This is a genomic window from Lamprobacter modestohalophilus (genome assembly GCF_016583905.1).
Lineage (GTDB): Bacteria > Pseudomonadota > Gammaproteobacteria > Chromatiales > Chromatiaceae > Lamprobacter > Lamprobacter modestohalophilus.
In genome coordinates this window covers 1-42,494 of the sequence record NZ_NRRY01000045.1, presented here as the reverse complement: position 1 = coordinate 42,494, position 42,494 = coordinate 1, and the positions used below count along the sequence as shown (strand labels likewise).

Annotated in this window: 27 protein-coding genes and 1 other RNA gene; 21 read left to right on the top strand and 7 right to left on the bottom strand. The window is 61.6% G+C overall.

Translation table 11 applies throughout. The annotated features are described in order from the left end of the window. From CKO42_RS20030 to drmC, 7 genes are all read left to right on the top strand, one after another. A partial coding sequence (locus CKO42_RS20030) for an AAA family ATPase (RefSeq protein ID WP_200247921.1) occupies nucleotides 1-1,001 on the top strand: 1,001 nt, incomplete at its 5' end. A gap of 392 nt (nucleotides 1,002-1,393) precedes the next feature. Beyond that, nucleotides 1,394-1,825 carry a GIY-YIG nuclease family protein gene (locus CKO42_RS28605; protein WP_420844337.1) on the top strand — a complete coding sequence of 144 codons (432 nt, stop codon included), beginning with the start codon at nucleotides 1,394-1,396 and terminating at the stop codon, nucleotides 1,823-1,825. Further along, entirely contained in the window at nucleotides 1,815-5,348 is a 3,534-nt protein-coding gene (drmD, locus tag CKO42_RS20025) for a DISARM system SNF2-like helicase DrmD (RefSeq protein ID WP_200247919.1), read from the top strand. Before CKO42_RS28605 ends, drmD begins: the two co-directional genes overlap by 11 nt. A gap of 10 nt (nucleotides 5,349-5,358) precedes the next feature. Further along, nucleotides 5,359-9,432, top strand: coding sequence for a DNA methyltransferase (locus tag CKO42_RS20020; protein ID WP_200247917.1), 4,074 nt, complete (start codon nucleotides 5,359-5,361; stop codon nucleotides 9,430-9,432). A gap of 52 nt (nucleotides 9,433-9,484) precedes the next feature. Beyond that, nucleotides 9,485-13,051 (top strand): DISARM system helicase DrmA, encoded by a 3,567-nt coding sequence (gene drmA, locus CKO42_RS20015; RefSeq protein WP_207148784.1) that lies wholly within the window; start codon nucleotides 9,485-9,487, stop codon nucleotides 13,049-13,051. After that, nucleotides 13,048-14,874 carry a DrmB family protein gene (gene drmB / locus CKO42_RS20010; RefSeq protein ID WP_200247913.1) on the top strand — a complete coding sequence of 609 codons (1,827 nt, stop codon included), beginning with the start codon at nucleotides 13,048-13,050 and terminating at the stop codon, nucleotides 14,872-14,874. Before drmA ends, drmB begins: the two co-directional genes overlap by 4 nt. Next, entirely contained in the window at nucleotides 14,871-15,710 is an 840-nt protein-coding gene (gene drmC / locus CKO42_RS20005; RefSeq protein WP_200247911.1) for a DISARM system phospholipase D-like protein DrmC, read from the top strand. The genes drmB and drmC overlap by 4 nt, the downstream gene beginning before the upstream one ends. Nucleotides 15,711-15,739: 29 nt before the next feature. Here drmC and CKO42_RS20000 read toward each other — a convergent pair whose 3' ends face one another. Next, complete coding sequence (locus tag CKO42_RS20000) at nucleotides 15,740-17,023, bottom strand: DNA cytosine methyltransferase (RefSeq protein WP_200247908.1); 1,284 nt, start codon at nucleotides 17,021-17,023, stop codon at nucleotides 15,740-15,742. Between the two features lie 161 nt (nucleotides 17,024-17,184). On the opposite strand from CKO42_RS20000, the gene CKO42_RS19995 reads away from it, so the two are divergent. After that, nucleotides 17,185-17,616, top strand: a complete 432-nt coding sequence (locus CKO42_RS19995) for a hypothetical protein (RefSeq protein WP_200247906.1) — start codon at nucleotides 17,185-17,187, stop codon at nucleotides 17,614-17,616. A gap of 92 nt (nucleotides 17,617-17,708) precedes the next feature. On the opposite strand, the gene CKO42_RS19990 is transcribed toward CKO42_RS19995, so the two are convergent. Beyond that, on the bottom strand, nucleotides 17,709-18,668 hold the full coding sequence (locus CKO42_RS19990) for a 2-hydroxyacid dehydrogenase (protein ID WP_200247903.1): 960 nt from the start codon (nucleotides 18,666-18,668) through the stop codon (nucleotides 17,709-17,711). Between the two features lie 109 nt (nucleotides 18,669-18,777). Between CKO42_RS19990 and CKO42_RS19985 the strand changes: the two genes are divergently transcribed. Next, a complete protein-coding gene (locus CKO42_RS19985; protein WP_200247900.1) occupies nucleotides 18,778-19,002 on the top strand; it encodes a hypothetical protein in 225 nt (74 codons plus the stop codon). Between the two features lie 485 nt (nucleotides 19,003-19,487). On the opposite strand, the gene ssrA is transcribed toward CKO42_RS19985, so the two are convergent. Together ssrA and CKO42_RS19975 are read right to left on the bottom strand one after the other, a co-directional pair. Then, nucleotides 19,488-19,847, bottom strand: a transfer-messenger RNA (tmRNA) gene (ssrA, locus tag CKO42_RS19980). A gap of 125 nt (nucleotides 19,848-19,972) precedes the next feature. Then, nucleotides 19,973-20,119 (bottom strand): hypothetical protein, encoded by a 147-nt coding sequence (locus tag CKO42_RS19975; RefSeq protein ID WP_200247898.1) that lies wholly within the window; start codon nucleotides 20,117-20,119, stop codon nucleotides 19,973-19,975. A 191-nt stretch (nucleotides 20,120-20,310) separates the two neighbouring features. Between CKO42_RS19975 and rimO the strand changes: the two genes are divergently transcribed. Both rimO and pbpC read left to right on the top strand, forming a co-directional pair. Next, nucleotides 20,311-21,636 carry a 30S ribosomal protein S12 methylthiotransferase RimO gene (rimO, locus tag CKO42_RS19970; protein ID WP_200247895.1) on the top strand — a complete coding sequence of 442 codons (1,326 nt, stop codon included), beginning with the start codon at nucleotides 20,311-20,313 and terminating at the stop codon, nucleotides 21,634-21,636. Nucleotides 21,637-21,720: 84 nt separating this feature from the next. Continuing rightward, on the top strand, nucleotides 21,721-23,925 hold the full coding sequence (pbpC, locus tag CKO42_RS19965; protein ID WP_200247892.1) for a penicillin-binding protein 1C: 2,205 nt from the start codon (nucleotides 21,721-21,723) through the stop codon (nucleotides 23,923-23,925). Between the two features lie 63 nt (nucleotides 23,926-23,988). On the opposite strand, the gene CKO42_RS19960 is transcribed toward pbpC, so the two are convergent. Then, nucleotides 23,989-26,163 carry an HAD-IIB family hydrolase gene (locus CKO42_RS19960; protein ID WP_200247890.1) on the bottom strand — a complete coding sequence of 725 codons (2,175 nt, stop codon included), beginning with the start codon at nucleotides 26,161-26,163 and terminating at the stop codon, nucleotides 23,989-23,991. 177 nt (nucleotides 26,164-26,340) lie between these two features. On the opposite strand from CKO42_RS19960, the gene CKO42_RS19955 reads away from it, so the two are divergent. Beyond that, nucleotides 26,341-27,342: an acetyl-CoA carboxylase carboxyltransferase subunit alpha gene (locus tag CKO42_RS19955; RefSeq protein WP_200247889.1), complete on the top strand. Its 1,002-nt coding sequence runs from the start codon at nucleotides 26,341-26,343 to the stop codon at nucleotides 27,340-27,342. Nucleotides 27,343-27,404: 62 nt separating this feature from the next. Then, nucleotides 27,405-28,898 carry a tRNA lysidine(34) synthetase TilS gene (gene tilS / locus CKO42_RS19950; protein WP_242479559.1) on the top strand — a complete coding sequence of 498 codons (1,494 nt, stop codon included), beginning with the start codon at nucleotides 27,405-27,407 and terminating at the stop codon, nucleotides 28,896-28,898. Here tilS and trxA read toward each other — a convergent pair. Further along, nucleotides 28,895-29,758, bottom strand: a complete 864-nt coding sequence (gene trxA, locus CKO42_RS19945) for a thioredoxin (RefSeq protein ID WP_200247887.1) — start codon at nucleotides 29,756-29,758, stop codon at nucleotides 28,895-28,897. The genes tilS and trxA overlap by 4 nt on opposite strands. A 294-nt stretch (nucleotides 29,759-30,052) precedes the next feature. Between trxA and trxC the strand changes: the two genes are divergently transcribed. From trxC to CKO42_RS19910, 7 genes are all read left to right on the top strand, one after another. After that, nucleotides 30,053-30,487: a thioredoxin TrxC gene (gene trxC / locus CKO42_RS19940; RefSeq protein WP_200247885.1), complete on the top strand. Its 435-nt coding sequence runs from the start codon at nucleotides 30,053-30,055 to the stop codon at nucleotides 30,485-30,487. 450 nt (nucleotides 30,488-30,937) lie between these two features. Continuing rightward, entirely contained in the window at nucleotides 30,938-32,089 is a 1,152-nt protein-coding gene (carA, locus tag CKO42_RS19935; RefSeq protein WP_200247883.1) for a glutamine-hydrolyzing carbamoyl-phosphate synthase small subunit, read from the top strand. 281 nt (nucleotides 32,090-32,370) lie between these two features. Next, nucleotides 32,371-35,577, top strand: a complete 3,207-nt coding sequence (gene carB / locus CKO42_RS19930) for a carbamoyl-phosphate synthase large subunit (protein ID WP_200247874.1) — start codon at nucleotides 32,371-32,373, stop codon at nucleotides 35,575-35,577. A gap of 244 nt (nucleotides 35,578-35,821) precedes the next feature. Then, complete coding sequence (greA, locus tag CKO42_RS19925; protein ID WP_200247871.1) at nucleotides 35,822-36,298, top strand: transcription elongation factor GreA; 477 nt, start codon at nucleotides 35,822-35,824, stop codon at nucleotides 36,296-36,298. Between the two features lie 229 nt (nucleotides 36,299-36,527). After that, on the top strand, nucleotides 36,528-36,851 hold the full coding sequence (locus tag CKO42_RS19920; RefSeq protein ID WP_200247869.1) for a DUF2845 domain-containing protein: 324 nt from the start codon (nucleotides 36,528-36,530) through the stop codon (nucleotides 36,849-36,851). Between the two features lie 43 nt (nucleotides 36,852-36,894). Continuing rightward, a complete protein-coding gene (locus CKO42_RS19915) occupies nucleotides 36,895-38,007 on the top strand; it encodes an extracellular solute-binding protein (RefSeq protein WP_200247867.1) in 1,113 nt (370 codons plus the stop codon). A 3-nt stretch (nucleotides 38,008-38,010) separates the two neighbouring features. Continuing rightward, nucleotides 38,011-40,509: an EAL domain-containing protein gene (locus CKO42_RS19910; RefSeq protein ID WP_200247865.1), complete on the top strand. Its 2,499-nt coding sequence runs from the start codon at nucleotides 38,011-38,013 to the stop codon at nucleotides 40,507-40,509. Between the two features lie 51 nt (nucleotides 40,510-40,560). Here the strand turns inward: CKO42_RS19910 and CKO42_RS19905 are convergent, their stop codons facing one another. Then, a complete protein-coding gene (locus CKO42_RS19905) occupies nucleotides 40,561-41,364 on the bottom strand; it encodes a DUF2189 domain-containing protein (protein WP_200247863.1) in 804 nt (267 codons plus the stop codon). Between the two features lie 236 nt (nucleotides 41,365-41,600). Between CKO42_RS19905 and CKO42_RS19900 the strand changes: the two genes are divergently transcribed. Further along, nucleotides 41,601-42,494: carbohydrate kinase family protein (locus CKO42_RS19900; protein WP_200247861.1), on the top strand; the 894-nt coding region annotated here is incomplete at its 3' end.

Sequence of the window (42,494 nt, the reverse complement as noted above, 5' to 3'; positions counted from 1 at the left end):
GCGCACAGGCTGAATTGGATGCCCTGGTCGCCGAAGGACCGAGGATCGAGACCCGACCACCGTCGCGCCGCGTGCTGATCCCGTCCGATGTGGAGATCGCCGGTGCGGCCCTGGCGCCGCGCTGCATTGTGGATCGCTACCTCTATGCCGATGTGGCGCAAGTAGTCGCTCCCTTTGGCACTGGCAAGACCACCCTGCTGCTCTACGAGGCAGCGATGATCGCGCTCGGCGCGCCGCTCTGGGGCCTGAGGATCGAGCAACCCGGTTGGACGCTGTTCGTGACCGCTGAGGACCGCCGCGAGCGCCTCCTGGCCCGCCTGCGCGAGATCGTGGCCGCCCTCGAACTGTCGGAGGTCCAGTGCCGCCGCGTGTTCGACAGTGTGATCTTTTGGGATCTCTGTGGCTCAAGCCTGAAGCTGACGCAGTTGATCCAGGGCAACGTGGTGCTCACGCGTCTCGCCGATGACCTGGGCCGCGCCCATCGCGACGACCGCCCGGCGGTGGTGACCTTCGATCCGGTGGTGTCGTTCGGCGCCAGTGAACAGGACGTGAATGACAACGAACAGGCCCTGATCACCTCCGCTCGACGCATTGTTCGCACCTTGGACTGTTGCGTGCGTTTCGTTCATCACACCGGTCAGGCGACTGCCCGCGCTGCGATCCTGGGCCCGTACAGTGGCCGAGGGGGATCGGCGTTAGCCGACGGCTCGCGCATGACCACCGTCCTCCAAGCCTGGAATCCCGATGACGAGAGCCACCGGCGACCGCCCCCCGGCTGCAAGCCCGATCCCGAGAGCAGCATCATGATCCTGGCCAGGGCTAAGCTGAGCTATGCACTGCCCAATCTGCCGGAGCTCTGGATCAAGCGCAGGGGCTACGCCTTCGAGAGCTTCGTGGAGCTGAAGCGCTCGCCGGAGGAGGGGCTCGATCAGCCCGGCGCGTTGACATCGAAAGACCTCGACCATGCCCCTTCCAAGGCGCCAACGACACTCGCTTCCTAATAACGCGCCGCCCTATAGGGAAAGAAAGAACGGCGCGTTAAGTCGCGTCCGTTTCTTTCCCCCTGTGCCTCAACGCGCTGGCGAGGCTTGGCGCGTTGCGGCGCGTTAAGGCAGAGAAGCTGAGTTTGATGCGCTGCTGGGTAGGACATCCTGATCTTTGGAGCTGAGAGACCAGAGGTCGAGTCGAGTACGCAGCCAGCGAACTACAGCTGCTTGACCCGTGCGAGTGCTTAGCTTGGAACTGATCTCCGGCGTCGGCAAAGCTCGACGCCAGCTCAAGGCTTGGCTTAGATCAGTGTTTGCTCGCAGCAGACGCGCGTAGTATCAAACGCAAGGGGTAAATCGCGGCACGATTCTCAGGATCGCCGCACAGGGCAGGGGATGGAGAGAGGATGGGGACCAGCTACGTCAAGCCAGCGCGCTTGTGGACGCGCGCAAAGGTGCTTGGGACACAACTGGCAGTGCCGCGCGAGCCGGGCTTCTACGCCTGGGTTTTCCTCAATCTGCCGCCGAGCGTTCCGGTGCAGGATTGCCGGTGCTTCGATGACCTGCCACTCCCCTACGTCGGCATCGTTCCCAAACCGCCACCGAAGAACCGCGCTCGCCCGAGCAAACAAACCCTCCTCGACCGCGTCCGCGATCACTCTCGCGGCAACGCCGAAGGCTCCACGCTGAGATTAAGGCTCGACCGTCTACTCGCGTTGAGAGCAGGCGCTCCCAGAAGCGTTCAGCTCCGCAATAAGCCATCTTGTCGATTTCCCTCAGACGCGCGTTTTTCAGCGCGTCGCCCGTTGCACGACTCCGCAGTCGCCAATGACCACTAAACCAACGCTTGAATCCGTCCTTGGCGATCTCTCTCGGACCCGCCTTGCTGAGATCGCTCGCCTGCATGGCGTCGCGCTGCCCGAGAAAACGCGGTCTGAGCAGGTCGCGTATCTCCAACACACGATCGACATGCGATTTGGCCCTCTGCTCGGGCGTTTGACCCGGGATGAGCTGCGCCGCGCCTGTCGGAATCATGGCTTGGACGATAGCGCGCGCTCCCGCACGGCGCTCGCCGACACCCTGCTTGGTGCCTTCGATGGCGACCCCGGCAGCGATCAGGGGCTAACAGGGCTGTTTGGCGCTAGTCGGGGCGGCCGGGAGGCGCCTGAGCCTGGTGATGTCATTCGATTACGGCATCGTCAGTGGCTCGTCGAGGAGGTTGCTCCGCCACCGCAGCCCGATCACCTGACGCTGATCAAGGCGGTATGTCTCGATGATGATAACCAGGGGCAAGCCATCGAGGTCCTTTGGGAGATGGAGCTCGGAGCCACGGTTGTCGAGCAGAAGATGGGTGGGCTCGGTTCCGGCGTTGATGAGCCGCGACTGTTCGGCGCCTATCTCCATGCCCTCAAGTGGAACTCGGTCTCAGCGACCGATCGTGAATTGTTCCAGGCGCCGTTTCGCGCAGGCATCATGCTCCAGGCGCACCAGCTTGAGCCGCTCCGGCGGGCGCTGTTGTTACCCCGTGCTAATCTCTTCATCGCCGATGACGTCGGCCTCGGTAAAACCATCGAGGCCGGCTTGGTTCTGCAGGAGCTCATCTTGCGTCAGCGGGTGGAGTTCATCCTGGTGTCGTGCCCCGCATCCGTTTGTCTTCAGTGGCGGGATGAGATGTCTAAGCGCTTCGGCCTTGGGTTCGAAGTCATGAACCGTGCCTTCGTCGATCGCCGCCGTCGCGAGCGCGGGTTCGGGGTGAACCCCTGGAGTACGCACAACCGCTTCATCATCTCTCACGATCTGCTCAGACGGCCTGAGTATCGGGAACCCTTGCTCAGCGTCCTGGGCAATCGCGCGAAGCGCAGCCTCCTCGTGCTCGATGAGGCCCATGTGGCAGCCCCTGCCTCCGCCGGCCAGTACGCGACAGACTCCAACATCACCAAGGTGATTCGAGATGTGGCGCCACGCTTCGAGAATCGTCTCTTTCTCAGCGCCACGCCCCACAACGGCCATTCCAACAGCTTTGCAGCGCTACTCGAACTGCTTGACCCGCAACGCTTCACCCGCGGTGTTGCCGTCACTGACTCCAGGCAACGGGATGCGGTCATGGTGCGGCGGTTGAAAGAAGACCTGAGGGTGCTCGGTCGCGGCTCCTATCCCGTGCGTCAGCTGGTTCGTCACAGCCTGAAACATGATGGGGCTGAATGGACGCGCGGTGCGACGTCGCAGGGCACCGCGAGCGCCGCACGGCGCATCGGCGGCAAGCATCCATTCGAGTTAGAACTCGCCACGCTGCTGAGCCAGTACCGGGATCTGCGCGAGGAAGACAAGAAAGGCGGTGCGCTCGCCCTTGTGAACCTGCAGAAGCGCCTCCTCAGCAGCGTTCCCGCATTTGCCCGCACCCTGAAGAAACATGCGGCAGGCAAAGGCGGTATCTCCGCGCTGCGCGAGATCGCGGCATTGGGTCGTGACCAGCTCGAGCTTGATGATCTGTATGGCGACGAGTCGGAAGACGAGGCCGACGAGCTTGAACGCGTCGCTGCGGCATCGTCCAAGCTCGCCCCGCCCAGCGCGCAAGCGCTCCAGCTTCTTACCGCCATGGGCGAACTGGCCCAGAAGCATCAGGATGACCCCGACGCCAAGATCCTCGGTTTTCTATCCTGGGTCAGAGAGCACCAATGCCCGGCGGCCGGCCTTGATCCGGATGATCCGGCCAGCAAAGCCTGGACTGGCACCCGCGTCATCGTCTTTACCGAAGCGATGGACACCAAGCGCTATATCGAGCGTCAGCTGCAGCGCGCGCTTGCTCACACCGCAGACGGCCATCGCCGCGTGATGGTCTTCCACGGTGGTCTCGGCGATGACAAACGGGCAGAGGTTCAGCAGGCCTTCAACAGCCCGCCCGATGAACACCCCGTGCGGATCCTGATCGCCACCGATGCCGCCCGAGAGGGCGTCAATCTGCAGGGACACTGTGCAGACCTTTTTCACTACGACGTGCCCTGGAACCCGGCACGCATGGAGCAACGCAACGGCCGCATCGATCGCACGCTGCAGAGCGAACCCGAGGTCCGCTGCCACTACTTCGTCTACACCGACCGCAAAGAGGACATCGTTCTCGATAAGCTCGCGCAGAAAGTCGACACCATCCAGCGCGAACTCGGTTCGCTCGGTGCTGTGATCATGGGGCGCATCGAGTCGCAGCTGGAGAAAGAGGGCATCGACGACAAGACGGCCTCCAAGCTCGAGGAGACCGAGCGGGAGAAGAAACAACAGACCGTCGCCACCAGCGAGCTTGAGCAGGTCCGTGCTTCTCAGGGACAACTTGCCCGCGAGTTGGAGCATGTGGACGAGATCCTAGATCGCTCGGAGAAGGTCACCTCGTTTGAGCCCAAACTGCTGCGCGATGCCATCAACGCTGGCCTAGAACTCAGTGGTGCAGAGCCGCTAGAACCGACGCCCGGGGCCATTCCAGGTGCAGAAGCCTTCAAGCTGCCGACGCTTCCTGAGTCGTGGGCGGAGACCTTGGACAGCCTGCGCATGCCACGTGGCCGCGACCAATACTTCAGCGATTGGCGCGCCCAGGAGCCACTGCCTGTCTTATTCGAGCCGCCACCCAAGATGAATAGCGCGGCGGCGCAGCTGCATCTGTCGCATCCGTTCGTCAAGCGCATTCTGAGCCGCTTCCTCTCCCAAGGTTACTCGGCCCACGACCTGAGCCGGGTCACGATTGTCCGCAGCCGCGACAGCTTGATTCGCGTGATCGCATTCGGTCGGCTTTCGCTCTTCGGTCGCGGTGCTTCCCGCCTGCACGACCAGCTCGTGAGTGTGGCTGCAAGGTGGGTGGAGACAAGCGACGAGCCGCTGAAGCCGTTTGCCGAGGCGGCTGATCGCAGGGCTCTGGAGTCCCTCGAGCAAGTGCTGGCGGAATCGCCCACCTTGGACGGCATTTCCAGCACTGCCCGTCAAACCGTGATCAAAGCAGCGCCGAAACTGTTCGGTGATCTTTGGCCGTATGTGGAAGCCGAGGCCGACGCACGCGCCCAGGAAGCACTGCTCGACCTTGAACGGCGCGGGCTCGAAGAAGCGGACCAGTTAGAGGAGATTCTTCGCCGTCAGCGCAACGCCATTGAAGAGGAACTTGATCTGAAAGTCGGGCAAACCGCCGCCTTCCAGTTTGAAGACCTCACGCGCGCAGAGCAGAGACAGGCGGAGGCAGACAGGGCCTACATGAAGCAGCGCCTGCAAGCGATCGAGCACGAGATTCAGGAAGAGCCCGAAGACCTCAAGTCGCTCTATCGGGTCAGCCTGCGCCGCTTGGAGCCGGTGGGGCTCGTCGTGTTGTGGCCGAAAACCCGGGGCTGAGAGACGAATCATGGCAACCAAGAGCGAAGCGTTCTTTCACGACAAGTGGCTGGGCCACGTGCAGACAGCGTCCGATGGCCTGGTGGTCGCAAAGCCTGTATTGCTTGAGGCTGGCTGCGCGCAGCACCAGCCCCCCGAAGTCCAAGAGACACTCCGTGAGCTGTGTCCACCTGGCCCGGACGACGCGCCACGCCGCATCACGGACCTGATGCAATTCTTTCAGCGATTGCTGGATTTCGACCTCGACCTGTTCGACGCGCAGTCCGCGATCCCCGATGCAGTCGCCCTCTATGCCCCAGAAGGGCCGCAGACCATTCGCCCCACCTTTGGCCTGCTGCGCCAAGACGACCCGGAGCCCCCAGAGGGCGCCGGCAGCCCGGCCGCCAATGCGGCCGCTCGGTACGTGGCGCTGCTCTGGGACGTCACTGAACTTGAGGATGGTCATCACAGCGCTGCCATTGGCCTTCCGCTCGACAAGCCGGAAACCACCACAGGCAGCTGGTCGTACCCGGCCGCCGCAAAGTTCGATCGCCTGCTTCGGCACTGTCGAGTACCGATTGGAATCCTGACCAATCGCGAGGTGATCCGCCTGGTCTATGCGCCGCACGGTGAGTCGTCCGGCCACATCACCTTCCGCATCGACGACATGGCCACGGTCGGCGGTCGGCCGATACTCGATGCGATGATCATGCTGCTGTGCGCCAATCAATGGTTTGGCGTGAGCGACGAGAACGCTCTGCCAGCGCTGCTCCGGCGCAGCCGCGAGTATCAGGGCACCGTGACCAAGGATCTGGCTGAGCAGGTGTTCAGCGGCCTAGAGGTGCTCCTCAAAGGCTTTCAAACCGCGGCTGAACGTGACAAGAGTGGGCTGCTGAGCGAAGCCCTCGAGCGCGATCGGGATCACCTCTACTGCGGTCTGCTCACCGTCATGCTTCGCCTCGTGTTCATCCTCTACGCAGAGGATCGGGGCCTGCTCCCCGTCGATCACCCGCTCTATGCGCAGCGCATGAGCCTCCTTGGGCTGTTCGAGAGGCTGCAGCGCGACCACGGCAACTTCCCCGACTCGATGAACAATCGCTTCGGCGCTTGGGGCCACATCATCTCGCTCAGCCGAACCATCTACCTGGGTGCGGAGCACGGAGACTTCCGCATTCCGCCACGTCAGGGTGACCTCTTTGACCCACATGGCTACCCGTTCCTCGAGGGTTGGACGGGGAGCAACGCGCCGATTATCAGCCAGAAGGCGCGTGCTGAGGTCAAAGTACCTACCGTCGATGACGGGTCGGTGTTCGTCTTGCTCCGCAGCCTGCTGATCTTCCAGGGCCAACGACTCAGCTATCGCACCCTCGACGTGGAGCAGATCGGCAGCGTCTACGAGTCACTGATGGGGTATCACGTCTGCGCCTGTGAGTCGCCTGCGGTGGCGATCAAGATCAACGGTAAGCGAGGTGCTGCCAAGTTCTGGCTAGAGCCCAAGGCCGTGCTAGAAAGGCCCGCCGGCCAGCGCGTGAAATGGCTGCAGAATGAGTGCGGCTTCGACAAGCCGGTGGCGACGAAGATCAAGAAGGCGCTCGACGGCTTTGCCAGCAATGCTGAGGATCAGGGTGCTGCATTTGAGGCGCTGTTGCCGCTGGCAGCGGGTAAGAAAGGACTTGCGCACGAGCAGCGCGCGAGCACCGGCCAGTACGTGCTTCAGCCAGGCTCGGAGCGCCGTCGTTCCGGGACGCAGTACACGCCGCGCTCATTGACCGAGCCGATCGTTCGCAAGACCTTGGAGCCGCTTATTCGCTGTTTGGGTGAGGTGCCAACGGCGGAGCAATTGCTTCAATTGAAGATCTGCGACCCTGCTATGGGGTCGGGCGCTTTCCTGGTGGAGTGCTGCCGGCAACTGGCGGATGCGGTTGTGGCTGCGTGGGCGCGCGCCGGCGAGATCGAGATGATTGCCACTAGTTGCCCGGGCGGGGATGTGGTTGCGCATGCCCGAAGACTCGTGGCGCAACGGTGCTTGTACGGTGTGGATAAAAATCCCATGGCGGTCCCGTTGGCCAAACTATCGCTCTGGCTATTCACCCTGGCCCGTGACCTTCCTTTTACATTTCTAGACCATAACTTGCGGCATGGTGACGCGCTCGTCGGGCTCGACCTTAAGCAGATCAGAGCCTTCCACTGGAAACCGGAGAAGCAACTGAGCTTCCTTGAGCTGGAGATTAGGCGGACGCTTGATGAGGTCGTTACAATTCGACAGGAGCTTCATAAGCTTGCTGCGGATTCGACTCCGGAAGGACAAAAAATCAAAGCACAGCGACTCTTCGATGCCAACGACGCGACTGAGAAACTACGACGCATCGCCGACTTGTGCATTGGAGCATTCTTTGCTAAAGCCAAGGACAATACTCGACTAGCAGAACGTCAATCACGTGAAGATATTGTTCGCAGATGGCTGGAAGGTGATGCTACCGCTGATAGTTCTATCGAGCGTTTGGTCGACGATATAAGAAATCTGCATGTGCCTTTTCACTGGTGGTTAGAGTTTCCAGAGGTTTTCTATCGGGATCGAAAAGATCCGCTCTTAAATTGCGAGGCCCATAGCATTGCCTGCATAAAGGGGTTTGTTGGGAATCCGCCGTTTCTGGGAGGTACGCCGCTATCGCAATACCTCGGTGGCCCAGCATACCAGCAGTGGCTTAAGACAGTCTTCGACGGAGTTCAGGGTCAGGTTGACTTATCCGCGTATTTCTTCAGGAGAGCATTCGCGCTTCTGGGCAGTGATGGAGCCCTCGGAATGCTCGCAACCAACACGCTCTGCCAGGGTGATACGCGCTCCGGTGGATTGCAGCCGATCGTTCAAGCAGGCGGGAAAATTTATGTTGCTGAGCGTTCTTTCTTTTGGCCGGGAGATGCGTCGACTTCCGTATCACTTTCTCACATTGCAGTCGGGACAGCAGCTCAAGATGGCATGCAACTGCTGCTTGATGGCAAAAAGGTATCGGCGATCAACTCTAGGCTTCGGCCCAAGCCTGAAAGGCCAGACCCGAAGCCCCTCAGTGCCAATCAGCACTGCAGCTTCATGGGAACAGGCTTGAGAGGGTCAGGCTTTATCCTTGAACAATCTGAATACGAGTGCTTAGCGAGAGACCCGCATAATCTAAGCCGTCTATTTCCATTCATCGGCGGTGATGAAATTAATACTTCTGCCACCCAGGCGCACAATCGCTACGTAATCAACTTTGGCTCAATGTCATTTGAAGAGGCCAAGAAATGGCCCCGCTTATTGAGAATACTCGAAGAGCGCGTTAAGCCAGAACGCGAGAAGGCAAAGGACCACGGGCCCGGAAAACACGGCAAGAAGTATTGGTGGCAACATGCCCTTCGTTCGGATGCTCTCTATGCCGCAATCGCACCATTAGACCGCTGCCTGGCGACCGCGCGAGTCACGAAGCACTTAATGCTTTCATTTCAGCCAACAAATCGCATTTTTAGCGATAAAGTTTACGTTTTTCCTTTGAGGTCTTTCTCGGCCTTCGCGATTATGCAATCTCGAATTCATGAATGCTGGACTAGGCTTCTTTCATCAACACTTGGGACTGGTCTCAACTACTCGGCAACCGATTGCTTCGCTCCCTTTCCTTTTCCAACACGGAACCCTCACGAACCGATTGCTCAGCTAGAGCTGGTAGGTCAGAGGCTATATGAGGCTCGTGCCGAGTTCATGATGGAAACCGGCCAAGGCCTAACAAAAACATATAACGCACTAAAGGACTGCGACTGCACCGATAGTCGTGTAATTAATCTGCAACGTTTGCATGAGGCTATGGATCGCTCAGTACTGGAAATTTACGGTTGGGGAGACATCGAAGTTCCTTCTTTCTGCGACTCGGATGACCACGGCGAAGGTTTGGTTGGGGAATTCGCGGACGAGGTAATTGATAGGCTCTACGTGCTGAACGGTGAGCGTGCTTTGGAGGAAAAAGATCAGGGGCTAAGCATGAGGCTACCCAAGAACTCGGCACCAATGCGATCAAAGAAAACTGCCAACCCGACCATGAGGCTATTTGGAGTGAGTGATGGAGAAGGCGTGAGCTGATGCAAGTATATCGAGAATGCCTTGAGTTCTGCTCCGACACAGGGAATAGGATATGAGTAGTCAAGATATAACCCCTAACCCCGCCGCCATGCGCGACGTTCGTGACCAAATAGTCGATGCTCTCCGCAGAGAACTCACAGGCCCTTGGCACCTGGAAGATGAAACCGATCCAAGCGAAGAGTTTCCAACGGCTCGCTATATTGTCGGTCGTCTTGCCCCCCAAGAATTGAAGATCGACGCCGTCGAAAACAATGCGCTCCCGACCGGCGACGATGAGGATGGCGAGACGGGCGAGGCAAGCTTCGAGCCTCCCCAGGTTCTCGGTTTCATGCCGTCCTCGATGGGACTGTCCTTCGTGCTCAATGACACCTGCGACAAAGTCGACGTGCACATTGAATGGGGACAATATCTCCGCGCTGAGGAGGCCCCTGAACGTCCCACAGCGGAAGGGGCAAGCGAGAGCGAACAACAGGAAGCCCAGTGGGACGCCCCGCAACGCTCCAAGTTCGTTTGGCGTCGCGAGCAGCGGTCCGGAGTCGTCCGTGGCCTCGATGTCTCCAAGAAGGGGCGGCCCGTTGCCGAGGTCAAACTGCACCCAGAGGAAGCGTTAAAAGCTGGTGTTCGCGTGGAAGGTCTCGCGGAGGCCGACGTCTGCGTGCAAGGCGTGGTCTACGAGATTCGCGGTCAGCGCGCCGTCAGCCTGTTCCTGGTCAACCAGCGTCAGAAGGGCGAGCAAGGCGATTCTGAGAAGGACCAACAGTTCCTCATGCAAGCCCGGATGGAAGTGCGGGCGAGCGATGGCAGTGCAGCCTTCCTCGCCAAAGACGACATCCACCTTGACCAGGAGGGCTCAGCGGATGGCGAGGCTCAGGCCAATAACCTCCTGTATCGTCACAGCCGTGAATTCGCGACAGGCCATGGTGTGGCAGCAGAGTGGGATGGCCTGACACCTGAGGGTACTGCTGTCTCGAGCGTCCGCACAGAGTTCATCCCGAGCTATGAGGTGCCCAAGGTGATCGCCGCCAACGATATCGCCGGCGGTGCGCTCCTCGATATGTTGGCGCTCTCCAAGCTGGATGATCCGGAAGAACTCTACGCGGCCCTGGAGCCTCTGGTGGTCCAGTACGAGGGTTGGATCAAAGAACGCCGCAAAGAGGCGGAAGCGCCCGCGATCAAGGACCACCCCCTTCACCGCGAGGCGGCTAAGTTTCAGCTGATCAATTGCGACACTGCGGCTGAGCGGATGAGGAAGGGTCTCGAGCTGCTGAAAAGCAGCGCCAAAGCGCGCACGGCCTTCTGCCTGGCCAATGAGGCGATGGCCGATCAGCGCGTGCACGCCATCTGGGCGAAGCAGAACCAAGCCAAAGGTGAGCGCACCGATATCGCTGCGTTATGGATCGAGAAGAATCACCAGTGGCGCCCGTTCCAGCTCGGATTCTTCTTGCTCAACCTGCTCGGTGTCGCCGATGACGAGAGCAGCGACCGCACCTTGGTCGACCTGCTCTGGTTTCCGACCGGCGGCGGTAAGACCGAAGCCTACTTGGGCCTCGCGGCCTTTACGCTCTTCTATCGCCGGCTCGTCGGCGACCGTGATGGCATGGAGGCTGGCGCAGGGGTGTCGGTCATCATGCGCTACACCTTGCGCTTGTTGACGGTGCAGCAGTTTCAGCGTGCAGCCGCGTTGGTCTGTGCTTGCGAGGTGATCCGCCGGCGCGAGAAGGCGTTGGGGCAAGAGCCCTATCGGATCGGGCTTTGGGTCGGTGACAAAACAGCACCGAATCGGTTTCAGGGTGCCAAAAAGGCAATTGAAGACCTGAAGACGAGAAACTATACGGACGGCGGCAGCCCCGTTCAGCTCTTATCTTGCCCCCGCTGCGGCGAAGCGTTGGCGAACGATCGGGGCGTGCCCAATGGGGCGGCCTACACGGTTGATAACGACGCTCAGCGCATTCGGGTGTTCTGCCCGAACTTCCGTTGCGAGATGTCGGCGAAGAAGTCTCAGGGCGAAGGCGTGCCGGTCGTCGTGGTCGATGAGGAACTCTACAGAACCTGTCCCTCGATCGTCATCGCTACCGTGGACAAATTCGCGCGCATGACCTTTGAGGGTCGTACCCAGGCGTTGTTCGGAATCCGCGATCGATACAGCCCGACCCTGGGGCACATCACCCCGGCGCATGGCAACAAGCCAGGCGGCAAGCAATGTAAGGATGCGAAGAAGGCAGCGCGTCTGCTCCCGCCAGAACTCATCATCCAGGACGAGCTGCACCTGATCTCTGGTCCGCTGGGGACCATGGTGGGGCTCTATGAGACGGCCGTCGATTTCCTCAGCCGTGTGCAGAAGGAATCTGGCGCGACCGTGCCATCGAAGGTGATTGCATCGACGGCGACGATCCGTCGCGCCGCCCAGCAGGTTCGCCAGCTCTATAATCGTGACCTTCAGGTGTTCCCCCCGAGCGGCCTGAGTTCCAAGGATTCGTTCTTCGCGCGTGAAGTCGCGACACAGGATGAAAACAACCAGACCAGCGATGTCACCGCTGGACGGCTGTATGTGGGTGTGAATGCGAGCGGCTCGAGCTCAAAGACACTGCTTGTCCGCGTGTATGCCGCCTTATTACATGCGGGTCTCGACTACCTGGTCGATCCTGCCATTGCCCAGTCCGGCGATCCTTATGGCACCCTGGTTGGCTATTTCAATAGTCTGCGCGCCCTCGGAGGCGCCAAGCGGCTGGTCGAAGACGACGTTGCCTTGCGGCGACTCTTCTACCTCGCCCAACGCGATAAGGTTGCGCTGCATCGTGAGCGCCGGCATAAGCGCTACCTGAGTGAACCCAAAGAGCTCACCAGCCGATTGCGGTCCTGGGAGATTCCACCGCTTCTGAAACGTATGGATGTGACCTTTCCGCGGCCGGCGAAGGGCGAGAAGGGCAAGCCCTATCCGGTCGATGTCCTGCTGGCGACCAACATGATCTCGGTGGGTGTCGATATCGATCGGCTCGGTCTGATGGTGTGTACCGGGCAGCCCAAGACCACGTCCGAATACATCCAAGCGACAAGCCGTGTTGGGCGTCAGCATCCCGGCCTGGTGGTGACCATGTACAACTGGGTGTCGCCGCGCGACATCTCGCACTATGAACGCTTCAAGAGCTATCACGCGGCCTTCTACCGCTACGTCGAACCCATCAGCGTCACGCCCTTTTCTTCGCGTGCCCTGGACCGCGGTCTACACGCCATGTTCGGTGCGACACAGCGGCTTGGCCAGACACAGGCTTCTGAGGAATTCTCTGCCAACAAGTTCGTGCCGACGGCGCCTTGGGCCAAGGACACAATCAAGGCCATTGCGGATCGCGCGACGGCACTGACGGCGTTAGCCGCGCAGGGTGATCATGTCCGCAGCATCTTGAATGAACAAAGCGATAGCTGGAGCCAGCTCAAGAACGCCTCGGTCTCTTACTCGAAGAAGAAATCGAGCAAGCAGGCTGACGCGGATGTCGCGCACCACCGCTTGTTCCGCAATCTCGGCGAGGCGAAAGGGGGGAAATGGGCTGCTCCCAATTCGCTCCGCGATGTTGAACCGACAGCCACCTTCTTCTTGGCGGATGATGAGGAGTCGTTGTCGTGAGCAAGAAACCCGTTGGCGAGGTACGGCCGAGCCAGGTCATCACCACCTTTGGGCCAGGCGCGATTGTTGATCTGCAGACCTTGTCCGTCGTCGTCGCAGGGGTGGACGAGTGGCAGAAGGCCGATGAGCAGCGCATCCAGGAGCCGCGACTAGAGCGCAATCTGAAGGTCAAGTGCTTTTATTCGGCCCCACCGGCGTTCGGTGAATACAACAAAAAGCCAGGCACACTGCCGGCCTATCTGTTTCCTCGCTATCAAGTCTGTTCAAACCCACAGTGCGGGACGCTCTCTGAGCCCTCTGAACAGATGTTCAAGCGACATGAGAAGCGGCCAGTCTTCTTATGCGAGCTTTGCGGTGGGAAGTCTCCGGTCAACCCGGCACCGTTCATCGTGGCCTGTCCAAGCGGGCATATGGACGATTTTCCGTGGCGGGAGTTTGCCCATCGCGGTCCGACGAGCTGTAAGCAGCCGATGCAGCTGAAGTCGATGGGCAAAACCGGAACCGTGCGCGATCTGATGGTGCACTGCAAGTGCGGCGAAAAGCGCAGTGTCGGGGATGCCTTCGGGGAGAAGAAGCACGAGGTCGTCGGTACCTGTCGCCGGAGGCGGCCGTGGCTCGGGCCAAAGGATGTCGACAAGGCCTGTGAGCACGCTGATCTCGCTGAAACACTTCAGCGTGGCGCGACGAACTCTTGGTTTCCTGTGGTGCGCAGTGCCTTGTCCATTAAGGACGCCGCCACACCGATTGGGAAGCTACTGAATAAAGCGGACCCTGACATCCTAGAGTTGATCAACAATGCTGACGATTTGGATAAGTTCTGGACTCTACTCGCAAAGAAGATTCCTGAGCTGGAAGACTACGCGGGTGCACGGGATGCGATTTTGGAGTCCATTCTCAAGAGCCGCGGTGAGTGCGAGACAGACGAGATTGATCTCCTTCTTCCGGAATGGGAGGCGTTGAGAGATCCAGATGGATACAGTCAGGGCGAGCGTTCAGACTTCTTTTCGCAAAAGGCCGAGGTCCCGGAGAAGTTGCACGACGTCCTAGCGTCCGTGATCCAGGTCAGGAAGCTGCTCGAGGTGCGTGCACTGACCGGCTTTACCCGTCTCGAATCGAAAGGCGGACCCTTTGGCGGAGATGGGGAGGAGGTCGACATCGCGCCGATCTCCCGGAACCCGGTACTCGACTGGTTACCAGCGGTTGAGGTTCGTGGCGAAGGGCTCTTTTTCGAGTTTCGCAGTGCCGTTCTGGATGCTTGGTCGACAACGCCGGCTGTGGGGATTCGTGTCAGAGCCATGCTGGAGGCTCACGCAAACAGGGAGGAAGACCAGGAAACGATCAGTCCACCGACTGAGCGCGAGATCCGCGAGAAATCCCGCTTCATCGTCCTCCACACCTTCGCACACGCGGTCATGCGAGCCCTCGCGCTCGACTGTGGTTATTCGGGGGCTTCGATTCGTGAGCGCATCTACTCGTCGATCGAAGACGGTCGCGAAATGAGTGGCGTCTTGTTGTACACCGCGAGCCCCGATTCCGAAGGGAGCCTTGGCGGACTGATCGATCTTGGTACGCCTGAGCGTCTTGGCGGTCTCCTGCAAGATGCCCTGCGTGATGTGACGCGCTGCTCCTCTGATCCGCTCTGTGCCAGCCATGATCCGGAGCGTCATCAAAGCAGCAATGGCGCGGCTTGCCACGCCTGCGTACTGGTCCCCGAGACCAGCTGCGAAACCTACAATGCTTGGCTCGATCGGTCGCTGCTTGTGCCGACGGTCGCCACCCAGAACCTGGCCTTCTTCACGCCAAAGCACCTTGGTTGGGAATGACCACAACCGCCCCGGATGCCTTTGCACAGGCATGCGCCAAGCTGGTTGGCCAAATTGCTGCCAATCCATCCGTTGCGGACGCGATTCTAGCGGCGCTCGCATCGGGCCTGCTGACCGCCGACAGTGGCCCGATCGCGATTGGTGCCGTACTGAAGGGGTCACCCGGCACCCACCATCTTGCAGCGTTCCTGAAGGCGTGGGGTTCGAGCGCGCCTCATCTTGGCGCCTTGGACGTGACTGCAATGATGAACGCGAGTCTCGCCTGTTATCGGCTCGCACAAAGCCGCGCCCACTTGGTTGATACCGTGTGGACAGGGCCAGAAGTGGCTGGCTCTGCGGTCCGCCGGACCGAGGCCGTTGTGAACGAGATCGTGGCCGGTGCAGAGACGGAGCTGCTCATCGTCGGCTATTGGTTGGTGACGAGCACAATCCAGGTCAAGGCGTTGATTGAACGCTTGGTTCAGAAAGCGATGGATGGGGTCAGCGTTCGCTTTGTGTTTGATCCGGGTGAAAAATCTGGTGGTCTGGATAACTTCGCTGCCCTCGATGAACGTTGGCCAGCAGGCCTCGAGGAAGCAACGCGTGAGGTCTATAGTTGGAGCGAAACGCTCACCAAGGTCAAAGACAAGAGCGGGTACCGCTACGACCGAAAGCTCCATGCGAAAGTCATCGTCGCAGACCACCACGATGCCCTCGTGACATCAGCAAATCTTACCCAAGCGGGGCTTCTTGAGAATCTTGAGATGGGGCTGCGCGTTCAAGGTCCGATGGCGAGTGCTGTGGTGCGCCATTTCGATCTCTTGATTGAAGAGGGCGTCTTGGAGCGGCGATCCTAAGTGCTAATGCCGCCTCGGGTCCCGTCAACTCACCCTAGTGCTGGCAGACTGTCGAAGAGATTGGATTGACGCTCCGACTTAGACCGAACGCTTTTCTTGGTGCTCCTTCGCTCTCCGGGGTGATCTGGATGCTCACCGATCAAGTGATGATACTTTTCCGCCAGCGGCAGGACGGTCTCTGGCTTTGGGACAGGCGTTCGCACTGGGGGCAGCAGCTTGAGGGTCTCTCGGGCCGTTCGGTCACCAAGGAGTTGGTGGCGAATCTCACGCGCAAGCACCTCGGCCAGCAGTGACGGAACCGCATTGCCGATCATCTTCTGGATGTCGGTTCGGCCACAGTCAAAGTGCAATCCGTCCGGGAACGTTTGGATTCGGCACATCTCCTCGGCCGTGAGCTTCCTGTTGCTCCAATGAAAAGGGCCGATGGATGAGCCGGGCTGAGCCTGAATCGTCCATGAAGGCAGGCGCTTGGACAGCTTGAGCATGAAGCTCCAGTAGCGCGTCCGCCAGCCAAACAGCGGCTCACCGCCACCTCGGTTTGTATGCCAGAGGTAGTTGCGCCCCTCCGGGATGGAAGGCAGCAGATCAGCCCATTTTCCGCCTGCTTGCAGGGATGGATCGTTCGGGTTGCTTGGCAGATCGCCAATCGCGTCCCAGGCTGTTCGATATGGCGACAGCCCTTCGGCGAGCAGCGCCTCGTTGTCAGCTGCGCAGTGGGTTGGCGTCGGGAACTTGAATACGGTGCCGTCACGGCTTCCGACCAAGAAGAACCGTTCACGAAGCTGAGGGACACCGAACTGCGCGGCGTTGAGCATCTCAGAGGTGACTTGGTAGCAGGTACCGGTTTCTCGGTTGATCTTTTCAATACCTTGGAGCAGGTAGCGCAGGCCTTCGTCCTTGTCCTTGTAAGCCAACCCATAGACATTCTCGAGGAGAAAAGCGCTTGGTCGTGCGTCACGAAGCACACGCAGAAAAGCGGTGAGGGTGTCTGCGCGAGGATCATCGAGTCGCAGCGCATCGCCTCTTGCCCAGTAGCCTGATTTCGAGAACGGTTGGCAGGGTGGCCCAGCAATCAGAATGTCGGCGTCACCGGGCTTGATGCCTGCTGCGCTCAGGATCGCTTCCGAGCTAAAGCCATGGATGTCACCTTCGAGCACGGTCCAGCTTCGGTTTAGGCGCAAAGTTGAGCATGCGGTACTATCGAGTTCCAGCGCAGCTATGGTCTCAAATCCTGCGGCCTCGAACCCGAAATCAAGGCCTCCGACGCCGGTGTAGAGACTGATTGCTTTAAGGGTTGTCGGAGAAGATCGCATCGAGTTCGAGATCCGGACATGGGCGGGACGGTTAGGCGTTTTTGTCGACATCCGACGATACCGCCTGGTACGCTCTGATGCCATCTCTTCAGCTTTCAGCGACTTTTGTTGCCGCTTAAGGCACTGTTCGTCCGCCCAGCAGCCAACTAAACCGATCGACGATGAACACCGCTGTCAAACCAGCTACCAGCCAGTTGGCCGTCGACCTCCAAGCCCGCTACGACCGCGCTATGGAGAACTACTGCCGTTGGCGCCGCAGCGAGCAAGACCCGTACCGTCTCGCCGAAAATGCCGAATACCTGCGCCAGATTGACAGGCTGCGCCGTCAGATGGTCGCAGCCAATGCCGAACCTGAAGATCTGGTCTCCCGTATGCGCTTGCTCGACAACTGGAGCGATCCCAGTGAAAACGGCACCCGCTATGAGTTCGATACGTCTCAGGGGACCTATTGCATCGAGCAGAACGACGTTACCTATGTCTGGCTCGTGCATACGCCAGATGGCGCGCTAGAAGGCCCGTTCCAAGATGCACAGGAAGCTGCCGACTGGGCAGCCGACGAATGGCCCATGACTGTCAGCGATTCTATCGACTGACGTGCCGATCATAGAGGCTGATCACGGAGCGATTTTGGCTCTGCTGAGTTGCACGCGAACTCAAAGAGCCAGACAAACCCATGTCGGCAGCCCTACACCCGATTGTGCGCAATCCCCGCCCAAAAGGCCTCGATATTCGTTGCGATCTCCTCCACCACGCGCTGCCGTGCCTCGCGGCTGGCCCAGGCGATATGCGGCGTGACGATCAGGTTGGGGATGCCCGGCGTCAGCAGCGGATTGCCCCCACGCGGCGGCTCGGTGCTCAGCACATCGACGCCGGCGCCACCGATGGCGCCAAGGCGTAGGGCCTCGGCCAGCGCCGATTCATCGACAATGGCGCCGCGAGCGGTATTGATCAGCAGGGCGTCGCGACGCATCAGCCCCAGCTCGCGCGCGCCGATCAGGCCGCGTGTGGTGTCGGTGAGCGGGCAGTGCAGGCTCAACACATCGACCTGCGGCAACAGCTGCTCGAGCACCACTCGGCCCTCGCGCGTCTCGCCACCGGGGCGCTGAGCGACAAGCACCTGCATCCCGAAGGCCTCAGCCACCCGGGCAACGGCCTGACCCAACTCGCCATAGCCGAGAATGCCGAGGGTCCGTCCGGCCAGTTCGCGAATGGGGTAGTCCATCAGGCAGAAGCGATCATGCTGCTGCCAGGCGCCGCTGGCGACCGCGCGGTGATACTCGGGAAGGCGTGTCGTCAGCGCCAGGATGAGCGCGAACACATGCTGCACCACCGCCGGGGTGGCATAGCGCACCATGTTCGCCACCGCGATGCCTTGCTCGCGCGCCGCGTTCAGGTCGACATGGTTGGTGCCGGTTGCGGCAATGCAGATCAGTCGCAGGGAGGGAGCCGAGGTCAGCGCAGCGCGATCCAAGGCCACCTTGTTGGTCACCGCAATCTGCGCATCGCCGAGGTGATCCAGGATCTGGGGCGGTTCCGTCTGCGGATAGCGTCGCCAAGCGCCGCACACGCGGTCCAACGGGGACAGATCAAGGTCGCCTTGGTCGATGGTGGCCAGATCCAGCAAAACGCCGTTCAGCGGTGACATCAGGGGACTCGGTGGGGGAATTCAGGACGCAATGATCGCATGGTCAAACAGATTACAGCCATCCATCGCGATGATAGGTTGTCGCAACTGCTCGTCTGCAGATCACTGCTTGACGCTGAATCCGGACAACGAGAGGACGCCGCACGAGGTCGAAGCGGAAACCGCCGCCTATCTGGTCGCCAAGCGCACCGGCCTATTGCCGCGTAGCGAGGGTTACCTGGATGGGTATCAGTGTGCCTTGGGCTGTCTTGATCTTCATCGCATCCTGAAGGTGGCCAGCAAGGTTGAAAAGCATCTCGGCCTTCCGGTTCCCGCCTACCGGATATTCGCATGACGCCGATGCAGTATCCACAGTTCTTCGTCGTCCGCGCAGAGTGCGAGCAGGCGGCCGGGCAACACGGCTTTCGGCGCGAACCGGTGCGCCGGGACGGCATTTTACCGGCATCATCTTGCTGGTTGACTCGCATACCATCCCACGGGCGGACTGCGCCAGTGATGTCGAGCGGATCGATGTGTTGTACAGCAGCGGGAGGACATCCCGGAGCGATTTAATGAGGGGGCGGCGATGGCCGAGTTCGAGGGTTGGCTGTCGCTTTCGGAGTCACACCAAGAGGTGTGAGGTGGCTGGGGCAAGCAGGCTGTATGCTAAAAAGATCGCCAAGCTATGCGATTCTAAGTTGGGAGATGAGTTGCTGCAGGTCTGAGCAGCTTTGCCAAAAAAACCCTTACAATCCAATTTCGTTTGTGGGTAGCTTTGTGGGTACAGCACAGAGGAGGCTTCCTTTTCTCCTTTAGATTCAGTGCCTTGACTTTCTAAAATGGTGGAGGCGGCGGGAATCGAACCCGCGTCCGCAAGCCCTCCGCCGTTGGTACTACATGCTTAGCCCGTTCTACTGTTTTTAGCCTTCCACCGCCCGAAGGGCAGGGCGATTGGTCAGCGATCCCGAATTAGGTTTTAGCGATCTCGGTCCAGGCCCCCGTTATCGCGATCCTGTGTGATGTTACCCCACGAATCCGCCGCCCACAGGCAAGTGACGGTGTGAGGCCCACTGGGTTTAAGCAGCGAGAGCGTAGTTGTCGTCGTTGGCAACTATAGATTTGCGGTTGGATTTACGAGGTAACCCGCACCTCGGCATGCACCTCGGGTTTTGTGACCCACGTCGAAGCCATGTCGCCCCCTAGTGACTAGTAGACACGCTATCACCCTGTGGGTTCCGTGGCAATGCCACAATAGCAATCGGGCCGACCATCGGTGTGGTTGGCCCGGTTGCTTGACAGGCCTCCAAACGGGTTTGTTGGAAGGTTTACTCGGCGGCGGTGCTAAAGGTGTCGACGGTCTGAACCTCGATGACCTGTGTTTGGTCGGTCTTGGCAACGTCTCCATCCGAGACGACCAGAGCGGCCTGGGTGCCACCGATCAACAGTGCGACGATTGCGAGTGGTGCTAACATATTGAACCTCCTGTTGGTTCGCGTTACAGCTGAAGATTGAGTATGAGTATATAAGCAAACTCTAATTCGTCAAGGGTATCTCGACGAATTTTGACGCAGGTCAGGCGTTTCGTGGCGACGCTTGCTGTAGCACAAGCAGCCGTCTCGACCCGGTTTCGATCACCTCGACGTTTTATGCGCAGGCAGAATTCATGGCGACGAAAAGCATCCCTAAGGTGGGATTCATCAGTCTCGGCTGCCCCAAGGCAACGGTCGATTCCGAGCGCATCCTGACGCGCTTGCGGGCCGATGGGTATGAGATCGCGGCGGATTACGCCGGGGCTGATCTGGTGGTGGTCAACACCTGTGGCTTCATCGATGCGGCAATCGAGGAGTCGCTCGACGCGATCAGCGAGGCGCTGGACGAGCACGGACGGGTGGTGGTGACTGGCTGCCTGGGTGCCCGTGGCGACATGATCCGCGAGGCACATCCGGATGTCTTGGCGGTGACCGGGCCACATGCTGAGGATGCGGTGCTAGAGGCCGTTCACGCCCATCTGCCGGCACCCGACTACAATCCCTTCGTCGACCTGATGCCGCCCCAAGGCATCAAGCTGACTCCGGATCACTTTGCCTATATCAAGATCAGCGAGGGCTGCAATCATCGCTGCAGCTTCTGCATCATCCCCAGCTTGCGCGGCGACCTGGTCAGCCGGCCGATCGGCAGTGTGCTGGATGAGGCGCATCGCTTAGTCGAGGCCGGGGTTCGCGAGTTGCTGGTGATCTCCCAAGACACCAGCGCTTATGGGGTCGATTTGCGCTATCAGGCCGACTTTTGGAACGGCAAACGGCTAACGACCGATATCGAGAGCCTGGCCCGTAGCTTGGGCGAGCTGCAGGCCTGGATCAGGTTACACTATGTGTATCCTTATCCGCAGGTGGATCGGCTGATTCCGTTGATGGCCGACGAGCTGATCTTGCCGTATCTGGATATGCCGCTGCAGCACGGCAATCCGTCTGTGCTGAAGGCGATGCGACGACCGGCGGCGACCGAAAAGGTGCTCGATCGGCTTGCGGAGTGGCGCCGCATCTGCCCCGAGCTCGCGCTGCGCAGCACCTTCATCGTTGGCTTCCCCGGCGAGACCGATGCCGATTTCGAGCAATTGCTGGCGTTCTTGAGCGAAGCGCAGCTGGACCGGGTCGGCTGTTTCAGCTACTCGGCGGTTGCCGGTGCTGCGGCCAATGCACTCGCCGATCCGGTGCCAGAGGCGCTGAAGGAAGAACGCCGGCAACGCTTCATGGCCCTGCAGGCGGAGATCAGTCGCGACAAGCTTGCGCAGCGTGTCGGCAGCCGCGAGATCGTGCTCGTCGATGAGGTTCACGAAGAGCAGGTGATCGCGCGCAGCTATGCCGATGCCCCGGAGATCGATGGCACCGTCATCATCGATGGCGCCTGGGAGCTTGAGCCGGGTAACTTCATTGAGGTTGAGTTCATGGCGAGTGGTGAGCACGACCTGTTTGCAGCACCGGTCACTTAGGCGTCAACCTTTACGTCAACCTTTACGTCAACCTTGTCCAAGCAGGCCAGTCGTGCCGACTGAGCGATGGATTGGAGGCGCTCGATGACGATTCGACGCGCTGTGCTGACCGTCTTGATATTGCTCGGCACAACCCTGTTGCTGTTATCAGCCGGGGCACTGACGCTGAACGAGCTGCGTCGCAGTCAGCCGCTAGATCTCGCGCTTGAGACCTCGGCGGTGGTGCTGGACCGCAACGGCCAGCTACTGCGTGCGTTTACGGTGGACGATGGACGCTGGCGACTGCCGGTGAGTTTGGGCGAGGTTGATCCTCTGTATCTGCGAATGTTGCTCGGTTATGAAGACCAGCGTTTCTGGCAGCATGCGGGCGTGGATCTGCGTGCTTTGCTGCGGGCGGCCTGGCAGGCGCTGCGCCAGGGCCGGATTGTCTCCGGGGGCTCGACGCTGACCATGCAGGTGGTGCGGCTGCGGTTGGGGCTGGCGACGGGCTCACTTGAAGATAAGTGGCGACAACTCGGCGGGGCGCTAGCGCTGGAGCGCGTGAAGGATAAGCATCAGGTGCTCGAGGCCTATCTGAACCTGGCCCCGTTCGGCGGCAACCTCGAGGGCGTGCGTGCGGCGTCGCTGGCCTGGCTTGGCCGCGAGCCGCGGCGGCTCACGCCGGCGCAGGCGGCGTTGCTCGTGGCCTTGCCGCAAGCGCCGGAGCAGCGTCGGCCGGATCGCTCTCCGGAGGCCGCGCGGCTTGGGCGCGATCGTGTCTTGTCACGGGCTGAAGCACTGGGTCTGATCGATGCCGATACCGCAGCCGCGGCGCGACGCGAGCCGATCCCGATCCAGCGGCGGGCGTTTCCGATGCTGGCGCCGCATCTGGCGCGCCGTGCGCTGACGCTGTCGCCAGCGGCTGGCGTGCATCGGCTCACCCTGGATGCTCGCTTGCAAGCGCGTCTGCAGAGGCTCGCCGCTGAGCACGCCGCGCGGCTGCCGGATGCGGTCTCGGTCGCGATCTTGGTTGTCGATCATGGCAGCGGCGAGGTCTTGGCCAGTGTCGGCTCGGCGGGGCTACTCGAGCGCGAGCGCGATGGCTTTGTCGACATGACTGGCGCCCTGCGTTCGCCAGGCTCGACGCTGAAGCCGCTGATCTATGGGCTGGCGTTCGAGCTGGGTCTGGCGCATCCGGAGAGCCTGATCGAGGATCGCCCGCGCGCCTTTGGTGGCTATGTGCCGGAGAATTTCGATCGCGGCTTTCAAGGCACGGTGACCGTTCGCGCGGCGCTGCAGCAGTCGCTGAATGTTCCCGCCGTGACGCTGCTGGAACGGGTGGGACCGGCGCGGCTGCTGGCGCGCTTGCGTCGGGCGGGGGCCGAGCCGCACCTGCCGAAGGCGGCGGCTGGCGCTGGGCTTGCGATTGGGCTCGGTGGGGTGGGCCTCAGCTTGACCGATCTGGTGAGCATTTATGCGGCGATTGCCCGCGGCGGCGATCCGGTGACGCTGACGCTGCGCGATGGGCTTCGGCTGCCGGAGAGCGCTGATCGCTTTTCCGCCTTTGCCGATACTACGGCCTCTGTGGCCTCAACGGACTCTACGCGCCCGACCGACTTTGCGGGTCCGACCGGCCATACCGGCCTGAGCACCCGAACGGGCACGACGGCTGAACGCAACCCGGTACTGCCGCCACGCGCGGCCTGGTACCTCGCCTCGATCCTGTCCGGGGCGGAGCGCCTTGATCAGATCGGTGGCGCGATCGCGCTGAAGACGGGTACATCTTATGGTTATCGAGATGCTTGGGCGCTCGGCTTTGACGGCAAGCAGGTGATCGGTGTCTGGAGCGGCCGACCGGACGGCGCCGCAGTACCGGGTCTGACCGGCACTGAGGCTGCGGTGCCGATTCTGCGCGATGCCTTCGCGCGTCTCGATGACCGGGTGCCGCTGCCGGGGCCGCCATTCGATGTGCTGATGGCCTCGAGTGCCGAGCTGCCCCCGCCGCTACGTCGCGTCGACGGCAATGCCTCAGGCGCGCCGGTTGATCGGCTCGAGATCGCCTTTCCGCCGGATGGCGCGGTGGTGGATCTCGGGCTCGGACTTGGGCTCGGACTGGGTGGCGGAGCGGAGCTGGCGCTGAAGGTGCGCAATGGCTCGCCACCGTTTCAGTGGCTGGCGAATGGCAGGCCGATCGCGCACGCGCCCCATGCGCGCAGTGTCCAATGGCGCCCCGAGGGGCCTGGCTTCGCCACCATTGCTGTGATCGATGGGCAGGGCCAGTCCAGCCGCGTCAGCGTTAGCTTGCAATGAAACGCTAAAATGCGCTGCCACCGGATGGGCTGATCCCGTTGCTCTGCAGGCTCAATGAGCACCTTACTCGCCCGACTTGTCGTCCTCCGGCCGCATCGGCACCTGACAGGCATCGAAGAACCGATAATGCTCGATCGCCTCCAAGATACCGGCCGCGAAAGGCTTTTCGGCGAAGTAGATGCTCTCGGTATCGGTGAGCTGCGAGAGCTCCTCGTGATGCCGGTTGGCGACGACCACCGCCAGCGTGTTGCCGCGCATCATGTCCTCATCGGCACCCGAGCCACCGGCGGTGAGACAGTGCTCGATCGGGATGCCGAACTGGTCGGCGACATAGCGCAGGGCCAAGCCCTTTGAAGCGCGCGCCGGAACCACATCGAGGAACTGGCCGAACGACAGATTGAGATGCACGTTCAGGTCGGCCTGATGCAGGCTGCTGCCGATCTCCTCGAGGCAGGGTGCGTGTTCGGGGTCGATGTAGAAGCTGACCTTGAACCGGCTCTGTTCCGACTTTGGTTGGCGCTCGATGCCGGGCAGGTCGTTGAGCACGTCGCGCACCCGGCGCGGATACCAGAGGTGGTCGATGTGGCGCGCCCAAGCATCATCGGCGGTCAGCTGCGGCGCGTAGTAGATCTCGGTGCCTAGGGCGGTGATCAGCACGTCTGGGCGCGGGATACCGTAGCGACGCATCACCGCGAGTGCGGAGTCCAGCCGCCGCCCGGTGGCGATGCCGAAGCTGGTGCAACGATGGTTCTCACGCATGATGCGCAGGAAGTCGGCGAGCGAATCTGGATCGCCGAGCAGATTTTGGTCAAGATCGGTGAAGATGGCGCGGTCGTGGTAGAGCATCGGCCGCCGGGCGACCGGTGCCGTTGGCGGTGGCTCGACCTGCTCGAGCAGCGGCTTGATCGCTGCCATGTAGCTCTCGGCGTGCGCTTCCCAGGAGTAGTGCTGCTTGACCCCTGAGAGACCGTTCTTGACCATGGTGCGCCAGCGTGAGGCATCGCTCACGACCTTCAGCAAAGCCTTGGTGATGTCTTGCTTGTCGAGCGGGTCGATCAGGATGCCATTCTTGCAATGGCCGATGATATCGATGGGGCCACCATCTTCGGTGGCGACAATCGGTAGGCCACTGGCGGCGGCCTCGATCAGCGTCAGCCCGAACGGCTCGGTGAGCGCCGGGTTGACGAACACGCCGCGCGAGGCTGCCGCAAGCTGATAGAGGATCGGCACCTCATCGGCCCGATGATGTTTGGGGTAGGCGACCTTGCCGTAGAGGTCATAGAGATCGATCAGGATCAGGATGTCGGTCAATACCTGCTGGGCGCCGCTGTCGAGATCGCGGATGTCATCGCGGTTGCCGGCGATGATCACCAGGTTGGCGTTGCGCTGCAGCTCCTCGGACTCACCGAAGGCATCGACCAAGGTGGCGATGTTCTTGCGCTCATCCGGGCGCGACAGGGCCAGGATGATCGGCTTCTTGGGATCACGCAGAAAGCGCGCCAGCTCCTTCTTGATCGGCGCCTTTTGCTCGCTGCCGTCCGGTGGATGGAAGCGGGTCAGGTCGGTGCCGGGGGCGATGACCGACATGCGCTCGGGCTGATAGTGGTCGTAGAGACCGTATTGCTCTTGGATCTCCTGGCTGGTGCTGGTGACGACCAGGCTAGCAGCGCCGAGCGTCTCTTCCTCGGCATCGATGCGTCGATCCATGCGATAGCGTTTATCGATGATCTCCTGCTTGACGCCCGAGGCGAGCAGGCGGCGGCGCTTGACGCGTCCGAGCGAATGTCCGGTATGCACGAGCGGAACACCGAGCTGGCTCGAGACCCGGGTGCCGACATAGCCGGCGTCAGCGTAGTGGCTGTGGATCAGGGTCGGCGCGATGTCCTGATCACGCAGAAAACCGAGCATGTTGTCGGCGAAGGTGTCGAGATAATCCCAGAGCTGCTCTTTCGGCAGATACTCCGCTGGACCGGCCTCGATGCGCACGATGCGCGCTTTGGGGTCAATGTCTTCGATGGGCTGCTGATAGTCTGTGCTGACATGCGAATCATCGACCAGTCGCGTGAACAGATCGACTCTGTCGACGTCCTCACGTTGGGCGAGGGCGCGGGCGAGCTCGACGACATAGAGCGTCTGTCCGCCGGTGTCGGCATCGCGACCGAGCTCGAGGTCATGGCCGCGGATAAGACCGTGGACGCTGATCAGGACGATGTAGCGGGAGTCTGGTTGTGGTGTCATACGGCTGACTGCTGCTATCGATGTGGCGGCGTTATTGCCAGTGAGAATATCTGATCCGCGATCACCTTGCCTGAAGCGATCACCGTTACTTGCCCGAAGCGTTAATGCTTATCGGAGCCGCTGCATGCGAAAACCTGCTGTCAACAGCGACCAGATTTCACGTAGAATCCCTACCCCATGGACCTGAACTTTCTCGAATTTGAACAACCGGTCGCCGAGCTTGAGGCGAAGATCGAAGAGCTTCGGCATCTCGGTGCGACCTTGGGCGCGCGTCATCTTGGCCGACATGGCCCGGGTGATGAAGAAGACGGCATCAACATCGCCGACGAGATCGAGCATCTCGAGACCAAGAGTCGCGCACTAACCGAGCAGATCTTCTCGTCGCTGACGCCCTGGCAGATCTCGCAGCTGTCGCGGCATCCGCTGCGGCCGTATTTCCTCGACTATGTCGACCGCATCTTCGACGGCTTCCAAGAATTGCATGGTGATCGAGCCTTTGCCGACGACCGGGCCATCGTTGGTGGTCTGGCGCGGCTTGATGGCCAATCAGTCATGGTGATCGGCCATCAGAAGGGGCGCGACACAAAGGAAAAGATCCAGCGCAATTTCGGCATGCCGCGACCTGAGGGCTATCGTAAGGCGCTGCGCTTGATGCAGATGGCCGAGCGCTTCGGGCTGCCGATCCTCACCTTCATCGACACCCCTGGCGCCTATCCGGGCGTGGGGGCTGAAGAGCGCGGTCAGAGCGAGGCGATTGCTCGCAATCTGCAGGTGATGGCAGGACTGCGGGTGCCGATCATCGTTACTGTAACCGGTGAGGGCGGTTCTGGAGGGGCCTTGGCCATCGGTGTTGGCGACCGCCTGATCATGCTCCAGTTCAGCACCTACTCGGTGATCTCGCCGGAGGGCTGTGCATCGATCCTGTGGAAGAGTGCGGAGAAGGCCCAACTCGCTGCTGAGGCGATGGCGATCACCTCGGATCGTCTCCACGAGCTTGGCTTGGTCGATGCAGTGGTGCCCGAGCCGCGCGGTGGTGCGCATCGCAACGTCGACGACACGGCCTCGTCGCTGAAGATGGTGCTGGTGGATGAGCTGGCACGGGTCGCGAGCCAGCCCGTCGATCAGATCGTCGAGGCGCGCTATCAGCGCCTGCGCGGCTACGGTCATTTCAAGAGCTGAGACGCCGCCGCTGGCAGCCGGTATCGAGCGACGTCCATCGCTGCGACTTCGCATTGCCCTCCTTGCCTGACGCCGCTTTTTCCGCTGATCGACTGAGGCTGCTGCTGGCGGCCGCGTTGGCGCAATCGCCGCGGCCTCAGCGGCTCTGGGTCGCCTTTAGCGGTGGTTGCGATTCCCATGTTCTCCTGCATGCTTGTGTTGAGCTGCGCGCTGGGCTTGATCTGACGCTGAGCGCCATCCACGTCGACCATGGCCTTCATCCAGACTCCGGTGCTTGGGCGCGCCACTGCCGTCGCGTCTGCGAGCAGCTTGGTGTCGATTTCCAGGCGCGGCGGGCGCAGATCGAGCGTCGTCCGGGCCAGAGCCTAGAGGCGCTGGCACGTGCGGCGCGCCGGCGCCTCTTTGCCGATTGCCTTGGCCCTGGCGACTGGCTCGCGACCGCGCAGCATCGCGACGATCAGGCCGAGACCCTGCTGCTCGCGTTGCTCCGCGGCAGCGGCGTGCACGGACTGGCTGCAATGCCAGCGCGCGCAGCGCTGGGGGCAGGGATCCTGATGCGGCCGCTGCTCGAGTTCGCGCAGGCCGATTTACGTGCCTACGCCGAGCGGCATCGGTTGAGCTGGCTCGAAGATCCGTCGAATCAGGATCTCGGCTTCGATCGCAATCTGCTGCGCCACCAGATCATGCCGGTCTTGCGCCAGCGCTGGCCGGCTGCTGCCACCACTATCGCCCGTTCCGCGGCCCACTGCGCTGAGGCCGCAGCGCTGATCGACGCGAGCGCCGATGAGCAACTGCCAACGGTTGCCGGCTCACGGCTGGATACGTTATCGGCAGCCCGCTTATCGGCGCTCGCGCCGGAGCGTGCCCGGATCTTGCTGCGGCGCTGGCTGGCCCAGCAAGGGTTTAGACCGCCGAGTCTGCTGCGGTTGCAGGCGATCCTGACCGATGTCCTCTCGGCTCGGGCCGATGCCAGGCCTTTGGTCGCTTGGGAGGGCTGTGAGCTGCGCCGTTATCGTGATGATCTGTTCGCGCTCCTGCCCTTGCCACCGCGCCCTGAGGTTGAGCTGCGTTGGGATGGGCAGCAGCCACTCCAGCTGCCGATGGGATTGGGCAAGCTCAGCTTCGAGGGCGAGGGCGAGGGCGAGGGCGAGGGCGAGGGCGAGGGCGAGGGCGAGGGCGATGACTCGGGGCGCTTCGAGTTAAGCGAGGGGCCGCCGATAACCCTCTGCTTCGGACGGTCTGGCTTGTGCTGCGGGCAATCGAAGCGGCCGAGTCGTCCACTGAAGAAGCTGTTCCAGCAGGCCGCTGTTCCCTCCTGGCTACGTCCCTATGTGCCGCTGCTGCTCGATGCTCAAGGCGAACTGCTCGCGGTTGCTGGTGTCGCGGGCTGCAGGTCAGGGGCAGCGCTGGATCAACAGTTGCTGAGACTGCGCTGGGAGGGGCATCCCTGGACGCGTTTCGGCTGCTTGACCGAGTTGGTTGAGACCAAGGCAGCGGGCCTGGTCGTCATTCCAAGCGCATCATCTTCCGGAGTAAAACCGCGCCATGAACTTTAATATAGGCTACTCAACATCTTTGCCCGATAACGCGATACCAGCTCACCACTGCCACCGAGCAGATCGAAGATCGCGACCATCCCCTTGCGCGCTGCATCATCGCCATACTGCCGGTCCCGTTTCAACAGCGTCAGTAGGTTCTCCAGCGCCGCCTCGTTGTCGCCCGCCAACACCTGATGGGCCGCTAACTGATAGCGCGCGTCATTGTCTCCTGGATTGGCTTTTAGCGTCGTCTGGAGCGCCTCGGCAGCCGGCGCATCAGCCACCGCTGCGCTGAATGCTAGCCGCCCGCGGATTGCCGCGAGCTCTGGATCAGCTGCTAGATCGAGCGGGGTGTGCTCTAACAATTCGAGCGCGCCCGCGGCATCGCCCTCAACCGCCTTCAACTGGACCTGTGCTATGAACACCCGGCTGTTGTCCGGATCATCCTGTTTCGCGCGTTCGATCAGCGCCGACGCTGCGTTCAAATCGCCGTCGGCCATCGCCTGCCGGGCTTGGTCCAGTAGCTGATCGGAGGCGCGGCTAATATGACGCGAGAGAAATTCTCGGATCTGCCCCTCTGGTAGTGCACCCATAAACTGGTCGACTGCTTGGCCGTTCTTGAACAGCTGCACTGTCGGTAGGCTGCGGATGCCGAATTGCGCAGCCAGTGCTTGCTCAGCCTCGGTATCGACCTTGGCGAGGAAGAATTGGCCTTTGAATTCTTCGGCCAGTCTCGACAAGATTGGCATCAGTTGCCGGCAAGGTGCGCACCAATCGGCCCAGAAGTCGACTAGCACCGGTCGTTCGAACGAGCCTTGAATAACGATCTGCTCGAAGTCGGTAGCAGTGACGGCGGCAATATGGGCAGAATCGGTCATGGTGTCTCTCTCGTTGGTCGGGAGCGCGCAAGGGCTTGTCGGCTCGGTCGCTCAGGCAGCGAACTCGGCCGCTCAGGCGCCAGGGCTGCTCAGGCGTTAACATTCAGTCGCCAACGCGAACTCGCATTGGCACTTGGTCTTGCCTTGGAAAATAATTGTCGTAGCGGCCTCAATCAAGCGGGAGCCTGCTCGAATAGACGTCGGTAGGCGCCGGATTTTTGATCGCCGGACCACTGATCGCGGACCTCTGATCGCTGAGGCCAAGCATCTCGGAACATCACTGGAGGCATGCTGATGACAACGCCCATTCACGTCGTCTGTCCACATTGCGATGCGGTCAACCGACTCCCGCCCCAGCGTCTTGCAGACGGCGGACGTTGCGGTCAGTGCCATCGCGCCTTGTTCGACGGCTACCCGTTCGCCCTGGGCCAGGCGAGCTTTGAGCGTCATGCGGCGCGTAGTGACATCCCACTGGTTGTGGATTTCTGGGCGTCTTGGTGCGGGCCCTGCAAGATGATGGCACCGGCCTTTGAGGCGGCAGCGTCACGGCTCGAGCCACGCGCTCGGCTGGCTAAGGTTAACACCGAAGAAGAGCAGGGGCTGGCGATGCGTTTTGGCATCCGCAGCATCCCGACCCTGGCGATCTTCGTCGGCGGTCAAGAGCGCGGGCGGCAAGCAGGGGCCATGGATACCAACGGCATTGTGCGCTGGGTCGAAGCCAATCTATAGTCGAAGCTAATCGATTACGTCGTTCGCGCCACCGAAGCTGCGAGCTTGCGATTGAATCGTCCCCGAGGCTGCGCCTTGACGAAGTGAGGATCGGCTGCTCAGGCCTTGTGCCTAGACAACCAGTCGACATTGCGCCGCAATTTTGTGACGCAGTTGCTGCGCTGCAGCACTAAGCATGGACAGCGGCGGAGGGTTTCGCTAACATCCGGCCCGTTTTGGATAGATGCAGCCAGGCGGCTGTGACGAGCGGACTGTGGTCTCCGGTGCGAGGATGCTTAAGGGCCCTTCGCTTTGTTTGGTCACATGCGCCGTTTGCCTGAGTGGGTGCGCGGCTGCCGCCGCCTGCTGACGTTGCTTGGCTGCATTTGCCGCCGCAACTAGGGTCGCCTTAGGCGGCCATCTGATGGTCGGGCATTTCGCTCGGCACCACCGACTGCCTCGGAGACTGCGTTGACTATTCCTGCGGTTTTGGTCCTGCAAGACGGCTCGGTCTTTCGCGGGACGTCTATTGGCGCCCGCGGCCAAAGCGTCGGTGAAGTCGTGTTCAACACGGCCATGTCGGGCTATCAAGAGATCCTGACCGATCCGTCCTATCGGCGGCAGCTGGTCACCCTGACCTATCCACACATCGGCAATACCGGCACCAACGATGAGGATGAGGAGTCGCCCGCGATCCAGGCTGCTGGTCTGATCATTCGCGATCTGCCGGTGCTGGCGAGCAACTTCCGCCGCAACGAGACCCTCAGTGCGTATCTTGAGCGTCACGGGGTGGTCGGAATCGCTGACATCGATACTCGCCGTCTGACCCGTCTGCTGCGCGAGAAGGGCGCGCAAAATGGATGTTTGGTCGCGGGCGATGATCCGGACGAGCAGGGCGCCTTGGTCGCGGCCACCGCCTTTCCTGGGCTCAAGGGCATGGACCTTGCCCGTGAGGCCGGCGTCAGCAGCGCCTATCGCTGGACCCAGGGCACTTGGAGCCTGGAGCAGGGACTGACCGATCCGCTCGCCTGGGATGATGAGCGTTTCCGGCACCATGTCGTCGCCTACGACTTCGGCATCAAGCGCAATATCCTGCGGCTGTTGGTCGACCATGGCTGTCGGGTCACGGTGGTGCCGCCGCGGACCCCGGTTGCCGAGGTGTTGGAGCTAGCGCCAGCCGGTGTTTTCTTGAGTAATGGCCCTGGCGACCCCGAGCCCTGCGGCTACGCGATTGAGGCCATTCGTGAGCTGCTGGCGCGTGATGTGCCGCTGTTCGGCATCTGTCTCGGGCATCAGCTGCTCGGTCTCGCCTGTGGTGCGCAGAGCGTGAAGATGAAGTTTGGTCACCACGGTGCCAACCATCCGGTGCAGGACCTGGCGACCGGACAGGTGATGATCAGCAGCCAGAATCACGGCTTTGCCATCGATGAGCAGAGCCTGCCGGCTGAGGTCGAGGCGACCCATCGCTCGCTCTTCGACGGCTCGCTGCAGGGACTGCGCCACCGCGAACATCCGGCTTTTAGCTTCCAGGGCCATCCGGAGGCAAGCCCAGGGCCGCGCGACGTTGAGCCCTTGTTTGCTCATTTCGTCAGGATGATGGATGCCTGCTCGGGCGGGCAGTGAGGAGAGTGGCGAGTGGTGAGTGGAGAGTGGTGAGTGGAGAGTGGAGAGTGGAGAGTGGAGAGTGGAGAGTGGAGAGTGGAGAGTGGATAGAGAGTAGGTGGCGGGGGGTTGATCGCGGATCAGCGGTCGATGTCGGTGCTGGCCTTGGTTCTCGCCAGATCGGCGCCGCATTGCGGCTCATGCGCATGGCGGCGCGCCACTCCGGAAGATGAATCGCGCGAGATTCACGTTAAACAAACACGACCTTTTTCAGCAGCAGACTTCGGACGCCTCATCAGCCCATGCCCAAGCGCACAGATATCCAGAGCATCCTGATCATCGGCGCGGGCCCGATCGTGATCGGGCAGGCCTGCGAATTCGATTACTCCGGCGCCCAGGCCTGCAAGGCGCTGCGCGAGGAGGGGTTCCGCGTGGTGCTGGTGAACTCGAATCCGGCGACGATCATGACCGACCCGGAGATGGCCGATGCGACCTATATCGAGCCGATCAACTGGCGGGTTGTGGAGCGCATCATCGCCCACGAGCGCCCGGATGCTTTGCTGCCGACCATGGGCGGGCAGACGGCGCTGAACTGTGCTCTGGATCTGGTCACCGAGGGCGTGCTGGAGCGTTACGGCGTGGAGATGATCGGCGCCTCGCGCGAGGCGATCGATAAGGCCGAGGACCGCGATCTGTTCCGTCAGGCGATGCGCCGCATCGGTCTCGACATGCCGCGCTCGGCGATCGCCCACAGTCTGGAAGAAGCGATCCAGGTCCAAGCGCAGATTGGCTTCCCGACCATCATCCGGCCCTCGTTCACCATGGGCGGCAGCGGCGGTGGCATCGCCTACAACCATGAGGAATTCGAGGAGATTTGCATCCGCGGTCTGGATCTCTCGCCGGTCAATGAGCTGCTGATCGAAGAATCAGCGCTGGGCTGGAAAGAGTACGAGATGGAGGTGGTGCGCGATCACAAGGACAACTGCATCATCATCTGCTCGATCGAGAACCTGGACCCGATGGGTGTGCACACCGGCGACTCGATCACCGTCGCCCCGGCGCAGACGCTGACCGATAAGGAATATCAGCGCATGCGCGATGCCTCGCTCGCCGTGCTGCGTGAGATCGGCGTCGACACCGGCGGCTCGAACGTCCAGTTTGCGATCCATCCCGACGATGGGCGCATGATCATCATCGAGATGAACCCGCGTGTCTCGCGCTCCTCGGCGTTGGCCTCGAAGGCCACCGGCTTTCCGATCGCCAAGGTCGCCGCCAAGCTTGCGGTCGGCTACACCCTTGATGAGCTGCGCAACGAGATCACCGGCGGTGCAACGCCAGCCTCGTTCGAGCCAGCGATCGACTACGTGGTCACCAAGATCCCGCGCTTCGCGTTCGAGAAGTTCCCGCTTGCCGATGCCCATCTGACCACCCAGATGAAGTCGGTGGGCGAGGTGATGGCGATCGGCCGCACCTTCCAGGAGTCGCTGCAGAAGGCGCTGCGTGGGCTCGAGACGGATAAAGACGGTCTCAACGGGATGCTCAACCTGGCCGATCCGCAGTCCCTGAGCCGGTTGCGCACCGAGCTGCGCCAGCCGGGCGCCGAACGCATCTTTTACCTGGCCGATGCGTTACGTGCCGGAATGACGCAGGACGAGGTGCAGGGCCTGACCGGGATCGACCCCTGGTTCCTGGCGCAGATCGACGAGCTGGTCGCGATCGAGCATGAGGTTCGGGTGCAAGGACTCGCGGGTTTGGATGCGGAGCGATTACGCTGGCTCAAGCGGCGCGGGTTCTCGGACCGGCGGCTCGCCACGCTCACCAGCGAGGCCGAGGAGGTGATTCGCGAGCGCCGCCGCGAGCTGGGCATCCGGCCGGTGTTCAAGCGTGTCGATACCTGCGCCGCTGAGTTCGCGACCAGTACCGCCTACCTGTATTCCACCTACGAGGAAGAATGCGAGGCGAAGCCGACCGACGCCAAGAAGATCATGGTGCTCGGCGGCGGCCCGAACCGCATCGGGCAGGGCATCGAGTTCGATTACTGCTGCGTGCATGCGGCCTTCGCGCTGCGCGATGATGGCTTCGAGACCATCATGGTCAACTGCAATCCGGAGACCGTCTCGACTGACTACGACACCTCCGATCGGCTCTATTTCGAGCCATTGACGGTTGAGGACGTGCTCGCCATCGTTGAAACGGAACGCCCGTATGGCGTGATCGTGCAATACGGTGGCCAGACACCGCTGAAGCTGGCGCGCGATCTGGAAGCGGCCGGGGTGCCGATTATCGGGACCTCGCCGGACAGTATCGACCATGCCGAGGACCGCGAGCGTTTTCAGCGCCTGATTACGGAGCTTGGTCTGAAGCAGCCACCGAATGCGACCGCGCGCAGCGAGAGCGAGGCGGTGGAGCGGGCGGCTGAGATTGGCTATCCGCTGGTGGTGCGGCCCTCCTACGTGCTGGGCGGTCGAGCCATGGAGCTGGTCTATGACGAGCAGGATCTGCGCCGATACATCCGCACCGCGGTCAGCGTCTCGAACGCCGCGCCGGTGCTGTTGGATCGCTTCCTCGAGGATGCGATCGAGGTCGATGTCGATGCCGTCTGCGACGGCGAATCGGTGCTGATCGGCGGCATCATGGAGCACATCGAGCAGGCTGGCGTGCACTCCGGTGATTCAGCCTGCTCGCTGCCGCCCTATACTCTGAGCGCCGAGCTGCAGGACCGGATGCGCGAGCAGATGGCGGCCATGGGACTGGCGCTCGGCGTCCGTGGGCTGATGAATGCGCAGTTCGCGATCAAGGGGGAGGATATCTATATCCTTGAGGTGAACCCGCGTGCGTCACGCACCGTGCCCTTCGTGTCCAAGGCCGTCGGAGTGCCACTGGCCAAGGTCGGTGCACGCTGCATGGCCGGTCGCTCTTTGGCCGAGCAGGGCATGCTGCTGGAGGTGGCCCCGACGCGCTATTGTGTCAAGGAGGCGGTGTTCCCCTTCGTCAAGTTCCCCGGTGTCGATACCCTGCTTGGGCCAGAGATGAAGTCGACCGGCGAGGTGATGGGGATCGGTAAGACCTTTGCCGAGGCCTTCGGCAAGGCGGTGGAGGCAGCCGGGATGGCGTTGCCGCGTCCTGGAAAGGCCTTGCTCAGCATCCGCGATGCGGATAAGGCGCGGATGCTAGCGGTCGCTCGTAAGCTCCTCGAGCTTGGCTTTACGCTCTACGGCACCCATGGCACGGCGCGAGCGATCCGGGATGCCGGGTTGGACTGTGTTGGGGTCAACAAGGTCAAGGAAGGGCGCCCACACATCGTCGATATGATCAAGAATGGTGAGGTGCGCTTTATCGTCAATACTACGGAGGGGGCTGAGGCGATCGCCGATTCGGCAGCGATCCGGCGCGCGGCCTTGCAACACAAGGTCAGCTACACCACGACCATCTCTGGTGCTGAGGCCACCTGCCTCGCCTTGCAAGCAGGTGACCTTTTGGAGATTACCCAGTTACAGACGCTTTACTGAGCGCTTGCGCGCGGTTAGTCTCTGCGATGTTGTCTCGTCCCGCTTGGCGCGGGACCTCTCCATAATAATCCCTACGCGTTGATCGATCGGTGGCTCCCCCATCGAGCGAACCGCTCCCTAACCCGACCTTCGACAACAACGCTATCCAAGATGGCGCGCGTTCGCCCACTGTTGCGGCAACGCGTGCTGACCGACGTATTCAGTGGGCGCGCGATGGTGCGCCCAAGTGTAAGAGGATGCCCGCATGAATAGAGTCCCTCTCACGGCTAGAGGCGCCGAGCAGTTACGTGCAGAGCTCGAGCAGCTAAAGCGCGTTGAGCGCCCGCGCGTGATCGAGGCCATCGCCGAGGCGCGCGCACACGGTGATCTGAAGGAGAATGCCGAGTATCACGCGGCCAGGGAGCAGCAGGGCTTCATCGAAGGCCGCATTCAGGAGATCGAGGGCAAGCTCTCGAATGCCGAGATCATCGACGTCACCAAGCTCAATCCTGGTGGTCGTGTGGTCTTTGGCGCGACCGTGGATGTGCTCGAGATCGACAAGGATGAAGAGCACAGCTTCATCATCGTCGGCGACGACGAGGCCGATATCAAGCAGGGCAAGATCTCGGTCGGCTCGCCGATCGCGCGCGGCCTGATCGGCAAGAGCGAGGGCGATACCGCGCTGGTCGAGGCGCCCGGTGGCAAACGTGAGTTCGAGATCCTCGAAGTGCGTTATGAATGAAGGCGTTGCATGCCGTAGCGCAAACAGCGCTGGAGGGGGTGTCGAGTGCCTCAAGATGCCATCAAGAGAGTACCTCAAGAGTGCGATCACGGCGCGACCAGGTTGCGATCAGGCCGCGATCAGGGGCGCGCGATGATAGGTGCGCTGAGAATCGGCCTATAATCCCTGACGGGCCGACAGCGAAGACTCGCTTTCGCTCGGCACGATAAGCCCTGGAGAGGAGATATCCATGCGCCATCTGGTTCTGATCGGTTGTCTGCTGCTTGCGGCGGCTCCTGCTCACGCACTGCGCTGTGGCAACAGCGTGATCTCGGAAGGTGACAGCAGCTTGCGGCTGAAGCGGTTTTGCGGCGAGCCGGCGCAAGTCGAGCAGCGCGAGGATCGGGTCGCAGTGGAACGTTACGATTCGTCGCGGCAGCATTACTACACAGACTATGTGGTTAAGCCGTATGAGATCTGGACCTACAACTTCGGTCCGCGCCGCTTTATCAACCGGATCGAGGTTCGTGACGGTGTGATCAAGCAGATCACCACGGGCGGTTACGGCTATTAATGACGATCTTGATGGTCATGCACTGTCGGTGATGGGGCTGCGGGTGAAGAACGAGCTGGGGTTGCTGCGGGCGTCATGGCTGTTCACCTGCCTGCTGCTCGTCTCTGTGTTGTTTGCCAGCAGCGCGCCGGCTGCTGAGGAGTCACCGGCTGCTCCCGCTGGAGCAATAGAGGCACCGACACGTGAACTGCGGCTGTTGACCTGGCCGGATTATCTCGATCCAGGCCTCGTCGAGGCGTTTGAGCGGGAATTCAAGACGCGCGTCAGGTTCGACTATTTCGATAGTGACGATGCCCGTGATCGCTTCGTCGTGCAGAGCGATGGTCAAGGATTCGATGTCGCGGTGCTCGATAGCAGTGCTGTTGCGAGCTATCGGCGACGGGGCTGGATTCGCCCCATCGACGCGGCACAGGTTCCCAACCTGCGCCATATCGATGAGGCCATCGATCAGGCCTACCCGCAGACCAGCGGTTACGCCGTGCCATACTTTTGGGGCACCACCGGCATTGCCTACCGGGCGGACTTGGTGCCGGAGCCGCCACGGCGTTGGATGGATCTGTTTCGCCCCGATGCGGCCTTGGTTGGGCGTATCATGATGATCGCCGACAGTTATGATTTGATCGGCATGGCCCTGAAGGCGCTGGGGTTCTCGATGAATAGCGCCGATCCCGAGCAGATCGAGCAAGCCACGGCCCTGCTGTTGGAGCAACAGCCCGCGTTGCGCGGCTATGGCACCTTAGAACTGGGTCCTGAATCGCCACTGATCACTGGTGAGTTGGTGGCGGCCATGAGCTACAGCGGCGATGCGGCGATGCTGATGGAGCAGCATGACGCGATCCGCTATCGGGTGCCAGAAGAAGGTGGGCCGATTTGGATCGACTATCTGACCATTGGCGCGCAGGGCCAGTCTGATTTGGCCCTAGCCTTCATCGACTTTCTCAATCGTTCCGAGGTGGCGGCGCAGAATGCCCGCTATCTTCACTATGCAACGCCCAATCGGGCTGCCGAGGCACTGTTGCCGGCCGAGTTTCTCAGCGATCCATTGATCTACCCTCCACCGGAGACCCTCGCCCGCTGCGAGCACTACAAGCCGCTGTCACCCGAGGCGGTGCGCCAGCGCGTCGAAGTCTACTCAGCGATCGTCCACGGTCGCTAATCCGTGCGTCTGCAAGCGAAATTAGCCTTAGCGCTGGTGCCCTTGATTGCGCTGCCGCTTCTGGCCTCAGGCTGGCTGAGCTGGAGCTATTCGGGCGCTGATCTGCAGCGCAAGGCCGAGCAAAGCCTCGATACGGCGCTGCACCGCGTTGAGCAGGCGACCGAAGCGCTGCTCGAGAATGCGAACGCGAGCCTTGATCTGCTCGCGATCGCCCCGGAAACCGAGCGCTACGCGCGCAGCAACAATCCAGAGGATCGCTACTCGCTGTTCCAGTCGCCGCTGCTGAAGCTCTTTCAAGACTATCGGCGGACCTATCCTGAGTATCTGATGGTTCGCTTTCTGATGCCAGACGGCCGCGAGGACGCGCGCGCAGCGGGGGTGGTGAGCGGTGTGATCGGGGTCGACTCAGCGGTCGAAGCGGCCTTGTTGAAACAGGCCCCGACCCCAGAATCCCAACTGCTCGACCAGGAGAACGACAGCCTCATCTTCTATCGTCCGGTTCGGCTTTCGCTCGGCTATAGCGATGCCACTGAGGGGCCTTATCGCTTGCGCGGATTCATCGCGCTGACGGTCTCGCTCGCCGGGCTCTATGCACAGGTCAGCGAGCTGCGACCGAACCTCGGCTGGCTGTTCTTGGTGTCTCGCGATGGTCAGCTGCTCTTCGGCGCTGGTGATGCGGCTGCGGCTGGTCATGCGGCGGTTGCGGATGACGCGCTCCTAGCGCGGATCTTGGAGATCGCCACGAGCGCAGAGGCGCCGCAGCTTGACCCGATCAAGATCGATTGGGATGGCGGCCATCGGCTGCTGCAGGCGCGTCCCGTCGGGGCCGGCTTGACCGCCGTTGCGCTCTTGCCCGCTGATGCCTTACTGGAGCCACTGCAAGAGCTGGCGCTCAAGATTGTGGCCATCACGCTGGCTTCGGGTCTGTTGTTGACGCTGGTCCTGTACCTCTCGTTGCGTCGGCTCGTGCTGACACCACTCGCGCAGTTGCGCAAGGCGGCACAGGCGATTGGTGCGGGCAGCCTGACCCCAGCGATTGATGTGCGCTCCAATGACGAAATGGGCCTCCTCGCCGACGATGTGCGCGAGATGGGCCAGCGCCTGAGTACCTATCGCAAGCAGATCGAAGATTTGGCATTCAATGATCAGTTGACCGGTCTTCCCAATCGGCACCTGATTCGGGAACTACTGCAAACCCATCTGCAGCACTGTCAAGCCGCTGGCGAGGGCCTCGCCGTGCTCTTGTTCGACCTGGATAACTTCAAGCAGATCAACGACAACCTCGGCCATGCGAGCGGCGATCGGCTGCTGCGGATCTTGGCCGAGCGGTTTAGGACCGAGCTCGATGTCGAGGCCTTGCGGGGCCGATCGCAGCTGGCGCGGTTTGGCGGTGATCAACTGTTGCTCTTGATCGGCGGGCTGCTCGACAGCGACGAGTCGGCGCGCGTGGCTGAGCGGATCTTGACGGAAACCGCAAAGCCGTTCGATTTGGGCGTTGGCCATTACGTGGTCACCGCCAGCGTTGGTGTCGCCGAGTTTCCGCGCGATGCCAATAATGCCGAGGGCCTGATCCGTTGTGCGGACCTGGCGATGTATCGTGCCAAGGCGGATGGTCGCAATACCTATCGGTTCTTCTCGCCCGATCTCGATACCAAGGCCTCGGAACGCCTCCTGCTCGAACATCGCCTGCGGTTGGCTGTGGCCGAGCGCGCCTTTCAGGTCTACTACCAACCGCTGTTTACCATCGAAGGGATGCAGATCGCCGGATTCGAGGCCTTGCTGCGCTGGACCGATCCTGAGCTCGGGGCGATCTCGCCGGCGCGCTTCATCCCGATTGCCGAGCATACCGGGCTGATCGAGGAGCTTGGCGACTGGGTCATGCGTGAGGTCTGCGCGCAGCTCGCGCGCTGGGCGGCGGTGGGGCTGAAGACGGTGCCCGTGGCCATCAACATCTCGCCGCTGCAACTGCTGCGCGGTTCCTTGATCGAGCGCCTTGAAGGCTATCTGCAGCAATTCCAGCTGGCGCCGAGCCAACTCCATGTCGAGATCACCGAGTCGGTGCTGATGGACATCAGCCCGATCAATAGCGCGCGTCTCGAGGCCCTGGCCGAGCTTGGGATTGCGCTGCACATCGATGACTTTGGCACCGGCTACTCGTCGATCAACTATCTGCGGCGTTTCAAGATCGATTGCATCAAGATCGATCGGAGCTTCGTCTCCGACATGTGCACCTGCGACGAAGATCGCGCCCTGGTAGCGGCGATGATCGCGATGGCCAAGGCCTTGGGGATGCACGTGGTCGCCGAGGGCATCGAGACCCAAGCGCAGCGGGATCTGCTGCACGAGCTCGGCTGCGATATCGGCCAAGGCTACCTGTTTGCCCGCCCTTGCGGGGCTGCCGAGGCCCTGCGTTTCTTGGCGCGGCGTGCAGAGGCCACTGAACCCGTCGTGCTTGCTGCAGAAGGTGCGGAAGGTGCGGAAGCGGATGAGGCCGTCGATTAGGCGTGAATCGCTAGTGCGCCATCCGTTGGCGCAAGTGGGTCGGACTGTCGATTAAGCGGCCTCGCCGACCAAGTCACGATAGGCATACCAGCTCGCGTAGCCGAGCAGCGGGAAGATCACGACCATGCCGACGAAGGCGGTCAGCGCACCGATGATCATCAGGCCGAGGATCAAGCCCGCCCAGCGCAACATCGGCGCCGGGTTGAGGGTGACGGCGCGCCAGCTGGCTTGAACACCGGCGATCGGGCCGGCATCGCGATCGACGATCAAAGGCACCGCGATCACACTGGCTGCGAACACCGCCGCGCCCAGCAAGGCACTGCTGACCAAGGTGAAGAGCATCATCAATGGGTCCATGCCGCCGCCCAGCAGGGTGACATAGCCGCTGGAGGTGGGCGCCAGGGTCGTCACCTTAATCGCAAAGATCACCACCGAGGCCAACGTCCAAAAGGCGACGACGAACATCAGTAAGAGCCCGAACAAGGCCAGGCTGGAGCGCCGCTGGCCAAAGAGCGCCAGGCTGGCACGAATCCCGATCCGCTCGCCGGCCAGATGCTGACGCGCGGCGACATAGAGCCCCGCGGCCAGGAAGGGCCCCAGCAGCAGGAGCACGATCAGGAACTTCAGTGTCAAGCCCGGCATCGCGCGGCTCATGGTCAGCGCCGCGAAGCCGGCGAGCGCGCAGAGCGTGCCGTAGAACAGACTGATCAAGGGCGTCTTGGTCAGGGTGCCCCAGCCTTGCGCGAGCCACTGCAGGGGCGCGTTGACCGCAACCTGCTGGATCTTGATCGTATCTCCTTGCACGATGTCCCGATGAGTATCGGTTGAGGTCAAGGTCATCGATTCTGTATTCATTGTGAAAACTCCGAAGGGGTGGGCGCGACTAGACGACACATCGGTGGTGCCCAGCATCGAGCCACTGACCCTGGAAAGGCATTTAAATGTAGCTAAGTAAGAATATAAGACTTTTCTGATATACGATCAAGCCTTCGATTGAGAATTGTTCGGTGAGGATCGAGTTGCGGCCATGACCCGCACGCCCTTAGCATGATCGACCTTTTCGATCGCTACAGCTCTCGGAGTCCAGCACTATGCCGTTCGATCATCAGCAGCCGCCACTCGTCTTCGGCGAGGCCCTGTTTGACTGTTTTCCCGATGGCGCCGAGGTGCTGGGTGGCGCGCCCTTCAACGTCGCCTGGCATCTGGCCGGGTTCGGGCTGAATCCGGTGTTCTTGAGCCGAGTGGGCGAAGATGCCCTCGGCGAGCGGATTGATGCGGCGATGCGCGAGCAAGGGATGACCACCCTGGGGCTGCAGCGTGATCCTGAGCATGCCACTGGTACCGTGCAGGTTTCGCTCGTCGGCGGTGAACCGAGCTACGAGATCGTTCCTGATCGCGCCTACGACCATATCGATGCGGCAGCGCTGCCGCCATTGCCGCAGCAGACGCTGCTGTATCACGGCAGTCTGGCATTGCGGCACTCGGTGTCGGCGGATGCGCTGCGGATGCTGCGGGGGCGGCTCAGCCCGTCGGTCTTTCTGGACGTGAATCTGCGTGATCCCTGGTGGCAGAAAGAGCGGCTGATCGAGCTGCTGGAGGGTGCGACCTGGGTCAAGCTCAACGCCGATGAGCTCGCGCTGCTAGCACCCGAGGGCGACGATGTCGAGGCTCGAGCGCAGCGGTTGCGCGAACGCTATGAGCTTGAGGCCGTATTTGCCACCCTCGGCGCCGCGGGCGCCTTTGCAGTGGATGCCGATGGGACGGTCAGCCGCGTGGCGCCGGCCGGCGCGATCGAAGTGGTCGATGCGGTGGGCGCCGGCGACGGCTTCGCCTCAGTGCTGATCCTTGGACTGATCCGCAGCTGGCCTGTGCAGCAGACACTGAATCGTGCGCAGGCCTTTGCCTCGGCGATCGTCGGCCAGCGGGGAGCGACAGTGCGTGATCCTGGATTCTACACACCGTTCCTCGACGAGTGGCGCTTGGGC

Excerpts from the sequence above, each read along its gene's own strand:
- CKO42_RS28605 (WP_420844337.1), top strand. The coding sequence starts at position 1,394 with ATGGGGACCAGCTACGTCAAGCCAGCGCGCTTGTGGACGCGCGCAAAG.
- drmD (WP_200247919.1), top strand. The coding sequence starts at position 1,815 with ATGACCACTAAACCAACGCTTGAATCCGTCCTTGGCGATCTCTCTCGG.
- CKO42_RS20020 (WP_200247917.1), top strand. The coding sequence starts at position 5,359 with ATGGCAACCAAGAGCGAAGCGTTCTTTCACGACAAGTGGCTGGGCCAC.
- drmA (WP_207148784.1), top strand. The coding sequence starts at position 9,485 with ATGAGTAGTCAAGATATAACCCCTAACCCCGCCGCCATGCGCGACGTT.
- drmC (WP_200247911.1), top strand. The coding sequence starts at position 14,871 with ATGACCACAACCGCCCCGGATGCCTTTGCACAGGCATGCGCCAAGCTG.
- CKO42_RS20000 (WP_200247908.1), bottom strand. The coding sequence starts at position 17,023 with ATGCGATCTTCTCCGACAACCCTTAAAGCAATCAGTCTCTACACCGGC.
- CKO42_RS19995 (WP_200247906.1), top strand. The coding sequence starts at position 17,185 with ATGAACACCGCTGTCAAACCAGCTACCAGCCAGTTGGCCGTCGACCTC.
- CKO42_RS19990 (WP_200247903.1), bottom strand. The coding sequence starts at position 18,668 with ATGTCACCGCTGAACGGCGTTTTGCTGGATCTGGCCACCATCGACCAA.
- CKO42_RS19975 (WP_200247898.1), bottom strand. The coding sequence starts at position 20,119 with ATGTTAGCACCACTCGCAATCGTCGCACTGTTGATCGGTGGCACCCAG.
- rimO (WP_200247895.1), top strand. The coding sequence starts at position 20,311 with ATGGCGACGAAAAGCATCCCTAAGGTGGGATTCATCAGTCTCGGCTGC.
- pbpC (WP_200247892.1), top strand. The coding sequence starts at position 21,721 with ATGACGATTCGACGCGCTGTGCTGACCGTCTTGATATTGCTCGGCACA.
- CKO42_RS19960 (WP_200247890.1), bottom strand. The coding sequence starts at position 26,163 with ATGACACCACAACCAGACTCCCGCTACATCGTCCTGATCAGCGTCCAC.
- CKO42_RS19955 (WP_200247889.1), top strand. The coding sequence starts at position 26,341 with ATGGACCTGAACTTTCTCGAATTTGAACAACCGGTCGCCGAGCTTGAG.
- trxA (WP_200247887.1), bottom strand. The coding sequence starts at position 29,758 with ATGACCGATTCTGCCCATATTGCCGCCGTCACTGCTACCGACTTCGAG.
- trxC (WP_200247885.1), top strand. The coding sequence starts at position 30,053 with ATGACAACGCCCATTCACGTCGTCTGTCCACATTGCGATGCGGTCAAC.
- carB (WP_200247874.1), top strand. The coding sequence starts at position 32,371 with ATGCCCAAGCGCACAGATATCCAGAGCATCCTGATCATCGGCGCGGGC.
- greA (WP_200247871.1), top strand. The coding sequence starts at position 35,822 with ATGAATAGAGTCCCTCTCACGGCTAGAGGCGCCGAGCAGTTACGTGCA.
- CKO42_RS19920 (WP_200247869.1), top strand. The coding sequence starts at position 36,528 with ATGCGCCATCTGGTTCTGATCGGTTGTCTGCTGCTTGCGGCGGCTCCT.
- CKO42_RS19905 (WP_200247863.1), bottom strand. The coding sequence starts at position 41,364 with ATGAATACAGAATCGATGACCTTGACCTCAACCGATACTCATCGGGAC.